The organism is Arthrobacter sp. W4I7, assembly GCF_030816215.1.
Taxonomy (GTDB): Bacteria; Actinomycetota; Actinomycetes; order Actinomycetales; family Micrococcaceae; genus Arthrobacter; species Arthrobacter siccitolerans_A.
The window spans coordinates 4,755,302-4,811,110 of sequence record NZ_JAUSXU010000001.1 but is presented as its reverse complement, the minus strand read 5'-3'; the positions used below and the strand labels follow the sequence as shown (position 1 = coordinate 4,811,110).

General features: G+C 65.9%; 56 protein-coding genes (2 of these 56 only partly in view). 21 read left to right on the top strand and 35 right to left on the bottom strand.

All coding sequences use genetic code 11. The annotated features are described in order from the left end of the window. From QF047_RS21885 to QF047_RS21870, 4 genes are all read right to left on the bottom strand, one after another. Positions 1-970 carry the 5' portion of an ABC transporter ATP-binding protein gene (locus QF047_RS21885; RefSeq protein WP_307281495.1) on the bottom strand. It extends 1,268 nt beyond the left edge of the window, so the window shows 970 of its 2,238 coding nt (coding positions 1-970); the start codon lies at positions 968-970; its stop codon lies beyond the left edge, outside the window. Beyond that, positions 967-1,956 carry an ABC transporter permease gene (locus tag QF047_RS21880; protein WP_307281493.1) on the bottom strand — a complete coding sequence of 330 codons (990 nt, stop codon included), beginning with the start codon at positions 1,954-1,956 and terminating at the stop codon, positions 967-969. Before QF047_RS21880 ends, QF047_RS21885 begins: the two co-directional genes overlap by 4 nt. Before the next feature lie 2 nt (positions 1,957-1,958). After that, positions 1,959-2,942, bottom strand: coding sequence for an ABC transporter permease (locus QF047_RS21875; RefSeq protein WP_091419553.1), 984 nt, complete (start codon positions 2,940-2,942; stop codon positions 1,959-1,961). 352 nt (positions 2,943-3,294) lie between these two features. Next, a complete protein-coding gene (locus tag QF047_RS21870) occupies positions 3,295-3,903 on the bottom strand; it encodes a TetR/AcrR family transcriptional regulator (protein WP_373427787.1) in 609 nt (202 codons plus the stop codon). A 128-nt stretch (positions 3,904-4,031) separates the two neighbouring features. Between QF047_RS21870 and QF047_RS21865 the strand changes: the two genes are divergently transcribed. The 6 genes from QF047_RS21865 (at position 4,032) to QF047_RS21840 (ending at position 9,245) form a co-directional block, all read left to right on the top strand. Next, the gene (locus QF047_RS21865; protein ID WP_306636691.1) at positions 4,032-4,589 is read left to right on the top strand and encodes an NAD(P)H-dependent oxidoreductase; all 558 of its coding nucleotides are present in this window, start codon (positions 4,032-4,034) and stop codon (positions 4,587-4,589) included. A gap of 112 nt (positions 4,590-4,701) precedes the next feature. Further along, on the top strand, positions 4,702-5,946 hold the full coding sequence (ligD, locus tag QF047_RS21860; RefSeq protein ID WP_307281489.1) for a non-homologous end-joining DNA ligase: 1,245 nt from the start codon (positions 4,702-4,704) through the stop codon (positions 5,944-5,946). A gap of 125 nt (positions 5,947-6,071) precedes the next feature. Further along, positions 6,072-6,881: a hypothetical protein gene (locus QF047_RS21855; RefSeq protein ID WP_307281486.1), complete on the top strand. Its 810-nt coding sequence runs from the start codon at positions 6,072-6,074 to the stop codon at positions 6,879-6,881. 101 nt (positions 6,882-6,982) lie between these two features. Next, complete coding sequence (locus tag QF047_RS21850) at positions 6,983-8,275, top strand: PLP-dependent aminotransferase family protein (protein ID WP_307281483.1); 1,293 nt, start codon at positions 6,983-6,985, stop codon at positions 8,273-8,275. 48 nt (positions 8,276-8,323) lie between these two features. After that, the gene (locus QF047_RS21845) at positions 8,324-8,752 is read left to right on the top strand and encodes a universal stress protein (RefSeq protein ID WP_091419548.1); all 429 of its coding nucleotides are present in this window, start codon (positions 8,324-8,326) and stop codon (positions 8,750-8,752) included. A gap of 157 nt (positions 8,753-8,909) precedes the next feature. Continuing rightward, the gene (locus QF047_RS21840) at positions 8,910-9,245 is read left to right on the top strand and encodes a hypothetical protein (protein ID WP_306636700.1); all 336 of its coding nucleotides are present in this window, start codon (positions 8,910-8,912) and stop codon (positions 9,243-9,245) included. A gap of 42 nt (positions 9,246-9,287) precedes the next feature. Here the strand turns inward: QF047_RS21840 and QF047_RS21835 are convergent, their stop codons facing one another. The 7 genes from QF047_RS21835 to QF047_RS21805 form a co-directional block, all read right to left on the bottom strand. Next, complete coding sequence (locus tag QF047_RS21835) at positions 9,288-9,905, bottom strand: phosphatase PAP2 family protein (protein ID WP_307281477.1); 618 nt, start codon at positions 9,903-9,905, stop codon at positions 9,288-9,290. 13 nt (positions 9,906-9,918) lie between these two features. Continuing rightward, the gene (locus QF047_RS21830; RefSeq protein WP_307281476.1) at positions 9,919-11,409 is read right to left on the bottom strand and encodes a dihydrolipoamide acetyltransferase family protein; all 1,491 of its coding nucleotides are present in this window, start codon (positions 11,407-11,409) and stop codon (positions 9,919-9,921) included. Positions 11,410-11,416: 7 nt separating this feature from the next. Continuing rightward, the gene (locus QF047_RS21825) at positions 11,417-12,397 is read right to left on the bottom strand and encodes an alpha-ketoacid dehydrogenase subunit beta (RefSeq protein WP_307281474.1); all 981 of its coding nucleotides are present in this window, start codon (positions 12,395-12,397) and stop codon (positions 11,417-11,419) included. Then, positions 12,397-13,668: a pyruvate dehydrogenase (acetyl-transferring) E1 component subunit alpha gene (gene pdhA, locus QF047_RS21820; protein ID WP_307281471.1), complete on the bottom strand. Its 1,272-nt coding sequence runs from the start codon at positions 13,666-13,668 to the stop codon at positions 12,397-12,399. The genes QF047_RS21825 and pdhA overlap by 1 nt, the downstream gene beginning before the upstream one ends. 149 nt (positions 13,669-13,817) lie before the next feature. Next, a complete protein-coding gene (locus QF047_RS21815) occupies positions 13,818-14,936 on the bottom strand; it encodes a histidinol-phosphate transaminase (protein ID WP_306636709.1) in 1,119 nt (372 codons plus the stop codon). 129 nt (positions 14,937-15,065) lie between these two features. After that, entirely contained in the window at positions 15,066-16,961 is a 1,896-nt protein-coding gene (locus QF047_RS21810; RefSeq protein WP_307281468.1) for a pectinesterase family protein, read from the bottom strand. Continuing rightward, positions 16,961-18,331, bottom strand: coding sequence for a polysaccharide lyase family 1 protein (locus QF047_RS21805; RefSeq protein ID WP_307281465.1), 1,371 nt, complete (start codon positions 18,329-18,331; stop codon positions 16,961-16,963). The genes QF047_RS21810 and QF047_RS21805 overlap by 1 nt, the downstream gene beginning before the upstream one ends. A gap of 262 nt (positions 18,332-18,593) precedes the next feature. Between QF047_RS21805 and QF047_RS21800 the strand changes: the two genes are divergently transcribed. After that, a complete protein-coding gene (locus QF047_RS21800; protein ID WP_306636716.1) occupies positions 18,594-19,016 on the top strand; it encodes a phage holin family protein in 423 nt (140 codons plus the stop codon). 53 nt (positions 19,017-19,069) lie between these two features. On the opposite strand, the gene QF047_RS21795 is transcribed toward QF047_RS21800, so the two are convergent. Then, positions 19,070-20,404, bottom strand: coding sequence for a hypothetical protein (locus QF047_RS21795; protein ID WP_307281461.1), 1,335 nt, complete (start codon positions 20,402-20,404; stop codon positions 19,070-19,072). Next, positions 20,404-20,706 carry a hypothetical protein gene (locus QF047_RS21790; protein WP_307281458.1) on the bottom strand — a complete coding sequence of 101 codons (303 nt, stop codon included), beginning with the start codon at positions 20,704-20,706 and terminating at the stop codon, positions 20,404-20,406. Before QF047_RS21790 ends, QF047_RS21795 begins: the two co-directional genes overlap by 1 nt. 161 nt (positions 20,707-20,867) lie before the next feature. On the opposite strand from QF047_RS21790, the gene purB reads away from it, so the two are divergent. Beyond that, positions 20,868-22,310: an adenylosuccinate lyase gene (purB, locus tag QF047_RS21785; protein ID WP_307281456.1), complete on the top strand. Its 1,443-nt coding sequence runs from the start codon at positions 20,868-20,870 to the stop codon at positions 22,308-22,310. Between the two features lie 127 nt (positions 22,311-22,437). Further along, complete coding sequence (locus QF047_RS21780) at positions 22,438-23,112, top strand: histidine phosphatase family protein (RefSeq protein ID WP_307281454.1); 675 nt, start codon at positions 22,438-22,440, stop codon at positions 23,110-23,112. Here QF047_RS21780 and QF047_RS21775 read toward each other — a convergent pair. The 3 genes from QF047_RS21775 to QF047_RS21765 all read right to left on the bottom strand — a co-directional run bounded on the left by QF047_RS21775 (position 23,109) and on the right by QF047_RS21765 (position 24,898). After that, a complete protein-coding gene (locus QF047_RS21775) occupies positions 23,109-24,035 on the bottom strand; it encodes a serine/threonine-protein kinase (protein WP_307281452.1) in 927 nt (308 codons plus the stop codon). The two genes, QF047_RS21780 and QF047_RS21775, sit on opposite strands and share 4 nt — an antisense overlap. Beyond that, positions 24,032-24,268, bottom strand: a complete 237-nt coding sequence (locus QF047_RS21770; RefSeq protein ID WP_307281450.1) for a hypothetical protein — start codon at positions 24,266-24,268, stop codon at positions 24,032-24,034. The genes QF047_RS21775 and QF047_RS21770 overlap by 4 nt, the downstream gene beginning before the upstream one ends. Positions 24,269-24,373: 105 nt before the next feature. Beyond that, positions 24,374-24,898: a MarR family winged helix-turn-helix transcriptional regulator gene (locus QF047_RS21765; protein WP_306636730.1), complete on the bottom strand. Its 525-nt coding sequence runs from the start codon at positions 24,896-24,898 to the stop codon at positions 24,374-24,376. Between the two features lie 144 nt (positions 24,899-25,042). On the opposite strand from QF047_RS21765, the gene QF047_RS21760 reads away from it, so the two are divergent. From QF047_RS21760 to QF047_RS21740, 5 genes are all read left to right on the top strand, one after another. After that, positions 25,043-25,546: a GNAT family N-acetyltransferase gene (locus QF047_RS21760; RefSeq protein WP_307281447.1), complete on the top strand. Its 504-nt coding sequence runs from the start codon at positions 25,043-25,045 to the stop codon at positions 25,544-25,546. A gap of 63 nt (positions 25,547-25,609) precedes the next feature. Further along, a complete protein-coding gene (locus QF047_RS21755) occupies positions 25,610-26,044 on the top strand; it encodes an acyl-CoA thioesterase (protein ID WP_306636734.1) in 435 nt (144 codons plus the stop codon). A 204-nt stretch (positions 26,045-26,248) separates the two neighbouring features. Further along, positions 26,249-27,325: an extracellular solute-binding protein gene (locus QF047_RS21750; RefSeq protein WP_307281443.1), complete on the top strand. Its 1,077-nt coding sequence runs from the start codon at positions 26,249-26,251 to the stop codon at positions 27,323-27,325. A gap of 52 nt (positions 27,326-27,377) precedes the next feature. Then, positions 27,378-28,445 (top strand): ABC transporter ATP-binding protein, encoded by a 1,068-nt coding sequence (locus QF047_RS21745; RefSeq protein WP_307281441.1) that lies wholly within the window; start codon positions 27,378-27,380, stop codon positions 28,443-28,445. Between the two features lie 189 nt (positions 28,446-28,634). After that, on the top strand, positions 28,635-30,260 hold the full coding sequence (locus tag QF047_RS21740) for an iron ABC transporter permease (RefSeq protein WP_307281437.1): 1,626 nt from the start codon (positions 28,635-28,637) through the stop codon (positions 30,258-30,260). On the opposite strand, the gene QF047_RS21735 is transcribed toward QF047_RS21740, so the two are convergent. Then, positions 30,261-31,316 (bottom strand): FAD-dependent monooxygenase, encoded by a 1,056-nt coding sequence (locus QF047_RS21735; RefSeq protein WP_307281435.1) that lies wholly within the window; start codon positions 31,314-31,316, stop codon positions 30,261-30,263. Between the two features lie 54 nt (positions 31,317-31,370). Here QF047_RS21735 and QF047_RS21730 point away from each other — a divergent pair, with 54 nt between their 5' ends. After that, complete coding sequence (locus QF047_RS21730; protein ID WP_306636744.1) at positions 31,371-31,907, top strand: TetR/AcrR family transcriptional regulator; 537 nt, start codon at positions 31,371-31,373, stop codon at positions 31,905-31,907. On the opposite strand, the gene QF047_RS21725 is transcribed toward QF047_RS21730, so the two are convergent. The 3 genes from QF047_RS21725 to QF047_RS21715 form a co-directional block, all read right to left on the bottom strand. After that, positions 31,904-33,094: a 4-hydroxybenzoate 3-monooxygenase gene (locus QF047_RS21725; RefSeq protein WP_307281432.1), complete on the bottom strand. Its 1,191-nt coding sequence runs from the start codon at positions 33,092-33,094 to the stop codon at positions 31,904-31,906. The genes QF047_RS21730 and QF047_RS21725 overlap by 4 nt on opposite strands. 123 nt (positions 33,095-33,217) lie before the next feature. Continuing rightward, the gene (locus QF047_RS21720) at positions 33,218-33,961 is read right to left on the bottom strand and encodes an IclR family transcriptional regulator (protein WP_307281429.1); all 744 of its coding nucleotides are present in this window, start codon (positions 33,959-33,961) and stop codon (positions 33,218-33,220) included. A gap of 37 nt (positions 33,962-33,998) precedes the next feature. After that, positions 33,999-35,102 carry an FUSC family protein gene (locus QF047_RS21715; protein ID WP_306636750.1) on the bottom strand — a complete coding sequence of 368 codons (1,104 nt, stop codon included), beginning with the start codon at positions 35,100-35,102 and terminating at the stop codon, positions 33,999-34,001. A 163-nt stretch (positions 35,103-35,265) separates the two neighbouring features. On the opposite strand from QF047_RS21715, the gene QF047_RS21710 reads away from it, so the two are divergent. From QF047_RS21710 to QF047_RS21685, 6 genes are all read left to right on the top strand, one after another. Beyond that, positions 35,266-36,093: an amino acid-binding protein gene (locus tag QF047_RS21710; RefSeq protein WP_307281425.1), complete on the top strand. Its 828-nt coding sequence runs from the start codon at positions 35,266-35,268 to the stop codon at positions 36,091-36,093. A 303-nt stretch (positions 36,094-36,396) separates the two neighbouring features. Next, positions 36,397-37,761 (top strand): MFS transporter, encoded by a 1,365-nt coding sequence (locus tag QF047_RS21705; RefSeq protein WP_307281423.1) that lies wholly within the window; start codon positions 36,397-36,399, stop codon positions 37,759-37,761. A gap of 78 nt (positions 37,762-37,839) precedes the next feature. Next, complete coding sequence (locus QF047_RS21700) at positions 37,840-38,523, top strand: GntR family transcriptional regulator (protein WP_307281421.1); 684 nt, start codon at positions 37,840-37,842, stop codon at positions 38,521-38,523. Next, the gene (locus tag QF047_RS21695) at positions 38,520-39,308 is read left to right on the top strand and encodes an aspartate/glutamate racemase family protein (protein WP_307281419.1); all 789 of its coding nucleotides are present in this window, start codon (positions 38,520-38,522) and stop codon (positions 39,306-39,308) included. The genes QF047_RS21700 and QF047_RS21695 overlap by 4 nt, the downstream gene beginning before the upstream one ends. Positions 39,309-39,339: 31 nt before the next feature. Further along, the gene (locus QF047_RS21690) at positions 39,340-40,767 is read left to right on the top strand and encodes an amidohydrolase family protein (protein ID WP_307281416.1); all 1,428 of its coding nucleotides are present in this window, start codon (positions 39,340-39,342) and stop codon (positions 40,765-40,767) included. Between the two features lie 8 nt (positions 40,768-40,775). Further along, the gene (locus QF047_RS21685) at positions 40,776-41,501 is read left to right on the top strand and encodes an aspartate/glutamate racemase family protein (protein ID WP_307281415.1); all 726 of its coding nucleotides are present in this window, start codon (positions 40,776-40,778) and stop codon (positions 41,499-41,501) included. 6 nt (positions 41,502-41,507) lie between these two features. Here QF047_RS21685 and QF047_RS21680 read toward each other — a convergent pair whose 3' ends face one another. The 15 genes from QF047_RS21680 to QF047_RS21610 form a co-directional block, all read right to left on the bottom strand. Further along, positions 41,508-42,428, bottom strand: a complete 921-nt coding sequence (locus tag QF047_RS21680; RefSeq protein ID WP_306636754.1) for a diacylglycerol kinase family protein — start codon at positions 42,426-42,428, stop codon at positions 41,508-41,510. 83 nt (positions 42,429-42,511) lie between these two features. Then, on the bottom strand, positions 42,512-43,885 hold the full coding sequence (locus QF047_RS21675) for an NAD(P)(+) transhydrogenase (Re/Si-specific) subunit beta (RefSeq protein ID WP_307281410.1): 1,374 nt from the start codon (positions 43,883-43,885) through the stop codon (positions 42,512-42,514). Then, on the bottom strand, positions 43,882-44,187 hold the full coding sequence (locus QF047_RS21670; protein WP_307281409.1) for an NAD(P) transhydrogenase subunit alpha: 306 nt from the start codon (positions 44,185-44,187) through the stop codon (positions 43,882-43,884). Before QF047_RS21670 ends, QF047_RS21675 begins: the two co-directional genes overlap by 4 nt. Further along, positions 44,187-45,356, bottom strand: coding sequence for a Re/Si-specific NAD(P)(+) transhydrogenase subunit alpha (locus QF047_RS21665; RefSeq protein WP_307281406.1), 1,170 nt, complete (start codon positions 45,354-45,356; stop codon positions 44,187-44,189). The genes QF047_RS21670 and QF047_RS21665 overlap by 1 nt, the downstream gene beginning before the upstream one ends. Before the next feature lie 301 nt (positions 45,357-45,657). Next, entirely contained in the window at positions 45,658-46,470 is an 813-nt protein-coding gene (locus QF047_RS21660) for an IclR family transcriptional regulator C-terminal domain-containing protein (protein ID WP_307281403.1), read from the bottom strand. A 23-nt stretch (positions 46,471-46,493) separates the two neighbouring features. Continuing rightward, positions 46,494-47,168 carry a 3-oxoacid CoA-transferase subunit B gene (locus tag QF047_RS21655; RefSeq protein WP_307281401.1) on the bottom strand — a complete coding sequence of 225 codons (675 nt, stop codon included), beginning with the start codon at positions 47,166-47,168 and terminating at the stop codon, positions 46,494-46,496. A 1-nt stretch (position 47,169) separates the two neighbouring features. Continuing rightward, positions 47,170-47,871 (bottom strand): 3-oxoacid CoA-transferase subunit A, encoded by a 702-nt coding sequence (locus QF047_RS21650; protein ID WP_307281397.1) that lies wholly within the window; start codon positions 47,869-47,871, stop codon positions 47,170-47,172. A gap of 3 nt (positions 47,872-47,874) precedes the next feature. Continuing rightward, positions 47,875-49,095, bottom strand: a complete 1,221-nt coding sequence (locus QF047_RS21645; protein WP_307281395.1) for a thiolase family protein — start codon at positions 49,093-49,095, stop codon at positions 47,875-47,877. Then, entirely contained in the window at positions 49,092-49,532 is a 441-nt protein-coding gene (pcaC, locus tag QF047_RS21640; RefSeq protein WP_307281392.1) for a 4-carboxymuconolactone decarboxylase, read from the bottom strand. The genes QF047_RS21645 and pcaC overlap by 4 nt, the downstream gene beginning before the upstream one ends. After that, positions 49,529-50,347 (bottom strand): alpha/beta fold hydrolase, encoded by an 819-nt coding sequence (locus QF047_RS21635; protein WP_307281389.1) that lies wholly within the window; start codon positions 50,345-50,347, stop codon positions 49,529-49,531. Before QF047_RS21635 ends, pcaC begins: the two co-directional genes overlap by 4 nt. Further along, a complete protein-coding gene (locus QF047_RS21630; RefSeq protein WP_307281386.1) occupies positions 50,340-51,824 on the bottom strand; it encodes a lyase family protein in 1,485 nt (494 codons plus the stop codon). Before QF047_RS21630 ends, QF047_RS21635 begins: the two co-directional genes overlap by 8 nt. Further along, positions 51,821-52,378: a protocatechuate 3,4-dioxygenase subunit alpha gene (pcaG, locus tag QF047_RS21625; RefSeq protein ID WP_307281383.1), complete on the bottom strand. Its 558-nt coding sequence runs from the start codon at positions 52,376-52,378 to the stop codon at positions 51,821-51,823. Before pcaG ends, QF047_RS21630 begins: the two co-directional genes overlap by 4 nt. Before the next feature lie 5 nt (positions 52,379-52,383). Then, entirely contained in the window at positions 52,384-53,256 is an 873-nt protein-coding gene (gene pcaH, locus QF047_RS21620; RefSeq protein WP_307281380.1) for a protocatechuate 3,4-dioxygenase subunit beta, read from the bottom strand. A 43-nt stretch (positions 53,257-53,299) separates the two neighbouring features. Beyond that, positions 53,300-55,168, bottom strand: coding sequence for a bifunctional sugar phosphate isomerase/epimerase/4-hydroxyphenylpyruvate dioxygenase family protein (locus QF047_RS21615; RefSeq protein WP_307281373.1), 1,869 nt, complete (start codon positions 55,166-55,168; stop codon positions 53,300-53,302). Continuing rightward, positions 55,168-55,809, bottom strand: the 3' portion of a protein-coding gene (locus tag QF047_RS21610) for a shikimate dehydrogenase (protein WP_307281369.1). The gene runs 240 nt beyond the window's last position; the window shows 642 of its 882 coding nt (coding positions 241-882); its start codon lies beyond the right edge, outside the window; its stop codon occupies positions 55,168-55,170. Before QF047_RS21610 ends, QF047_RS21615 begins: the two co-directional genes overlap by 1 nt.

Sequence of the window (55,809 nt, the reverse complement as noted above, 5' to 3'; positions counted from 1 at the left end):
AAGCGAGCGGGCAGCGGGGCGCGAATGAGCAGCCGGTGGGTGTGTGGATCAGGTTGGGCGGTATGCCTTCGATAGGGACCAGCGACGCCTTACCCGCCACGTCCACCCGCGGCACGGCGCCCAGCAGGCCCATCGTGTAGGGCATCCGGGGGTCGTAGTAGATATCCTCCACTGCCCCTGTTTCCACAGGTTTGCCGGCGTACATCACCATAATGTCGTCTGCCATACCCGCCACGACGCCGAGATCGTGCGTGATCATCACGACGGCGGCACCCGTTTCCTCCTGCGCGGTATGCAGCACCTCCAGGACCTGGGCCTGGATGGTGACGTCCAGGGCCGTCGTCGGCTCATCCGCGATCAGGACCCGGGGGTTGTTCGCAATGGCGATGGCGATCATCACGCGCTGGCGCATGCCGCCGGAGAACTCGTGGGGAAAGGCTTTCAGCCTGTCCTTGGGGCTGGGGATCCCCACCATGGCCAGAAGTTCGACGGCGCGGGCTTCTTTGGCCTGCCTGCTCATGCCGGGATGGTGGATGGTGAGCGCTTCGATGATCTGGGTGCCCACCGTATACACAGGCGTCAGGGAGGACAAAGGGTCCTGGAAGACCATGGAAAGCTCGTTACCGCGGTAAGCGCACATCGCTTTATCGCCGAGGCCCAGCAGCTCCTTGCCATGGAGCCGGACCGAGCCGGCGACCTCTGCGGTGGTGGGCAACAGACCCATGATCGCCAGCGACGTGACGGACTTGCCGGAACCGGATTCCCCCACGATGCCGAGCGTTTTGCCGGGAAGGAGGTCAAAATCAACACCCCTCACGGCGTGCACCACCCCGTTTTCGGTATTGAAGCTGACGTTGAGGTCCCGGACGGACAGGACGGCGTCGGTGGGACCGTGCAGCCCCGCAACGTGCAGCCGCTCCACGGCTGACTGGGGCTGTTCGGTAGGCCCGGCAACGATTTCGCTGCTCATGAGGCGCTCCTCTTCACAAGGGTTTTCGGGGCCTTGCGCTTGCTTGCTCTGCCGCTGGAGCTGGAGCTCGGATCGAAGGCGTCGCGCAGTCCGTCGTTCATCATGGCCAGCGAACCGGTAAGCAGGAACATCACGGCGAGGGGGACCCAGAACATCCAGGGAAAAGTCTGCACCTGTGAGGTGGCTCCGCCGATGAGGACGCCGAGGCTCACATCCGGGACCTTGATGCCGATACCGATGAAGGAGAAGGCCACCTCCGCAAGGATGGCGCCCGTGACGCCGCGGGTGACGTCCAGGACCAGCAGCGAGCCGATGTTGGGGACCAGGTGGCGCCAGACAATCCGGCGGGGCGGGACGCCCATGTACTGTGCGGCCTTGACGTAGTCCCGCTGCATCAGGGACATGGACAAGGACCGGATCAGGCGGGCTGTACCCATCCAGCTGAAGACCAGCAGCACGATGATCAGCAGCAGCCACGAGGGCAGATCGCGCTTCAGGCCTGCGCCTCCGCCGCTGGTGGCTACGGCGACCACGAGCAGGGCCGGCATCATGATGAGCGCCTCAAGGATGAAGAGCATCACCTTGTCCGCCTTGCCGCCGAAGTACGCCATGGTGCACCCGTAGACGGCGGCGATCAGGACGGATACAAGGCCCACCACCAGGCCGATCAGGATGGAGATCCTGGTGCCTTCGACAGTCATGGCGTAGAGATCGATGCCTGCCTGCGAGGTGCCGAGGTAGTGCTCGGCCGACGGTGGCATGCCGATGTTGAAGGGGTCGATCGTCTCCTTGTCCCACTGCGTGAAGTACCCGCCGATGAAGGAAAAGATGGTCAGCCCGAGGAAGATGGCAAGGCCGGCCACCGCCGTCTTGTTGCGCAGGAAGCGGCGGAAGATGATGGTGTTTTTGCCGATGACGACGTCGGCATTTTCCAGGTGCGCGTCCTGGGCGACGGCTGCCGGGTCCACGGCGTTGAGGTTGGTCATGGTTACTGCACCCGCACTCTCGGGTCAACAAGGGTGGTGGCGAAGTCCGCCAGGATCGCCCCCAGGGCAAAGATGACGGAACCGTAGGCAAGGGTGGCCGTGGCGGCGTTGACGTCCTGGAGGGAGATTGCGTCAATGCTCCAGGAGCCCACGCCGGGCCAGGCGAAGATCTTTTCCGCGAAGAACCCGCCGGCGAAAATCGCCGGGATGGTGAACGCGATGCTCTGGGCCACGGGGATGAACGAAACCCGCAGCGCATGCCGCGAGATGGCCTGGTTCCGGGTGAGTCCCTTGGCCCGGGCCGTCCGGACAAAGTCCGCGTTGACGTTGTCCAGGAGGTACTGGCGCTGGGCTATCTGGTAGGACCCCCAGCCCACCAGGGTGATGGCAATGGTGGGAACGGCGTAGTGCGCCAGCATGTCCACGAACTGCGCCCATCCCGGCGCTGTCCCGGGGGTGGAGATGCCGGTGACGAAGAAGATGCGCTCCCCCACGGTTTCGTTGATGTTGATGGCGCCCAGCTGCACCAGGAAGTAGGCGATGGGCGCGGGCACTATGTAGGCCAGGTAGCTGTAGGACGTGATGACCCGGTCCTGGAACTTGTACTGCCGGGCTGCGGAGTAAACCCCCAGCGCCACACCGATGACCAGGGTCAGGATGATGGAGGCCAGGAAAAGCCGGGTGGAGATCCAGACGCGGTCGCCAAACTCGGCGTTGATGTAGGCACCGTTGGGGCTGCGGCCCCAGTCCCAGCGCGTGACGATGGCCGTAAGCCATTCCACGTAGCGCTCCCAGGGGCTAAGGTCCGGGTCAAGGCCTTTCAGGCGCATGGAGTTGGCCACCTGCTCCGGCGTGGGCCGGGGGATGCGTTCCTGTTCCAGCAAGGCCGGTTTCAGGGAACTGACGGCCAGGAAGTATCCCGCCGAAGTGGTCAGGAAGATCATAAAAACGTACGTGATGCCGCGCTTTGCGAGGTACCTGAGCATGGGACTAGTTCTGTTTCGCCGCCGGCAACTGGATGACGGGGCACCAGGAAGTCCGCTGATGGACCAGGGTATCGGGCAAATCAACAATCACGTGCTGGATCCTTCCGTTTTCCCCGCGTTAGCGGGGGTTGTGCCGCCTCGCAGGGTCCTTTGCCAGCGGATAGCTGGCAACCCGCTGGCTGTGGGGCCAGTCCTGTGGACTATGTTGCGGGTCACATTCCAGAGGAAACTATCACAAGCGCCCCCTCAAACTGTGGGCGCATGGGCACAAAGCCACGTGCCCGTATCAGATTGTTATGAATAACTTTGTGAAATTGATGTGACTGGACGAGGGGGCTGGAAAAGGCGTAATCTACGCGCCGCTGACAACCCGTGTGACAAGATCCCGCCAGGATGCGGCCAGCCGCTCCACACTCACACCATGTGCCTGCACGAGGTTGAGGAGCCTGTCCGGGGCGAGGGTGGCGGCCAGCGAGCGGGCCATCAGCCAGGGATCCGTTTCGAAACCCCCTTCGCGCAGGAGTACTTCGATGTGGCGGTGCCACAGGGCTGCGGCAGGGGGTTCGGAACGCCCGTGCGGCGTGTTTTCGGAGGCGCGCGCCAGATCGCCGAATTCCATGGTGTAGGCGATGCGTTCCACGCCGAACGCGATGAGGCGCTCCAGCGCCGGCGCTCCTGGGCCCAGCGGCGGCGGCCCGAACAGAAAGCGCTCCTGGAACGCCGCCTCGGATTCGCTCAGCAGCGTGAGCATGAGTCCGGCACGGCTGCCGAAACGGCGGAAGATGGTGCCTTTGCCCACTCCCGCCTGCTCCGCGAGCCGGTCCATGGTCAGCCCTTCCGCACCGCATTCACCAATCAGTTCGCGGGCCGCCATGAGCAGGCGCTCCCGGTTCCGCGCAGCATCGCTGCGTTCCGCGCCGTCCCTTGACGACTGCGGGGGCCGCATTGAGATGGAGCTCACATTCCATATTCTAGACCCGGGGAATAAGAAGCGGACCATAGTCCGTTTACATGGGTGAAGGCATCAACAAGCCTCTGTTGTTCCCGGCCGGCGGTCCCCCTCCCGCCGCCCTTACCCCAGGAGTCCCCATGACTAAGAGCACCGTCCTCACCCTCGTCGGCAGCCTGCGCGCCGAGTCCACCAACCAGAAGCTGGCCGAAGCCATCCAGCTGAACGCGCCGGAGCAGGTGGAGGTTGTCATCCACGAAAGCCTGGGCAACATTCCCTTCTACAACGAGGACATCGACGTCGAAGGCCACGTTCCCGCCGCCGCTGCCGCCCTGCGCGCCGCAGCCAACGAGGCCGACACCCTCCTGCTGGTGACCCCCGAGCACAACGGCACCGTTCCTGCCGCACTGAAGAACGCCATCGACTGGCTGTCCCGCCCCTTCGGTGCCGGCGCCCTCGCAGGCAAGCCCACCGCCGTCGTCGGAACTGCCTTCGGCCAGTACGGCGGAGTCTGGGCCCAGGACGAGGCACGCAAGGCGGCAGGAATCGCCGGCGCCCAGATCCTTGAGGACGTCAAGCTTGCCGTTCCGGGCTCCATGGTGCGCTTCGCCGAACTGCACCCGAAGGACGACGCGGAGGTTGTGGAGCAGATCAAGGGCGTGTTCGATGCCCTTGCAGCCGTCCAGACTGCCGCCTAAGCAGCAACCACAGGTGCCCGGCGCGAATCTTCGCGCCGGGCACCGTTGTGCTTAACCCGAATGGGGCAGCCGTGCTCTGGCTGCCGCAGCCGATCATTGCTAGCGTGACGCCATGAACCCCTCGAAGACCCCGGCCGAGATCCTCGACATCGCCGGCGCCGAGGTGCGCATCTCAAGCCCTGACAAGGTGGTGTTCCCCGGGCCCGGGCTGACAAAGCTTGACCTGGTGAACTATTACCTCTCCGTTGCGGACGCAGCGCTGCGGGGCGCCGGCGGCCGGCCCATGGTGCTCAAGCGTTTCCCCAAGGGTATAGACGCCGAACCGTTCTTCCAGAAGCGCGTACCCGAGAACCACCCCGACTTTATTGAGACGGCAACGCTGCACTACGCATCAGGAACGTCAGCCGAGGAAGCCGTGATCCGCGACGCCGCAGGCCTGGCTTGGGTGATAAACCTCGGCTGTCTTGACCTCAACCCGCATCCCGTCCGCGCAGAGGACCTCGAGCACCCGGACGAACTTCGGGTGGACCTGGACCCCATGCCGGGAGTCGACTGGTCCCAAATAGTTGACACCGCCTTCGTGGCGCGCGAAGTGCTCGACGACGCGGGCCTGGTGGGGTGGCCTAAGACGAGCGGGTCCCGTGGGCTGCACATTCTGGTCCGCATCGCACCGCAATGGTCGTACCGTGACGTGCGGCTCGCGGCCGAAACGCTCGCCCGCGAGGTGGAGAACCGCGCCCCTGGCCTCGCCACCGCACGGTGGTGGAAAGAGGAGCGCGGGGAGAGCGTCTTCGTTGACTTCAACCAGAACGCAAAGGACCGCACGGTTGCGTCCGCCTACTCAGTCCGGCCCCTGCCCGATGCCCGTGTGTCAACGCCGCTGGCGTGGGATGAGGTGCCTTCTGCCCGGCCGGAGCAGTTCACGGTGCGCACGGTGCCCGGACGTTACGCGGACGTGGGCGACCCGCACGCGGGGATGGACGATGTAACGGGCTCGCTGGACGGGCTTCTGGCACTGGCCGCTGAACTCGGCCCTGCCGAAAAAGCACCGCGGAGCGGCGACGGCTCCGGGCGCCGGCAGTCGGCGATGCCGTTGATCGAGGTTGCGCGGACCAAAACCAAACCCGAGGCGCTGGCCGCCCTGGACGAGTGGAAGTCACGGCATGCCCACCTCATTCCGGCTCTGCATCCGGCGGACATCCTGGTTGATGGAATGCGTGGATCCAGCTCGCTCTGGTACCGCGTCCGGGTGAACCTGCAACACATCCCGGAGGCGGAGCGGCCGCCGAAGGAGGACCTCATCGCGGACTACGATCCCTGGGCGGGAAAGGTGTGGCCAGGCCGCCAGGGATCCTGACACGACGTACGGCACCGCCGTGACCAACTCTTGTCCCAACCGGTACCTCCCGGACATTCCCCGGTAAATGCGCCGGCCGTAACGTTAATCCACGGAACGTACCGGGACGGGATTGCGGTGCAGGCATGGCGGACAGGCGCAACGGTGGAAGGCGGGTGGCGGTGGTGCGCGCCGTACTGACGGCGACTGCCCTGGCGTTTCCACTCTGGCTCACGTCGTGCTCCAGCCCGTCCCCTTCAGCCACTGCCCCGCCTTCCTCGGGCCCGCTGGTGGCCGCCGCCCCCGATCCCCATCCCACGGCGGCGGCGCTGCCTGCTGACCCCGCTCCCCAGCCGCAGGACCCGCCTCCGCCCCGGACAGCGGCCAGTCCCGTGCCACTGGAAACGCAGGCAAGCGGGGCACCTGCCACCTCCACCGGAACCTCGCCGGGGGGCACCTCCGTTCCCGGCACGGGCACGGCGGAAGTGCCGGCGTCGGAAGATCCCGCCCCATCCGCCCACGTTCCCTCAGGCGGTACCGCTGCCAGGCGGGCCGTGACGGCCTACTACGTGCTGCTGGACGACGGCGGCAGCAAAGGCGTGCGCTTCGGCTGCAACGACAGCCTGGTGGGGGTAGCCCGAACCAGTCCCGGCGGGGAGCCACTGCCTGCCGCGGTGGGCGCGCTGCTGGAAGCACCAACCGAAGCAGTGCTGTCCAAGCCTGCATCTGACCTGTACAACGCACTGTCCGGTTCCGACCTGAAATTCCTTTCGGGCAGCTTCGACGGCACCACGGTCACGCTCTACCTGGCCGGAACGCTCCGGCTGGGAGGAGTTTGCGATATTCCCCGGGTGGAAGCACAGTTGACCCAAACGGCGGTGGCTGCCGTGGGTGCCGTCCGCGCTGAAATCTATGTCAACGGGCGCGGCCTCGGGGAAGTTTTGCGGTTGGACTGACAGGCCCTGCGCCCGGTCCCCGCCGCAGTATTTCCGCAGCCACGCATGTTTGACTAAACGGATGTTGCCTTACTGGCAACTCACGGCTGTATATTGTGGGTGTGAGCCACGAGACACTCGACGCCGCAGCACGGACGCTGCCAGCCGAAGCCATTGATGCCATCGAGCGGGCGGCCACGTCCGCCCACCGCCATGAGGAACTGTTCTCAGAGCGCGCAGCCAACATCCGCCAGTCCGCGGTCCGTGACGTTTTTGATATTTCCTTGCGGCCCGGACTTGTTTCACTTGCCGGCGGAAGCCCCTACCTGCAGTCCCTTCCACTGGACCGGCTGGCCACCACTGCGGCTGCCATCATCGCCGAAGACGGCCTGACCGCACTGCAGTACGGCAGCGGGCAGGGCACCCTCGAGCTGCGCACGCAGATCTGCGAAGTGATGGCGGCCGAAGGCATCCTCGACGCCCGGCCGGAAAACGTGGTGATCACCGCAGGGTCCCAGTCAGCGCAGGACGTCGCCACAAAACTCTTCTGCAACCCGGGTGACGTGGTGCTGGTGGAAAACCCCACTTATGTAGGCGCGCTGAATGCCTTTGAGGCCTATCAGGTCCAGGTTGAAACGGTAGAGATGGACGGGGACGGCCTCGTTCCGGATCTCCTCGAGGCGAAGATCGCGGCCCTGCAGCTGGCGGGCAAAAACATCAAATTCCTGTACACGATCCCCAACTTCAACAATCCCTCCGGCATCACCCTCGCTCCAGAGCGGCGGCAGAAGATCGTCGATATATGCCGCAACGCGAATATACTGATCCTTGAAGACAATCCCTACGGACTCCTGCGCTTCGAGGGTGAGCTGCTCGCACCGCTCCGGGCGGACAATCCGGGGGACGTCATTTACATGGGGTCCTTCTCCAAGATCTTCGCTCCCGGGCTGCGCATTGGGTGGGCCTTGGTGCCGGAACACCTGCAGCGCCGGTACTACCTCGCGGCGGAAGCCGTCACGTTGTGCCCGCCTGCCCTCAACCAGATGCTGGTCTCCGCGTACCTGCGGGACTACGACTGGAGGGGCCAGATCGAGACCTACCGCGGACTGTATGCCGAGCGCTGCCGTGCCATGCTGGCAGCCCTTGAGGCCCACATGCCCGCGGGCACCAGCTGGACCACCCCGGAAGGCGGCTTCTTCGTCTGGGTGACACTTCCGGACGGCGTGGACACCTACCCGCTGCTGCTCAAGGCGATCGACGCCGGCGTGGTGTTCATCCCCGGCGCCGCCTTCACGCCGTCGGACGAGCCGTCCAACAAACTGCGCCTCGCCTACAGTGCCGTGCCTCCGGAAGCGATCACCGAGGGCGTGCGCCGCCTGGCGCCGGTCCTGCGGGAAGCCATCGCCGGGCTGTAGCCTAGGGCTCACCGGACTTAAGCCGCATACCAAGCAAAGGAGCAGTATATGAGCGGAATCATCGTTGTAGGGGTCGACGGCAGCGGGACGGCAAAGAAGGCTGCGGAGTCCGCCCGCGACCTCGCTGCAGCACTGGGCGCATCGCTTCACGTGGTCTCGGCCTTCGACAGCGACCGCACCGAAGTCTTCGGCAGCGGCAGCGACCAGTGGATCGTCTCCGACGCCGACGCCGCAGAGCACGTGGCCCGCACCGTAGCCGAATCCCTGGGCCGGGACATCAAAGTGACCTATTCCGCGGCCCGCGGGCGCCCGGCGGACGCCCTCATCAAGGAGGCCCTGCGGATGGAAGCCCGAATCATCGTCGTGGGAAACCGGCGCATGCAGGGCATTGGCCGTGTGCTGGGCAGCGTGGCCAACAGCGTGGCCCACAACGCACCCTGCGACGTCTACATCGCCAACACCTACGACGCCGACTAGCAGTTACCGCGGACACTCCCCCTGGTGGCACAAGTCGCTGCGGGGGGTGTCTGTTCTCACGCCTGATACGCCCGGTTAAGCCCCTGGCGCAACGATAAAATTGGATAAGCCCCCAACGGCGCGGACACCCACCATCCACGATTATCAAGGGGCTCCATTGCTCACTCTCCAGCGCCGCCAGCTCGTCGGCCACGACATCCTCCTGGCCCGCCACGGAAACCACATCTGCTCCATGCGCGTCGACCGCGGCAACGGCACCGTGGTGGCACTCCTGGACGACGGAACCGTGGACAGCGCGCCGAACCTTATCTCTCCCGACCTGCAGCTTCCGGAGACAGTAGCCAGCGTGATGCGTGAGGACTGGAAGATTATGACGGTCTGCACGGCAGTGGCCGCCGGAATGGCTGCCTTGATGGTGACGGCAGCGATTGCCCTGGGAACAACGGCAGACCCGGCCCTGCTGGAAGCGCTCTCCGCGTATTCGTCCTACTGACGGAAAAAGCCGCTGCCGGACAAGGGCGCGTCCGTGTGCGGCCTAGGCGACCATCCAGCCTTGCAGGACCCACCAGATCCCGGCCATCACTATCCCGCCAAACAGCGAACCGGCAACTACCTGTGCCACCGTATGGGCCCGCAGCACCACCCGGGACCAGCCCACAGCGGGGACGAGCAGAAGCAACGGAAGCCATGCCGGGCCGAGCATCAGGACGGCGATCACTGTGGATGAGGCGATCGCGGCAGCATGTCCGCTGATCTTCCAGAACGGGCTGACACCCGCCAGTACCACCACTCCGCCCACCACTGCCAGCACCATGGCCACGACGTTTTGCGGCGCCCCTGCCGCCGTCAGTACCAGCAGCCCCGCCACGATCGATCCCAACGCCATCAACAGCACGGGGGCCCGCTGCTTGCGGTCACTGACGTGATGATCCGTGACTTTTCCCCGCCGCACCAGGACCAGCAGCAGGATCAGCGGGACCACACAGACAAACAAGGCCGCCAGCGCCGCGTACGCCATGGTGCCGGGGAAACCGGGCTGCGCGAGGGGGCTGATCAGCAGCTGCACGGTGACCACCACGGGCGGCTGCAACGCCTCGGTGATCCATCTGGCAGCCCTGTTTTTGGCGCGGATGGCACCTGCATCGATGACCATGGTTGTCAGTTTCCTAGTCCAGCAGCAGTGCCGGTTCCTCCAGGATGGCAGCGACGTCGGCCATGAAGCGGGCGGACAGGTCGCCGTCCACCACCCGGTGGTCGAACGAGCCGCCGAGGGTGGTGATCCAGCGCGGAATCACTTCCCCGTCCAGCACCCAGGGCTTCTGCTTAATGGTTCCGAAGGCCACGATTGCCACTTCGCCGGGGTTGATGATCGGCGTACCGGTATCGATGCCGAGCGCTCCAATGTTGGTGACGGTCAGCGTTCCATCCTGCATCTCGGCAGGCTGGGTCTTTCCGGTCCGGGCGGTAGTGGCCAGGTTGTTCAAGGCCAGTGCCAGCTCTTTCAGCGACAGGTCCTGGGCATTCTTGATGTTCGGCACCATCAGGCCGCGGGGTGTTGCCGCAGCGATACCCAGGTTCATGTAGTGCTTGACGTGGATTTCGGCGGCGCCTTCCGCGGTGTCCACCCAGGTGGCATTGACGCTCGGGTTGCGCGCGGCCGCCCAGATCACGGCTTTGGCGAGGATGAGCAGGGGCGATACGCGGATGCCTTCGAAGTCCCTGGACGCCTTGAGCCGCTTGACGAATTCCATGGTGCGGCTGGCGTCAACGTCCACAAAGATGCTGACGTGCGGTGCCGCGAAGGCCGAGTCCACCATCGCCTTGGCCGTTGCCTTGCGGACTCCCTTGACCGGGATCCGCTCGATGCGCTGGTCCTGGGGCTTTCCGGCCTTGCCCCAAAATCCGTCGGCCTTGTCCAGTTCAGCGTCCCGCTGCGCCTGGTAGCTGACCAGGTCCTCGCGGGTTACTTCGCCCCGTGAGCCCGTGGCCACCACGTCTGCCAGGTCGATACCCAGGTCGCGGGCGATCTTGCGGACCGGCGGTTTAGCCAGGACCTTATTGACGAGCCCGGTGATGGCGCCGCCGAACGTGGGCCGGTTGTCCACCGGTTCGCTGGCTGGGCTTGCGGCGGCACTCTTTGCTTCTGCGGAGACTTCGGCCGGCGTATGGGGCTGGACGGGCTCCACTTCCGGGGCGTTGACCGTGAGGGTACCCAAGGCTGGCGCGGTTCTGCGCGGCCGCCGCTTGACGGCGTCTGCCTTGGGCCCGGAGCCCACCAGCGGGCCGCCGGCCAGGGAACTGTCTGTAACTGCCGCACTATCTGTTGTGCCGCCGTCGGACTCCGAAAGCTTGCCGTAGAGCGGCTGCACGGGTCTTTCGGGGGCACGGGTGTCAGCCGGCGTCGGATCGCCCGCAACCTCATCGCTGACGCTGATGATGGCGGTGCCGACGTCGATGGTGACGCCCTCGGGAACCAGCAGTTCGCTGACGGTCCCGGCGAACGGCGAGGGCAGTTCCACGATCGACTTTGCTGTCTCGATCTCACAGAGAACGTCGTTGATGGCGACGGCGTCGCCGGCTTTTACCTTCCAAGAGACGATTTCCGCCTCAGTAAGGCCCTCGCCGACGTCCGGGAGGTTGAACTTGTTCAGGGTCATGGTGTCCTCAGTAGGAGAGGGCGCGGTCCAGCGCCTCGAGGATGCGGTCGATGTCCGGAAGGTAGTCTTCCTCCACCTTGGCAACGGGGTAGGGCATGTGGAAGCCGCCTACGCGGATCACCGGTGCCTCCAGCGAATGGAAGGCGCGCTCACTGATCCGGGCAGCTATTTCGCCGCCGATCCCGCCGAAGGTGGGGGCCTCGTGGGCCACGATCAGCCTGCCAGTCTTCTGGACCGAGGCGGTGACGGTATCGAAGTCAATGGGCGAGATGGAGCGAAGGTCGATGACCTCCAGGCTGTGTCCGTCCTCCTCCGCGGCGTTTGCAGCTGCAAGGGCGACCGGAACCAGCGGCCCGTACGCCACAATGGTGGCCTCTGTTCCGGTGCGCAGGACATGGGCTTTGAAGGGATCCGCGGCGGTGCCCGGAGCCTCCACGTCAACCTCGCCCTTGAGCCAGTAGCGCCGCTTCGGTTCAAAAACGATCACGGGGTCCTGGCACTGCACTGCCTGCTGGATCATCCAGTAAGCGTCATGCGGGTTGGACGGGGTGATGATCCGGAGCCCTGCCGTATGGGCGAAGAGCGCCTCTGGTGACTCGGAGTGGTGCTCGATGGAGCCGATGCCGCCCCCGTAGGGGATGCGGACCACTACCGGCACACTGAGGTTGCCGTTGCTGCGCGAGCGGATTTTCGCAAGCTGGGTGGTGATCTGGTTGAAGCCGGGGAAGACGAAACCGTCGAACTGGATCTCGCACACCGGGGTATACCCGCGCAGGGCGAGGCCGATCGCGGTCCCGATGATGCCGGACTCGGCCAGCGGCGTGTCCACGACGCGGTCGGGGCCGAACTCCCCGATCAGCCCGTCGGTCACGCGGTAGACGCCGCCCAGCGCGCCGATATCTTCGCCCATCAGCAGGGACTTGGGATTGTCCGTCAGGGCTGCGCGAAGGCCCTCATTGATGGCCTTGGCAATGGTCATGGTGGTCATCAGTGGCCTGCCTTTGGGGATGCCTGGGCTGTTACTGCCTGCCTGGCCGGTTCTTCCGCCGCTTCCTCACCTGCGAAACCTGCCGAGTACTCCTCGAACCATGCGAGTTCTTCGGCCACCAGGGGATGGGCTTCAGCGTAAGTGTTGGCAAAGGCGGTGCGGATGTCCGGAGTTTCAAGGTCGTGGGTGGTGCGGCGGACGTAGGCGGCGAGCTCATCCCCGTCGGCTTTGACCTTGGCGAAGAATGCCTCGTCGGCCATACCCTCGGAGCGCAGGTACTTCTCCAGTCGGGCGAGGGGATCTTTGGCCCGCCAGGCCTCTTCTTCGGCCGCCTGCCGGTATTTGGTGGGATCGTCCGCAGTGGTGTGCGCGCCCACCCGGTAGGTGAACGCCTCAATCAGGACGGGACCGTTGCCCTGCCGTGCGTGCTCCAGTGCCCATTCCGTAACGGCGTGGACCGCGATGACGTCGTTGCCGTCCACCCGGATGCCGGGGAAGCCGTAGCCCTTGGCCCTGTTGGACAGCGGCACCCGGGTCTGTACGGCGGTAGGGACGGAGATGGCCCAGTGGTTGTTCTGGCAGAAGAACACCACGGGGGCGTTGTAGGAGGAGGCGAAGACCATGGACTCGTGGACGTCACCCTCGGAACTCGCGCCGTCGCCAAAGTAGGCGATCACCGCCGCAGCCGGTTTCGGACTGGAAGTGCCGGAAGATGCAGCGTTGGACGCGGCCAGCTTCTGGTCCCGCTGGATGCCCATCGCATAGCCCACTGCGTGGAGCGTCTGGGCGGCCAGGACCAGCGTGTACAGGTGGAAGTTGGTGTCCTTGGGATTCCAGCCGCCATTGGAAACCCCGCGGAACTGGCGCAAAAGCTCGGCAAGGTCCACGTTGCGGGTCAGGGCGACCCCATGTTCGCGGTAGGTGGGGAAGATGTAATCCTGCGGCTGGCTCGCCCGGCCCGAACCGATCTGAGCCGCTTCCTGGCCCGTCAGGGGAACCCAGAGCGCAAGCTGGCCCTGGCGCTGCAGCGCAGTGGCTTCCACGTCGAACCGGCGGATGGCGGCCATGTCCGCGTAAAGCCCGCGGAGCACCTCCGGAGTCAGCTTCTCGGCATATTCGGTGTAGACAGCATCAAAGCCGAGCTTCCCGTCCGGGCCGAGGAGCTGGACCATCTGCGCCGGGGGCTCGCCCATTACCGCCTCGGCATCAGCCTCGCGCTGGTCGTCTACAGCTGTTCCGTCGAACTCGGTGGAAGGCAGATGTGTGCCCATACCGTCTCCTTGCTTGCCGCATGCGGATGCAATGCAATGTCGCTGGGATATATGCCTCCATAGGAATAGATTCCCTTTGTGGCATATATGATGGCTTACTGATCCTAACTTTATCTTCAGTAGGTACGCGTGAAGCTACTTGTGAAGTGCTAGGAACCGCGCGGGGCCTTTGTGTAGTTCGCACATAACGCCAGGAACCGGCTGTTCGCTTCTTCCTCGCCGATGCTCACCCGCACGCCTTCGCCATCGAATGCCCTGACTGACAGTGCTTGCGTACCTGCCAGTTCGGCAAAGTCTGCGCTGTCAGCTCCGAAGTCGAGCCAGACGAAATTGCCTTGGGCGTCAGGCACAGCCCAGCCCAGGCTGCGCAGCCCTGCCGTGACGCGGTCCCGCTCATCCACGAGCCTTTGTACCCTTTCTACAACTTGGGGGTAATTTTGGAGGGACACAATTGCTGCCGTTTCTGCAATTTGCGACACGGCGAACGGTGTGGCCGCGACCCGCAGGTGTTGGGTCAGCTCCGGGTTGGAGACGCTGTAGCCCACGCGCAACCCGGCCAGCCCATGTGCCTTCGAGAAGGTGCGTAGCACCACCACGTTGGGGTACCTGCGGTAGAGGCTGATCCCATCTACCGCGCCGGCCTCGCGCACGAACTCCTGGTACGCCTCGTCGATGACCACCACCACGTCGGCCGGGACTGAGCGGATGAAGGCCTCCGTCTCAGCCGAACCCAGGGCAGGGCCGGTGGGATTATTCGGCGTGCAGAGGAGGATGACTTTGGTTCGGGCGGTAACTGCCGCCGCCATTGCCTTCAGGTCGTGGCGGCCCTCGTTCGTCAGCGGGACGGGAACACCTTCCGCACCCGAGAGGCCCACGCTGATGGGGTATGCCTCAAAGGAGCGCCAGGCGTAAACCACCTCGTCCGGCTTACCGTCTTCATTCCGCCCCGCGAACGCGGCCAACAGTTGGTTCAAGGCCCCCAGGCTGCCGGCGCCGGTGACAATATCCTCCGCGGGAACATCAAGGAACCCGGCGAGCGCTGTGCGCAGCCGGCTGCTCAAGGGGTCCGGGTAGCGGTTGAAGTCCGTCTGGTTCGCGATGGCCTCGACAACCGCGGGAATCGGAGGCAGCGGATTTTCGTTCGAGGACAGCTTGTAGCTGGCCAGCCCGTCCACGGCCACGGGAGGTTTGCCGGCGGCATAGCGGGGCAGCCTTGCCACCACAGGACGCGGCTGGATACCCCCGGCAAGGGTGTTTGATGACGTCATGGAGACCAGCCTACTTCTCCCTATGCGGGAGGGAAGGCGGGATTGGCTATGGGTTCCCGGGGGTGGGGTGGCCGGGGTTTCCCCTGGTTGCAGGCTCCTCCGGCCACCCGTTCCTTATGCTGGCGCGGCCTAGCTTGCCTGCCGCAACGTTTGCGCACCTGTCCACGTGCTGTCCGCCCGGGTGCCTGCCAGTTGGGGCGCCCAGCCGTCCGTTCCCTGCAGATAGGCCTCCAGCGTGAAGTCCCCGGCCAGCTCCGGCTCCAGTTGCGGCCTGTCCGGAGTTATGCGCGCTCCCGGGCCGTGGTTATTGAACTCATGGAAGCGTGCCTCCCGCCAGGAGAATCCGCTCATATCCGTCCAGGGTGTGTCGGAGATGTGGGCACCTAACCAGGAATCCCGGACCAGGACCTGGGCAATGGCGTCCACGTCGCCGCTGGGATGCCAGGGCCGGCCCAGGTGGACCGATCCCGCCGCAGCTTCGGAGGTAAACCGGCAACCGGTGAAGAGGTACCCGTGTTTGATCTTGCTGTTCTGGCTCCCGGCGGACACGTAGCCGTTGTTGCTTCCGGAACCACGGTCCAGGGACCGGATCCCGCAATTTGAAAAAACGGCCGTCCCGCGGCCAAAGATGAAGTCCACGTCGCCTTCCACGTAACAGTCGCTGAAGAAGAACCGTGCGGGTACGCCGCGGGCGGGCGAGTCAACCAGGAGGGTGTCCTGGTTGCCCAGGCACCGGACGTTGTGCAGGACAGCGCGGTCCCCTGTCAGGAAGAGTGCCACCGCCTGGCGGTTCGCTATGTGCTGGTTGGCCGCTTCGTCAAAGTCGTTGCTGAACGTGAGGTTGGAAGCAGTGAAATCGGCGCCGTCGATCCGTACGCTGGCGCTTCCGCCGGTGCCGAAGGATCCGCTGCCATCCGGCTTGGGAGTACCGGAGGCGTTGTTGTAGACCAGCACGACGTCTTCTGCGCTCTCCCCCAGCCCGATAAAAGAGACTCTGGGTTTGTCCGCCGGGACCCTGATGGCCTCGCGGTAGATCCCTGGCTGGATCCGGATCAGGGTCCGGCGGGTGGTTCCCGGGGGCACGGAGTCGACAGCCGCCTGGACAGTCCGGAAGGCCAGGCCTTGACCCACGTCAAGGACCAAAGGCTTGTCCACCGGGCGTTCGCCGGGCCAGTAAATACCTGCCAGGGGATCGAGGGTGGTGTTGAGCTGGAAATATCCCGGTGGGATCGTCTGCTTTGCCTGCAGTTCGGAGGCAACGAGCTTTGCCACGGCAAGGGCGCCCTCCGCCTGGAAGTGTGTGTTGTCGGCGACCCCGTTGGGGTACTGCGGATATTGACCGGGTGCCGTATGCAGGAAGTGGGTTTTGGTTCCCTCGGCGCCCAGCTCCTGCCAGAGGGCCTTCGACGAGGCGGTGAGGTCCACCAAGGGCGTGCCGGTGGAGGCGGCAAGCTCCCGCACGGCCTGCGGGTATGCGCCATGGGAGTCCTGGGCACGGCCAAGGGGACTAAACCTGCGGCGTTCCACCGGCGTGACCAGGACGGCCTGCGCCCCCTTTGCAGCGGCACCGTCGAGGTACTTTTGCAGGTACTCCTTGAAAGTGGTTTGAGAATCTGTGCCCCTCGCCGGGTCTTCCACTTTTTCGTCGTTGTGGCCGAAGGAAATGAGGAGGTAATCGCCGGGCTGCAGCAGGTCCAGCACCTCCGCCAGGAGGCCGGCATCGGCAAAGCTCTTGGACGAGGCCCCGGACCAGGCGTAGTCGAAGACGCCGGCCTGCGGCCCCAACAGCAACGGGAGGGCCTGTCCCCACCCGGCGCGCGGACGTTCCGAATGCTGGTACGCGGAGGAGGTGGAATCGCCGACGACGAAAATCACCGGCCTGGAGCGGGAAGAACTTGGGCTGACTGTCCGGACGGCGGCCAGGGATTCCCCCGCGCCCGGCCCTGCCAGCCCCGCGGCCGCGGTAACGGCTCCTGCCGCCGCGGCCGCCAGAAGGGAGCGGCGGCTGGGTTGGAAGCGGCGCATCAGTGCACCTCTCCGGCCGTGAACACGGGTCCGACGGCGTCCGCCAGGAGGGCGGGCACTGCCTGGGCAGCATTCACATGGGTCCGCAAAACAGGTGCCCAGGTGTCGTCGGTGCCCAGTTGCCTGTCAGCGGGGGCTGCAGCGTTGTAGGCGGTCCGAAGATCGACGGTCTTGCCGTTGACCGCGTTTCCGCTGGTGGTGATGACCTTTCCCTTGAAATAGCCGATCAAAGAGCCGACGGGAATTTCAGGGGGGAGCGTGAAGGCATTCGCCTCCGCGCGGATGTGGGACTCTACGCCCGCGCCCAGCGTGTAGCCGTAGGGAATCGCGGATGTTGGGCCCGTGATGAAGTGGTTGTTGTAGACGTCCACCTGGCCGTACCGGACCCGCGGGGCCCGCTGGCCCACATTCTCGACGACGTTGTGGTGGATGGTGACGCGGAGTTTGCCTGCGTCTCCGCGGTTGGTGGAATCCGTGGATCCGATGAGCAGGAGTTTGTCGTGTTCGGAGAACCGGTTGTAGGACATGGTTACGAGGTCTGAGCCGTTGGTGACATCCACTGCTCCGTCATGGACCTGGTAGGGCCGGCCGAAGTAGCTGGGCTGCGTGCTGTCGAGGTTGGGCGCGTCAGTGAAGTGCGCGTGGTCCACCCAGACGTGCTTTGAGCCGTTGATGATCTGCAGGAGGTCGTACTCGCTGTTCCAGTTGCCGGTGGCGCCGTCGGTGGGGTCCCAGGAAGGAAAACAGTCGGCGGCGTCACGCACCGTGAGGTTCCGGAAGATGACGTTTTCACCGCCGTTGATCCTCAGGGCGGCGCCGGTGATGCTGCTGTCCGGCCCGGCTCCCACAACCGTGGTGTTGCTGGGGATATCCCAGCGGATGGTGGCGGCCTGCCTGGACGCGGCGAGGCGGCGGGCGCTTTCCTGCGGGCCTGCCGGCGCCTTCGTTGTTCCATACCGGACCGGGTCGAAGTCGTGAAGGTACTGGGAAAGCGAGAACCCGGTACCGGCGGCATAGTCCTCGCAGCTGATGGGTGAGCCGTCGGTGCTGGTGTTGGCAGCAATGTCGCCGTGGACCCGGATGATTTTTGGTTGAGTCCCGGAGGCAAGTGCGGCCAGGAGTTCTGCCCGGGTGGCAACGTCGTAGATCCGCTCGTCCGTGGCAGCTGACCCGCCCGTGGTACCGGCCTCCAGGGAAGCCCAGCCATCATCTTGAGCGAGCACCTGGCGTTCGAGCGGCTGGCGGGCGGTCTGGGCTGCGGGATCTGCTTGAGGCGCCGGCGATGCGAATGATTGGGCAGGCGACGCGAGCAGCGATATTGCGAGGGCGGCCACAACTGTCACTGGCGCCATGGGCATCTTGTTGCGCATGATCTCTCTTCCTCCATTGGAATGAACCACGCTTCGGCGCCAACGAAAATTGAAGGCGCGCGAGAAAGCGATTTCTTAACTATCGGAAAGCGCTTTCTTCTTGTCAAGGGCCAAGTTGATTTTTGACAATGCCTCTTTGCCGACGGTCACAGCCACTCGGCACCCGCCCTCCCAAAGGCCAGCCGGACCGGGGGGACAGGCAGGTGTGCGCGTTTCCCCACTTTGAGCCAAACCTTCAGGGCGGTATGAAACCATGGGGCCTATGCGACTGATTGCCCGGGTTCTGATCAATGGCCTCGCCCTCTGGGTGGCGAGCTGGATACTGCCGGGACTGGAGATCTCCAGCTCCGCCACAACGGATGCAGTGGCCAACACCGGCGTGACACAAGGGACGGACACCATCGGGATTGTCCTCGCTTATCTGTTCATTGGCGTCATCTTCGGCCTGGTGAACGCTTTGGTCCGTCCTCTGGTGAGCCTCCTCGCACTGCCCCTGACGATCCTGACCCTGGGCCTGTTCACCGTCGTTATCAACGCCGCGATGCTCTACCTGACATCCTGGATCAGCAGCTACACGCCCGTGCACTTCACCATTGATTCCTTCTTTTGGACTGCCGTTTTTGCCGCGATCATCATCACCTTGGTCTCGCTCGTGGCCGGCAGGATTACCGGCACCCGACGGTAGCGGACGGGGCGCCAGCGCTGCGGCCGCCGGAAGTGTTAATAGCGCCCCCTCCGCTACCGCCCGCCGTACCCGCGCTCCCGCCTGCGGTTGTCCACCGCCTGGAGATCTGAGCCGGGACCCTTAGCCCGGGACAGGGAAAACCGTGTGGCCGTCGCCGTTCCACCCGCTCCCAAAGCCGCGCCGAGTGCCGCAGTGGAGGCCACCAGCGAGGGATCAGTGCTGGCCGACACCAGCCGGGCGCCGTCCTGGTAGCTGGTGAGCTGATGGCCTGGGCCGATACCCACGTGCTCCCCAGTCTGGGCGTACAAATCATTGGTCATGGTTGCTGTGACCTGGTTCCTGGCGTCCCTGTTTTGCGCGCCGTCTGTGCCAGGGACCCAGTCAGTCCGATGCTCAAGATGGAGTGTGCTGACGTCGGGACCCGGTCTGATTCCCGCCACGGGTGATCCTGCTGTCAGTACGTACTTGAGGTCATAGCCGCTCAGGAAATCCTCGTTCCCAGCCAGGTTCATCGCGTGGATTCCACCTTGGCTGTAACCCACTCCCACCACTGTGGCGCCTTTTGGAGCCCCGGCCGCCCTTAGTGCCTCCAGAGCCGCCGCGCTTACATTCTCTGAATGGTTGCCAACGCCCTCAACTACTCCGTTCAAACCGAATGGGTTCTCGTCGGGGGTATTCAGTTGGGTACCGGGAATCACCACTACATAGGCTTTCTGCCCGTTGTTCTCGACCTCGATCACCTCAATGAAACCCGCGCCACGCGCGTCAATCAGCCGGATACGTTCCAGCAGACCGGCGGGAGAAGGATCAAAATCGATGGGAAGGCTTTCTTGCCGCTGGACTTCAATTGGCTGCGGCCTCATTTTGGGAAGGGTGGCCTCCACGAGCGTCGTGACGAGTGGAGTGGCGTGCACCGCCATGGCTGTCAGGTTTTCGGTGGCTCTTCTGTTGAGGAAGCCACTCCTCCAGAAATCTGCCTGCATTTCCAACTCATTGCCGATGAGTGGCAGGCCCGTACTGGGCGTCCCCGCCAGGGCTTCCGCCGTTTCGTACTCCTGCTTGCAAGCGCGCACCTGGCCGCTGATGCGCTGCAGCTCGGTCCGTACTCTTTGGATGCTCCGCTCTGACTCACCTACCGCGTTCATGGCCAGGCTGCCCGACCACCGGGGCAGGTCCTGGAATGGAACAAGGTCCTCCCAGAGCCGGCGGATTTCAACCTCCATTCCGGAAAGCTCGCCGGCCAGGTCATCCAGCTTTTCGGCGCCGCCCGTCAGCTCCTCCAGCTGGAACCTGATGCCGCCCACGCCTCCGCGGATTGCGAGGGATCCGTCGTCGGGAGGACCGGACAATTGGATGGAACCAGTGCCCGAAGGCGTCACATCGGGCATCAGCGCAGTCCCGGATAGGTGCAGCCGGCGGTTAAGGTCTCCTGGCTGTGCCGCTCCACGGCCGCCTTTGCCTCACCCAACGCCTCAAGGGCGCGGCGCAGTGCTGCCGACTGAAGCAAAACCGCGTCCCGGTAAGCACGCCCGGCCGGCGACTCCCACTGCAGCATCTGGATATCCCTGAAGCTGTCCAACACCGCCTCACCGCGGCCAAGGCAGACGGCCACCCGTTCGGCCAGCTGCTTCACCTGCGAGACGCGAAGCATCTCCTGCTGCAGGTCTGCCCCTGCCAGTTGGCTGTCCATCACCCAACCTCCTTCTTCAACCGGCCTCTGCCGGCGCGGCCCCGCTGATCTGCCTGGGATGAACGCTACGGAGGCCAGCGCGCGGACCCAACCATCGTCGTCGGCTATGTGGACAAGTAACCTGCTAAAGCCGCCGCGGCAGTTCATGAAAGAATCAGCACATGCCTGAAACCGCCGCCACAGCTGATACCCGTACGCCCTCAGGACGCCTGGCCCTCGCCGCGTCCCCGGAAAAAATCGCGCTTGGTCCGCTGGACGGCCGCTACCAGTCCGCCGTCGCGCCCCTCGTTGACTACTTGTCCGAGGCGGCGCTTAACCGCGACCGCGTGGCAGTGGAAGTGGAGTGGCTCATCCACCTGACCAGCAACAACGTCCTTCCCGGCGCCGGGCCGCTGACGGCCCCGCAGCAGGAGCAGCTCCGCGCTGTCGTCACCGAATTCGATGCCGCCTCCGTTGCCGAGCTGGCCGAAATCGAGGCCGTCACGGTCCACGACGTGAAGGCTGTGGAGTACTACATCGGCCGCCGCCTTCCGGCGATCGGCATCGAAAACCTGACGGCCATGGTGCACTTCGGCTGCACCTCCGAGGACATCAACAACCTCTCCTACGCGCTGGGCATCAAGGGCGCTGTGGAGGATGTGTGGCTTCCCGCGGCGCGTGCACTCGTGGCCCAGATCAGCAAAATGGCCGAGGACAACCGCGCCGTCCCCATGCTGTCCCGCACCCACGGCCAGCCCGCAACCCCTACCACCCTCGGCAAGGAACTGGCAGTCACAGCGCACCGCCTGACCCGGCAGGTGGACCGGATCGCCGGAACGGAATACCTCGGCAAGATCAACGGCGCAACCGGCACCTACGCAGCGCATGTTGCGTCCGTTCCCGGCGCAGACTGGCAGCAGGTGTCCAAGTCCTTCGTGGAAGCTTTGGGGCTCACCTGGAACCCGCTGACCACGCAGATCGAAAGCCACGACTGGCAGGCAGAACTGTACGCGGATGTCGCGCGTTTCAACCGCATCCTCCACAACGTCTGCACGGACATCTGGAGCTACATCTCCATCGGCTACTTCGCACAGATCCCCGTGGCCGGCGCCACCGGCTCCTCCACCATGCCGCACAAGGTCAACCCCATCCGGTTCGAAAACGCAGAGGCGAACCTGGAGATTTCCAACGGCCTGCTGGACACCCTGGGCGCAACGCTCGTCACGTCCCGCTGGCAGCGCGACCTCACGGACTCCTCCAGCCAGCGCAACATCGGCGTGGCCTTTGGCCACTCACTGCTGGCCATTTCCAACGTTGCCAAGGGCCTGGAACGCCTGGACGTGGCTGAGGACGTACTGGCAGGGGACCTCGACACCAACTGGGAAGTCCTGGGCGAAGCGATCCAAATGGTGATGCGCGCCGAGGCGATTGCCGGCGTCGAAGGCATGGAAAACCCCTATGAGCGGCTCAAGGACCTCACCCGCGGCCAGCGCGTTGACGCTGCCCGCATGCAGGAGTTCGTACAGAGCCTTGGCCTTTCGGCCGATGCCGAGGCGCGGCTGCTCGCGCTCACACCGGGCAAGTACACGGGCATCGCGGACCAGCTGGTGGACCACCTCAAGTAGTCCGGCCGCAGCAGGCAGGAAAAGTACGACGGCGCCGCCGGGCTCGGAAGGGCCCGGCGCCTACTGCTGTGCGGGCCCTTTGCAGGGGCTGGCCTGGCGGGCGGGCTCCGGATGCGAAACTGGAGGCATGAAGCTGCTCCTGATCCGTCACGGACAAACCCCCGGAAACGTACTGGGCCAACTGGATACGGCACACCCCGGTCCGGGGCTGACCGAACTGGGCGAACGGCAGGCGGAGGCTCTGGCCCGTTCGCTGGTGAATGAGCGGATCGAGGCCCTGTACGCGTCCACCCTGATCAGGACCCAGATCACCGCAGCCCCGCTGGGCCAACTGCACACCCTGGACGTCGAAGTACTGGACGGCCTGCATGAGATCGAGGCAGGGTCGCTGGAAAAGCTGACCGACCACGAGTCGCACAAGCGGTACATGGGGACAGTGATGTCCTGGGCCGCAGGGGACCTCGACCGGCGGATGCCTGCAGGTCCGGACGGCCACGACTTCTTCGAACGTTTTGACGCAGCCATCGCCAAGGTCCTGGGACGGGTATCAGGCCCGGAGGCTACGGCCGCGGTGGTCAGCCACGGCGCTGCCATCCGCACCTGGGCCGGGCGCCGGGCGGAGGGCGCGGACCACGAGTTCGCTGCGAAGCATGTGCTGGCCAACACCGGAATCGTCGCCTTGGAAGGCGATCCGGACAACGGCTGGAAACTCCTCCACTGGGACGGCAGCCCGGTAGGAGGCCTGGCACTTGCTGATCCCACCGCGGAGGACCCTACCGGGAAGAACGTTGCGGAGCCTTAGGCCAGCTGCCTGATCCGGCGGGACGGGAAAACGGCCATTTTCCTGCACATGCCGCTCAACTCCCCCGCAGTATCCGCGGGCACAAGCCGGGCGGCCATGGTGGCAGCCTCGGCCGCCGTCGGGCGCGCATCGCTGTCCATCGCGGTCAGTGCCCGGAGCAGGTGACACCATCCGTGGCCGAGGGAGTCCGGAATAACGGGGCTCCGGAGAGTCCTGGCCACCAGCGATTCGATCGCGGTGCCCGGAAAAGCCTTGGCTCCGGTCAGTAGCTCCAGCAGCACCAGCCCCATGGCATAGACGTCCCAGGTGGTCCGCGCCGGCCCGCCCGCAGCCTGCTCAGGGCTCATGTAGTGCACTGTTCCCGATGAGATGCCTGGCTCGGGAGGCGAGCCCGCCGCAGCCACGATGCCGAAGTCGATGATGCGCACAGGGCTCCTCCGCAGGCCGCTGAGCATCAGGTTGGCAGGCTTGATATCCCGATGCACCAGACCCTTTTCATGCAGGTGGGCCAGGGCTCCAAAGAGGCCGCCAGCCCAGCCGGCAACGTCACCGGCGAGGGGCGGGCGGGTGCGGGCCGCTTCGGCGAGGTTCGTTCCGAGGGCCAGTTCTTCGACCAGGAACGGACGCCCGGCAAGCGGGGTCCCGGCGGGCATGACACCCTGCGCGATGAACCGGATGATGGACGGATGGTCCAAGGCCGCCAGGACTGCGGCTTCGTTATTGGTCCGCTCGAAGTGTTTTTTGGATTCACCCACCGCCACCTTGACGGCTACGTCCGGACCGCCTTCCCGATCAGCAGCGCGGAAGACTTCGGCCAGCGAACCGCGGCCCAGCCGTTCCTTGAGTTCGTAGCGCCCGGCCACCACGTCCGCGGACAGGAGCGCACCTGGTTTTTGGACAACCGCTGCCGCGTGGGTGCTCATGCGGACAGGGCGGGGGCCGCGCCCAAACCGGCGTCGAGCTGAAAGCCGCAACCGCAGCGCCACACCGGCGGCAGCAGGACAGGACCTTCGCTGTCCGGCCCAAAGGAATAGCCGACGGCGACCGGACCCACCGCCGGGGTCACAAGGTCCATGCTGGCGCCGCAATGGACGGCGGCGAGGCCGTCCGGCTCCGGAATCGGCTGGAAGCCCTTCAGGGATGTGCGTCCTGCCAAGACATCAGGGGAACCAAGCTCAGTAAAGGTGACCAACGCACTCACGACTCCGTCTGTTGGGTTTCAGGAACTGATCGTAAGCATACATATTACTAGCTGGTCTAGCTAACTAGGCCCGCCACTCTCAGCGCGTCCCTCGTCAAGATGCTCCAAGGCATTGGTCATCTGCTGCAGGAATTCAACTACTACGCGGGCCTCGTCAGCACTGAGCCCTTCCGCTACGGCCATCATCCGGCGGTGCATCGCACCGAGAGTCACCCGGACCTCCTTGTCCGACTCCACGGTGGGAACAACCACCACCGACCGCCGGTCCGTGGGGTGCGCCTCGCGCCGGACATGCCCGCTGGCCACCAACCGGTCGATGAGCGAAGTGGTGGAAGCGCTGGTGATGCCCAGAAACTGGCTCAGGTCCTTCGGCGCGGCGGTCCTGCCCGAGGCCTGGGCGCGCAGCAGGTAGCGCAACGCGAGGATGTCCGTCTCACCCATCCCCATGGAATCCCGGGTGGACCTTCGGACGGCTGTTTCCGCCGCCCTGTAGTCACGCAGCGATTTCAGCACCGCCGAACTGTAGTCCAACTGTCCGTCCGGACCGTACCAGTAGCCGGAGCCTTCATTACCTGTGGAGCGCATAAGAACATCCTAGGCGAGCTGGTTACTAGCCAGCCAAGCGATCTACCCCGCAGCGTTATCCCGGCGCTTACGCGGAAGAAACACCCGCGTAACCCCGGTCTTTTAGCCTTGTTTTGCATATCCCTTCGGCGAATCGAGGCAGACATGCAGACCAACCCGCGGCTGAACATCCGGCAGGTCACCTGGTCCAACCCCGTGGGCGCTGATCTCCGCCGCGCCCAGCAGGCCGAACTCGACGCCCGCTTTGGCACCCCGGACCACGAACCCGGCCCGCCGCCGTCGGGCGCTGACTGCGCGGTGTTCCTGGTTGCGTACGACAAAGGCTCGGGCCAGCCGGTGGGCTGCGGGGGATTGCGGCTCCTTGATCCGGCTACAGCGGAAATCAAGCGCCTGTACGTCCTGCCCTACACGCGAGGCTCTGGCGTGGCCAGTTCCATCCTCGCCGCACTGGAAGCCGAAGCCTTCAAGCAGGGGATCACGCGCATCAAAGCTGAAGCCGGATTCGCCCAGCCCGACGGCCGGAATTTTTACGAGACCTCCGGCTTCGAACCTGTTCCCAACTTCGGCCCCTACGTTGGCATTGAACACTCCTACTGCTACGCGAAGGGCATCCACGCCCGCAGCGCGGCGCACACAGCGATGGCATAACAACAGCACCGTGCCAGCCCGTCACACTCGGTGCCGCCTGCGCTCCTCAGCTAACCTCTGCCTATGGAATCAGCAGACATCACCTTCCGCACCCGAAAGTGGGTCCGGCCCGAGGACCTCAATGCGAATGGGACGCTTTTTGGCGGCAGCCTGCTGAAGTGGATCGATGAGGAAGCCGCCATTTACGCCATCCTCCAGCTCGGCAATGGCCGCGCGGTCACGAAGTACATTTCCGAAATCAACTTCGTCAGCTCCGCCGTCCAGGGCGACCTGATCGAGATGGGGCTGACCGCCACCCGGTTCGGCCGGACGTCGCTGACCATGCGCGCCGAGGTCCGCAACATGATCACGCGCCAGAGCATCCTGACCATTGAGGAGATCGTCTTCGTCAACCTCGACGCGGCCGGCAAGCCCGAGCCGCACGGCTACACCGAAATCACCTACGAGCGGGACAGGATCCCCACGCACCACCTCACGGACACGCTCCAGCAGGACTGAAGCCGGACGAATCGCACGACGGCGGGCGGGGGCAGAAAGTTAACCCCCGGTTTACGCCCGGGGCACCAGCCGTTCCTCCAACTGGATCAGAGTGGGCAGCCGGGCTGTTTATCGAATCGATAGCAATAACGCCCGCCTTTTGCCATGTCCGGCTATAGGCTGGCCGGACATGCTCCGATTCCAGTCCAGAAATGAGTCCTGATCGTGCGTAAATTCCAAACTCTGGTTGCCGCCGCCGTCGCCGTCACCCTTCTCGCCGGTTGCGCCGGGGGCGCAGCCTCACCTGCCGCCTCCGGCGGTTCTTCACCGGCTCCTGCCGGTGGTTCCCGCGAAACCCTGGTGATCTACACCAACTCCAATGGCGAAGGCCGCGGCGACTGGGTGACTGCAAAGGCGGCAGAGGCCGGCTTCAAGATTGAGATCGTGGGTGCCGGCGGCGCTGACGCGACCAACAAGCTGATCGCCGAGAAGAACAACCCGGTTGCCGACATCGCGTTCGGCCTGAACAACATGTACTTCTCCCAAATCAAAGCCGAGGACGCCCTCGAACCGTACGAGCCTGCGTGGGCCGGGGACGTTGATCAAGAACTGGGGGACGGTGAAACATACTGGCCGCTGGTGAAGCAGGCCATCCTCCTTGGCTACAACTCCGACAAAATCTCCAAGGATGCCGCACCGCAGGACTGGACCGACCTCTGGACGAAGGACGGCCTCAAAGCCCGTTACGAGCGTGTGACTGGTCTCGGCACTGCCACAGCCCAGCTGGTTTTCGCGGGCATCCTCAGCCGCTATCGGGACGACTCCGGAGATCTGGGCATCTCGGATGAAGGCTGGAAGCAGGTGGAGCAGTACTTCCAGAATGGGAGCCCGGCAGTTGCCAAGACTGACCTCTTTGCCCGTATCGCCTCCGGTGAAGTGGACATGGGCCAGATGCCGTCATCGATCATCGCCGAGCGGGAAAAGTCATTCAACGTGAACGTTGAGACCGTGATTCCGTCCGTCGGCGTCCCCCTTGCCGTAGAGCAGATAGCGCTGGTGAAGGGCAGCAAAAAGAAGGAACAGGCACAGAAGTTTATCGACTGGTTCGGAAGCGCCGATGTCCAGGGCGAGTTCGCACAGAAGTTCAACTCCATGCCGGTGAATCAGGCGGCCGAGGCGAAAGCCAATCCTGAGGTAGTGGCCTTCTTCGCGGACCTTAAGCAGCAGGACATCGACTGGGAATTCGTGCAGGAGAACATGGGCGCCTGGGTGGAGAAGATCGAACTCGAGTACATGACGTAACCGGTTTTCCTGCTTCACGCCCGCCCAGTCCGCTCCACCAGACAGGTTTGCCATGATCCGCTTGGACAACATTGAAGTTTCCTTTGGCGATTTCACCGCCATCCCGCATCTGGACCTGCACGTCCGGCCCGGAGAGTTCTTCACCCTGCTGGGGCCCTCAGGCTGCGGGAAGACGACGGCGCTGCGCACCCTGGCGGGTTTCATCCAGCCGTCCAAGGGCACAGTCCGTGTGGACGGCAAGGATGTCACCCGGCTTCCCAGCGACAAGCGGCAGGTGGGCATGGTGTTCCAGAACTACGCCCTCTTCCCCAGCATGAGCGTGTGGGAAAACATTGCCTTCGGGTTGCGGGTGCGGAAGGAGAAACCTGCGGAGAGCGATCGGATGGTGCGGGACATTGCGCGGCGGGTGGATCTCAGCGATGAGCAGCTGGCCAAGAATGTGGCAGAGCTTTCCGGCGGGCAGCAGCAGCGTGTGGCCGTGGCGCGTGCACTCGTACTGCGGCCCAAGATCCTGCTGCTGGATGAACCCCTCTCCAACCTGGACGCGAAGCTCCGGCACCAGCTGCGGCAGCAGCTGAAGGACCTGCAGAGCCAGTTCGGCATCACCACGGTCTACGTCACGCATGACCAGGATGAGGCGCTGGCGATGAGCGATCGGGTGGCCGTTTTCAACAAGGGCGTGGTGGAGCAAGTGGGAACTCCGCAGGAAATCTATGACCGCTCCGCCACCGAGTTTGTCTGCAACTTCATCGGGGACAGCTCAGCGCTCACGCCGGAGTTCGTCGCGGAGTTGAACCGGCTCTCGGGAGCGGACCTCAGCACGGAAGCCAGCTCCTACCTGCGGGTGGAAAAGGCGTCCCTGAAGCCGGCGGCGGGCGGGGGAGCCGCCGTCGGACTTCCCGGAACGGTAGCGTCCCGTACCTACCACGGCCTGCACAGCCGGTACCTGGTGCGCAGCCACGGCGCGGATATTCGCCTTCTCGTCCGGGAGGACGGCGGCCCGCAACCGGAGCCGGGAAGCCCCGCCACTGTGTATCTCCAGCCTGAACACATCCTGCAGTACCACCGCACGGCAGGTAACGCCGTGGAGCGGGAGGACCAGGCGGTGCCACTGCCATGAGCGGCGCTTCGGTCCGCGGCATGGCCCACTCCCCGTTCGTCCTCGTGGTGGCCGCCCTGCTCACCTGGTTCATCGCCGCATTCCTGGTGTGGCCCAACGTCAACATCCTGATGGAGACGTTTTTTTTTTTTTCCGGACGGCAGCTTCTCCGGACGCGCCGCCGAGAAGCTGTTCTCCTCCCAACGGGCCATGAAGGCCCTGGGGAACAGTTTCCTGCTCGCTGTCGCCTTGTCCATCACGGTGAACCTGGTGGGAATCTTCATTGTGCTGGTGACGCATTATTTCCGGATCAGGGGATCCAGGATCCTCTTCCTGGGCTACGCCTCCACCTTCATCTATGGCGGGATCGTGCTGGCTGCGGGCTACAAGTTCATCTACGGCGACAAAGGCATCGTCACCACCCTGCTGGTGAAGGTGTTCCCCGGCCTGGACCCGGGCTGGTTCTCGGGTTTCTTCGCGGTTCTGGTGGTGATGACCTTTGCCACCACCACCAACCACATGCTGTTTGTGGCCAACGCCTTGAAGGGCATCGACTACCAGACAGTCGAGGCGGCGCGGAACCTCGGCGCTTCCAGCTGGACCATCCTGCGGCGGATAGTGCTGCCAATGCTCAAGCCAACGCTGTTCGCTGTCACCATCCTGTCCTTCCTTACCGGCCTGGGCGCGCTGAGCGCACCGCAAGTGCTGGGCGGCCGTGACTTCCAGACCATCACGCCGATGATCCTGACCTTCACGAACAGCCCCACCTCCCGTGACCTCGCTGCGCTGCTGGCCGTCATCCTGGGCGTGGCCACCATCCTGATGCTCGCGGTGATGTCCCGACTCGAAAAGGGCGGCACCTATTTTTCCGTCTCCAAGGTTTCCTCGGCGCTGGAAAAGCAGGACATCACCAACCCGGTGGCCAACGTGGTGGTCCATGCCGTGGCTTACTTGTTGTTTGCTGTGTACACGCTGCCCGTAGTGCTGATCGTGCTGTATTCGTTTGCCGATGGTGCAGCCATCCAGACCGGACAGCTCGCCCTGGGCAACCTGACGCTGGACAACTACGTGCGGGTCCTGACCCAGCCCTCAGGGCTGAGGCCGTTCATCGTCAGTGTGGTGTACAGCGCCTTGGCCGCCGTGATCGCCGTCGGCGGTCTGCTTTTCGTGGCGCGGCTGCTGCAGAAGTACAGGAACTGGGTGGCGACTGTCTTTGAATACCTGCTGCATATTCCTTGGATCCTACCCTCGGCGCTGCTCGCGTTGGGCCTGATCATCAGCTATGACCACCCCAATCCGCTGGTGGGCGGTGCTGTTCTCACTGGAACCACCGTGATCCTGCTGATTGCCTTCGTGACCGTGAAGATTCCGTTCACGCTGCGGATGCTCAAGGCCTCCTTCGCCTCGATTAATTCATCGCTCGAGGAGGCGGCGGCCATCATGGGGGCCAAAACCCTCTACGTGTTCCGGCGGATCCTCCTGCCCCTGGTCCTGCCGGCGGCAGCCGCCATCGCGGCCCTGAACTTCAACAGCCTGCTGGACGACTACGACACAGCCATCTTCCTCGCCCACCCGCTGGTCCAGCCCCTCGGCCTGGTGATCAAGGCCAATACGGATGGAGCCGAAGGTGTGGAAGGCGTGGCCAATACCTTCGTCTACACCGTGCTCCTGATGATCATCACGGGGGTCACCATGTATCTGGTCTACGGGCGGGCCAGGCGGAAAGGGACCGCCAAGAAACGGCTTCCTGCCGTGCCGTCCGCCGCTGTGCCTCCGCCCGCCGTCACTTCCGTTTCCGGTGCGGACAGCAAGCTTCCCGCAGCACCCATGCGGTGATCAGGCTGCGGAACCGCGCCCGACGGCGGCAGGCTCGGGCCGCCGTCGGGCCAGGTCAAGCAGGCGATCACGAAGGGGCTGGGCCCCTTCCGCGAGCGCGACACGCCCCAGCGCGGACGAGGCCAGGCTCAGGGCGCGCGTCCGCAGCCGCCGCTGCCGGTCGTAGGCACGCAGTGCCTGGCCTTCGGGCAGCGTATTAAGGAGGTCCGCGAGTGTGACCGCATCCACCAACGACTCGCAGGCGCCGCGTCCCAGGGTGGGCATCATGCCGTGCGCGGCATCGCCGATCAGGACCCTCCTGGCGCGAACGTACGACCCGAGGCGGGGAACTGTCCAGATCCGCTGCACCAGTAGGTTTTCGGGCGCAGCCGCCGCCAGCACCTGGCGGATGGCCGGCGCGTGCCCTGCGTAGCGCTCCCGGGCCTGCTCCAGGGCTGAAGCTGCATCGATGCCATAGGGGCCGAGGTCGGACCGGTAGCTGGCGTACCAGAACATACCGCTGTAGGAGGCGGCCATCCCGAACAGGTCCCCGCGGCCCCAGTACTCGCCGACCGCGTCCGGGCTGACCCGCGTGGGGAGAGTCCCGCGCAGGGCAAGGTAGGGAGTGAGCCCGGCAGCGGTACGGGCACCCCACGCCTCGCGGCGGACCATGCTGTGCACACCGTCGGCCCCTACCAGCAGGCCGCCGCCGGCCGGAAGAGCCTGGGCATGGCTGGTGACCCGGCGCACGGTTCCGGGCACCGCTGCATCAAGCAGCCGCAACAGATCGATCCGGGAAATGCCGAACATCCCGCCGGCGTCGACGGTAACCCACGGCTCGCCCGCGGCGTTACGGACCCACCCGCTGCCAATCACCGGGCTGACGGCCCGCGCCTCCTCCAGCACCCCAATCCGTTCCAGTGCGCGCTGGGCGTTCGGCCACATGCCCAGGGCGGTACCGACGGTGGGCAGCTCCGGCCGCTTTTCGTAAACGGTCACCTCGAAACGGCCCGGGTCCAGGCTTGCGGCGAGCGCCAGCCCTGCAATGCCACCACCAACAATCGAGATCGGTTCCATAGTGCGATTTTACTACTTTTGTAGTGACATGGAAGAGGCAATTACACTGGGCCCATGCCTGACCGCCGGACCCAACTGCTGGATGCCGCCTTGGCCGTTCTGGCGGACAAGGGCATGAAGGGCCTCACCCACCGGGCGGTGGATGCCGCCGCCCACCTGCCCGAAGGCACCACCTCCAACTACTACCGGAACCGTGCAGCCCTCGTGGAAGCGGTGCTTGACCGCCTGTTGGAGCTGGATGCCGCACTCCTCCAGGACCAGGGACCCGCCGGTCCGCCGCAGAACGTTGAGGAGCTGGCAGGCCAGCTGGCCACCCTGATGCTGGCGCTGGCCGGGCCGCACGCGGGGCTCACCCGCGCCCGGCTGGCCATCTCCCTCGACAAGCCGGAGTCAGTGACGGCCGGGCACTTCCGGCTGGTGGGCGGCCTGGAGCGGGCCCTCGCCGCGCTGGGCGTAACTGATGCGCCGGGCCGGGCACGGGATGTGGCCGACTACGGCGACGGCGTGCTGCTCCACCTTTTAACGGTTCGGCGCGACGAGCAGCCCGACGCTGCAGCCATCGCCGCAGCAGTCCGGCGGCTGCTGGGTTAGCTTGCGCCCGGCCAGCCTGTGTAGGCCTCGGCGAGGTAGGCCATGCCGTGCCGGGAGGAGACCACTGAGTGCAGCTCGCCGAGCTGGCGGGCGCGGGAGAAATCGTCAGCGCCGGCCGGAGTGTGCAGCATGGTGGTCATCGAGTAGGAGAACTGCTGCGCCTTCCATACCCGCTCCAGGGCACGGTCGCTGTAGGTTTCCAGCAGCCGGTCAGAGCCGGAGTTGTAGTGGCTGTCCAGCCCTTCGAAGAGGACCTTGACGTCATGGATGGCCAGGTTCAGGCCCTTGGCGCCGGTGGGCGGCACGGTGTGCGCTGCGTCGCCGGCCAGGAAGAGGTTGCCGTACCGCATGGGGGTGTGGACGAAGCTGCGGAACGGCAGCACCATCTTTTCGATGACGGGCCCTTCCTTGAGCTCAAAGCCGTTGCCGTTGACCCTGCTGCGGAACTCGGCCCAGATCCGGTCATCGTTCCACTCCGCCACGTTCTCCTTGGGATCGCACTGGAAGTACATCCGCTGGACGGTCTCGGTGCGCTGGCTGATCAGGGCGAACCCATTGTCCGAATTGGCGTAGATCAGTTCATCGGAACTGCGGGGGGCCTCGGCCAGGATCCCGAACCAGGCAAAGGGGTACTCGTGGAAATACCACTTGCGGTGCGCCTCGGGGATCTGGAACCGGCAGTGGCTGCGGGAGCCGTCTGCCCCCACCACGAAGTCCGCCTGGATCTCATACTCGACGCCGTCAGCGTCGGCGAACCAGACCTTCGGTTTGCCTTCGAGGTCATGGACGGACGTGTCCGAGACGCTGTAGCGGACATCGCCGCCGTCGGCCCTCCTGCGTGCGGCGAGGTCCAGGAACACGTCCGTCTGGGGGTAAAGCCACACGGACTCCCCCACCAGCTCCTTGAAGTCCACGCGGTGGCTCTCCCCGTTGAAGCGCAGTTCTATGCCGTCATGCCGGTCGCCGTCCCGCAGCACCCGGTCCGAAACGCCGCTGTCCACCAGCATGTTCACGGTTCCATGCTCCAGGATGCCGGCGCGGACGGTTTCGGAGATGTCCTTGTGGCTTCGGACTTCGATGACAGTGGATTCGATGCCCGATTTTGCCAGCAGGTGGGACAGCATCAGTCCGGCGGGCCCGGCTCCAATGATGGCCACCTGGGTGGTGATGGTCTTGCGTGCTGCCATTGGACATCTCGCTTCGTTGCGGGGCTCCGCAGGGGCGGTGCCGGGTGGGTGTGTCTGGCAATCAGTCTGCGCCACTGGCGGTGATAGCCGACACGGCAATTCCGTTGAATGGGACTTGGCGGTTCAGGAATCGGAGAGACGGCGGGCGATGCCCCGGGCGGCAGTCTGCAGCGCGGGGACGAGTGCCTGCAGGCGCATCTCGCGCAATGGAACCACCACGCCGAACGACGCCACAGCGCGTTGCTTCCTGTTGAGGACCGGGACGGCGATCCCCCAGGTGTCCGGATCCACCACGCCCTTCAGCTGGGCGAAGCCCTGGTGGGCCGTTTCGGCCAGCAGGGTGCGGACCTCGTCCCTGGTGATTTTCCGGTCGGGGTCGGCAAAGTGGTCCAGGTACTCACCCTGGAGCGCCTTGTCCTGGTGCGCCATCAAGGCCAGCCCGGCCGACGAGATGTGGATGGGCATCCGCCCGGCCACCTGGGCGCGGTTGGCCACCGAGCCCCGCCGGGACAGCCGCTCCACAAAGAGCGCCTCCCAGCCATCAAGCACCGCCAGATTAACGTTCTGGTTCAGGACGTGCTGGATGTCCTCCATAAACGGCATCGCGGCCTGCCGCAGCGCCAGTGCAGGGGACGTGCGGTTGACGAGCTCCCACAGGCGGAGCCCCGGCCGCACGGTACCCCCGGGACCGGTGTCCAGCAGTCCATGCCCGGCGAGCTGGCGGACCAGCCGGTGGGTGGTGGTCAGCGGCAATCCGGAGCGGGCTGCAAGCTCGGAAAGCTGCAGGGCGCCGACGTCCTGGGGAAATGCAGCGATCAGCCGGACAATCCTGTCCACCACGGAATCGCCCGAAGCGGAGTTGGCCATTACCCACCCCGTTTCCGTTCAATGGGACGTGTCCAGCTTACCCTTGCCGCGCCTGTGAAGAGTGGGAAACTTTGCCGGACCCCGCCGTCGTGCGTTCCCGCAGCCGGCGCCACGCCCCTGGTGCCAGCACCACCGCAATGCCGACGGCGGCCCCGATGACCGTTTCGATAATCCGGTCCCGGAGCAGGATTCCAGGCGGGGACGGCACCACCAGAAGAGTGGAAATCAGGGCAAGGGGCGTCACGAAGAGCTGGGCGAGCAGGTACTGGCGGATGATGAACATTTCGGCACCGAACTGGCACAGGGCCATGACCAATACGGTCTGCCAGGGCTCGAGGCCCAGCAGCACAATGCCGGCCAGGATCGCCAGCCCAAGAAGGGTTCCGATGATCCTCTGGATGCCGCGGCGGACCCGGTGCCTGGTGGTGTGCCCCACGAGCGGGACAACCGCGGCAACCATGGCCCAGTAATTGTGCCCGAAGCCCAGCAGCTCTCCGGCCCAGGTGGCCAGGGACCCGGCCAGTCCGGCGGCGACCAGGTAGCCCAGGGCCTCCAGCCAGGCGGCGCGTTTCTCATTGGGCGTGCGGCGGACGCGCCGTGGCCGGACCCAGGGGCTGCGGTGGCTGGGGAGGATCCTGGCGGAGAAGCCGATCAGCAGGCAGAACGCGCTGGTGAGGACGGCAACCAGCATGGCCTGCCACAGCGGCGGCTGGTTGGGGATCGATGCGATGGCCGCGAATGCGAAGATGTGGAACAGCGAGCCCGCCGGACGGATCCGCCACCAGGAAATGAACAATGAGCAGGCACCCGCCACAAGGGTGGTCGCGGGAACCAGGAGCCAGGCTGTACCCGCGCTGTCGAGGCTAAGGGCCGCAGCGGTCCTGGCCGCCACCGTGGCCAACAGGATGACGGCCAGCATCAGCAGTCCCGCCCGCAACTGGAGGGCGAAGCGGGTGCCGTGCGGTTCGCCGCGGCCGTAAATGCCGGTGAAGGCCCCGAAGGACGCGAAGATGGCGAGGTCCAGCCGGCCCAGCAGCACCAGCGTGAGGAGCGGAACGAAGACGCCCACGGCGCACCGCAGCGCGGGGTGGTGGTCCTTGTTGCCGGGACCAATACTGAACATCTCGGCGAGCAGCTTCAAGGGGCAGCGCCTTCCTGCGGAAAGGGGGTGGACTTCTGGCGGGCGGCCGCGCTGACGTTCCTGCTAAATCCTACGGCGCCACCCTCCACAACCGGCCACGCCGTTCCCATGAATGGAACGGCAGGGCAACACCGCTGAAACAGCGCCATCCGATGCTTGAGGCATGAAGCCTCCCGTACGGAACACGCCCGCGGCCGAATTGAGCTGCGAAGTTTGCGGCATGATGCCCGAACCTCCCAAAGCGCGGCTGACCCTGGCCAATGTGGCCGTGATGCTGCCCATCGAACTCCTGGTACACGCCCTGGTGGTGGAGACCCACCTGCCTTACGTGGCCAAGGTGCTGGTTCTCACCCTCACAGCGACGGTCCTGGTGATCTGGGTGGCCGAACCTTCAGCAGCCCGGATCCTGCGGGGCTGGCTCCACGCGCCCGCGCTGCGCCACCGGCGGAAGCTGGGCGCGGCCCCTGCGCTCTGGCGGGCCCGCACCGTCCTGCGCGACGAGCCGGGTTCCCTGCAGCGGCTCACCGGTTCACTTGCCAGGACAGGAACCAACATCCTGAGCATCCATGTACACCCGGTGGCGGGCGGAGTCCTGGACGAATTCGTCCTCTCGGCTCCAGGGAACCTCGGCGAACGCCAACTCCTGGACGCCCTGCAGGACGGCGGCGGCACCCGCCCGCACGTCTGGCCCACTACCGCCCTGGCCATGGCCGACGGCCAGACCAAAGCCCTAAGCCTTGCTGCCCGGATCGCGGACGCGCCGGATGAGCTTCCACTGGCTGTGGCGGAGCTGCTGCAGGCAAGGATCCTCACCCCCGCCGAAGCCGTGCTGGAGAAGCACCACGCCGGGACCCGCCTGAAGATTCCCACCGCATGGCACGGGCCCATCACCTTCGTCCGGCCCGGCGAGCCGTTCACGCCGGCGGAATCGGCGCGGGCCCACCGGCTCGCAGAACTCGCCGAGATCCTGGCGCATCAGCGGGCAGGCTAGGCCACGCAGCAACCAACCCCAACCAGGCAGCGGTACCTGGTTGGGGTTTTTTGCAGTCACAATCAGTTTCCAGCCGCCTGGAAGGCCGAACTTTCCGAAAACCCTTGACAGTGTCACGGGTCACTTCTACCTTTGATTTTGGGATCCCAAATTGGGATCCCAAAAGGAAGACGCGAATGCGAGGCGCTCCGGATCGCCGCCGCACACACGCTCTGATTTCCCGGGCCTTTCCCGCTCACCATGAGGTCCGCGTATTCCACCAGTAACTTCCCCATCCGTAAACTTCCCCGTGAAGGAGAAGCTGTGTCCATCCCAAACACCGAAACGACCGCGGCATCCGCCGAAGGCACCCCCGCCGCCAACCCCTCCAGCGAATCCCGCAAGGACGGCGTGCAACGACGCACAGCCGTACGTTGGAAGCTCTTCCTCCTGCTGCTGGTCCTGGTTGCCGTCAACTACATCGACCGAGGCTCCATTTCCGTGGCCCTCCCCATCATCCAGAAAGAGTTCAACCTGGCCCCTGAACTGGTGGGCCTCCTGCTGTCTGCCTTCTTCTGGACCTACGCACTGATGCAAATTCCGGTTGGCTTGCTGATCGACAAGTTCGGTCCCCGCAAGGTGATGACCGCCTCCTGCATAGGCTGGGGTGCTGCCACCGCCGCATCCGGCATGAGCGGCGGCTTCCTCAGCATGTTCATCGCCCGCATGGGCATCGGCGTCACCGAGGCAGGCGTCATGCCCGCCGGCGGAAAGCTTAACGCCATCTGGATGCACAAGTCCGAGCGCGGCCGCGGCGCCACCATCCTGGACGCCGGCGCACCGCTCGGGGCTGGACTGGGCGGCATCCTCATCACCGGCCTGATCGCCTCAACGGGAAGCTGGCGCTGGTCGTTTGTCATCGCGGGTGCCGCGACCGTACTGATGGGCCTGGCCGTCTGGTGGTACGTCCGGGACAATCCCCGCGAACACCGGGGCGTCAACGACGCCGAGGCCTCCTACATCGAAGCTTCCCACGCGGCTGAGGATGCCGAAGCCAGGGTCGAAGGCAGCCAGGGCAAGCGTGCCCTGCTCCCGTACCTCAAGTTCCGCTCGTTCTGGGCCATGTGCCTGGGCTGGCTCGGATTCAACGGCGTTTTCTACGGCCTGCTGACCTGGGGCCCGCTCTACCTGGCACAGGCCAAGGGTTTCGACCTGAAAACCATCGGCTGGTCAACGTTCGTGATTTTTGGTGCCGGCTTCGTCGGCGAAATCATCGGCGGCGCCCTTGCCGACAAATGGCGGGCCTCCGGCGCCTCGGCCAACCGGGTTATGCGCACCCTGCTGGGCATCTCCAGTGCGGTGGTGGTGGGCGGCCTCATCGGCGTCACGGTGGTCCCGGACTCCACCACGGCAGTGATTCTGCTGTCACTGGTCATGTTCTTCCTGCGCTGGGTAGGACTGTTCTGGAGCATCCCCTCCATCCTGGGCGGACGCACCAACGCGGGAGTCCTGGGCGGGGCCATGAATTTCAGCGGCAACATCTCAGGGTTCGTCACTCCCATCGTCGTTGGCCTCATCGTCGGTGCCACAGGCTCATACACCTGGGCGCTGCTCTACTTCGTGGCATCCGCAGTGGTCATGGGCGCCTCCGTCCTGACCTTGAACTACAACAAGAGGCTTCCTGTCTAAGCTAGCCCTCGCAGGCAACACGCAGTCACCGCCCCCGCCGCCGGGAGCAGTGCCCTACAAAAATCCGAATGGAGCACCATGCTGACCGCAGAAGAGACCCAGGACAAGGACCGCCCCCTCCGCGAGACTGTCCGGGATACCCTCCGCACCCGGATTTTCGAAGGGCACTATGCTCCCGGCACGCGGCTGGTGGAACGGGACCTGGCAGCAGAATTCTCAGTATCCCGGCTGCCGGTCCGCGAAGCACTGCGGATGCTCCGCCAGGAAGGACTGATCAGCGACCGCGGTGCACGCGGGGCGGAGGTGAGCACCCTCAGCCCCAAGGACGTGGAAGACCTCTTCGACGTCCGCCAATCCCTGGAGGTCCTGGCTTGCAGGCTGGCCGCCAAAAGGGCCACAAAGGACGACCTCGCCTACCTCAAGGGGCTGCTGGACGACGCGGAGGGCTTCCTGGCCAAGGGCGCGGTGATGGAGGCGCACCGCTCCAACAGCGAATTCCATGACGCCATCACCGGTATCGCCGACAACAACTTCCTCAAGTCAGCGCTGGAACCCCTGCAGGGCCGCATGCACTGGCTGTTCCGGCATGTCAGCGACCTGCCCGAGCTCATCCGCGAACACCGCGAGCTCTACGCGGCCATTGCCAGCGGCGACCCCGACAGGGCCGCTGCGCAGTCCGCATCCCACATCGGAAAGTACCGGGAACAATTCCCCGAGGACTTCCAAAAGACCGAACCAGAATTGCATCGGAAGAGAAAATGAAACTCCTGGTCATCAACCCCAATATCAGCGACGAAGTCACGGCCCTCATCGAATCCGAGGCGCTCCGATCCGCCGCCCCCGGCACCACGCTGGAGGTCCGGACCGCAGGCCACGGCGTCGAGTACATCGAGACGCGGTTCGAGTCCCTCATCGCCGCCGGCGCAGTCGCGGAAATCATCGCCGGACACACCCGGCCGGAAGCGCAGTCTGTGGACGCGGTGGTGGTGGCAGCCTTTGGCGATCCCGGCTTGCCCGCCCTGAAGGAACTGGCGGACGTTCCCGTCATCGGCATCACCGAGGCTGCGCTGTGCGCCGCGGCGCTGCAGGGCCGCCGCTTCTCCATCATCGCCATCTCGGACCGGATCAAGCCCTGGTACCTCGAGTGCGTCGAGGGCTTCGGCCTGGCCGGCCGGCTTGCCTCCATCCGGTCCATCAATGAGTCGCTTAACGGCATCGCTTCGGTCCAGCACGACTTCAAGGAAACCCTGCTGGCACTGAGCCTGCAGGCTGTGGCGGAGGATGGTGCCGACGTCGTCATCCTTGCCGGTGCCCCGCTCGCCGGGCTGGCCCGCGAACTCAGGGGACAGATCCCCGTCCCGGTAGTTGATGGGATCTCCGCCGGTATCCGCATGGCGGAAGCGGTGGCCGGGCTGCAGTCCGGACCCCACCGCGCCGGCGCCTTCGCGCCGCCCCCTGCCAAGGGATTAAAAGGCCTGTCCGCCAACCTGGACGCAGCACTGTCCGCGTTGCAGGTAACCGCCAGCATGCCCGAACCTGCAGCCTAAGCAAGCTTTCCGAAATCCAAGGAGGACACCGATGTCCAACCAGACCGAACTCGTCATTGCCAACGCCACCGTGGTCAACAGCTTCGGCCGGCAGGAGGCCCACGTCCTGGTGCACGAAGGACGGATCACCGCCCTCGTTGACGCCGCTGAACCGGTCCCCACAGCGCAGCGCACCATCAACGCCTCGGGCAAACTCGTGATCCCGGGCGGGGTGGACGGGCACTGCCACGTTGCCCAGGTCACCGGGCGCTTCCGCACCCTCGACGACTACCGGACCACCTCCACGGCGGCGCTGTGGGGCGGCACCACCACCATCATTGACTTCGGCATCCCACGGGACGCCCAGGAAACACCGCTCGCCGCCGTCCTGCACAAAAAGGAACTTGCCACCGAATCCCGGTGCGACGTGGCCCTGCACGGTGCCGTGGTCACCTGGGATGAAACCGTCCCCTGGCAGCTGGAGCAGCTGGCTGCCGAGGGCGTGCGTTCGGTGAAGATGTACACCACCAACCGCGGCACCACCATGGCCGGCGGGGACACCATCCTGAAGGTCATGCGGGAAATGGTCCGGCTGGACGGGCTGACCTACATCCACGCCGAGCACGACCCCATCATCTCCGACTGCACCGAGCAGCACGCCCAGGACGGCCGGATCGGGATTGAACACCTGCACCGGACACGGCCTGAGCTGGCCGAAGAGATTTCGGTGCAGGAGACCCTGGCCATGGCCGAACACACCGGCGCGCCCGTCTACTTCGTCCATCAGTCAACGCCCCGCGCTGTTGACCTGGTCTCGGAGGCACGGTCACGCGGGCTGGAGGCCTTTTCCGAAACGTGCCCCCACTACGTCACGCTGGACGACTCCGTGTATGCCTCCACCTTTCCTGAATGGTTCGCGTGCTGCCCGCCCATGCGCAGCGCGGAAACCGTGGCCGCCCTCAGGGAGCGCCTGGCTTCGGGGAGCATCCACACCATGTCCTCCGACCACTCCTGCTACGACTTGTCGCAGAAGCGCGAGCGCACTGATGACGTCCGCGCGATGCCCCACGGCCTGCCCGGCGTTGAGACCAGAATGCCGGTCACCTTCACCGCCATGACGTCCGCGGGTGCCAGCGTGGAGGAGTTCGTCGAGGCCTTCTCGGCTGGCCCGGCACGGATTAATGCCGTCCCGGGCAAGGGCCGCATCGCAGAGGGATTCGACGCCGACCTGGTGATCTTCGACCCCTCGGAGGAGCGGGCCGTGGACGGGGCCGCCCTGCATATGGGGACCGACTTCTCACCCTTCGACGGGAAGGCACTCACGGGCTGGCCCGCCGTCGTAGTCTCCGCTGGCCGGGTGGTGCTGGACGCCGCCGGATTTCACGATCCAGGGGCCACGGGGCGCTTCATTGCCCGCGAAGGCTTCCGCCAGCACCAATCCATCTTGCCCGCCGGCGCCGTAACCGCCGCCGCCCTCTAGGAGCCCCTATGCCCTCTCCCCACAGGCCACACCGGATCGGCATGATCGTGCCGTCCTCCAACACCTGCCTTGAACCCCTGACCTATCGGATGCTGGAGGGCCGGACTGACGTCACGATCCATTTCACCCGCATTCCCGTCACCAGGATCGCCCTGGACGGCTCCTCGGACCGGCAGTTCGATGCCGCCGTCATGCGCGAAGCCGGCAGGCTGCTCGCAACGGCGGACGTTGACGTTATCGCGTGGAACGGCACCTCCGGTTCGTGGCTGGGGGCCGCCCACGACCGTGAACTCGTGCACGAAATCACCGACGCTACCGGCATCCCGGCCACCACTTCCACCCTGGCGTACCTTGAGGCCTTCAAGTCCTTTGGTACCGAACGCATAGCCCTGTTCACGCCGTACACGGAGGACGTCAACCTCCAGGTGATTGCAGCCTACGAGCGTGAAGGCATCAAGACTGTTGACCACAGGGCGCTGGGCCTCAGTGACAACGAGTCGTTCGCACGGGTGACCGTGGACGAGATGCGACCAGGTTCACGCGAGCTCGCAGCGGCGGCACCCGACGCCCTGGTGTACCTGTGCACCAACCTCTACGGCGCCAACATCACCGCCGAGATCGAGGACGGCACGGCCGTGCCCGTACTGGACTCAGTGGCCGTGACGCTCTGGCATGCCCTCAGGCTTGCCGGGGCGCCACTGTTGGACCCGCGATGGGGCAAGCTGCTCGCCTAGGCACTCTTACATCCGCAGGGTCAGGGCGCCCGGGTCCATGGTCATCAGGACATGCTTGCCCTGGCCCTCGTGATCGCCGTCGAGCTGGTAATCATCCTTGTGCTCCAGGGTGATCTCCACGGTCTTGCCCTGGAAGTACTCCACTGCCGTGTCCTTGCCGCGGCCCTTGCCGATCATCCCGACGATCACGGAGAGCCAGCCCAGCTTTCCGTGGTGGGGTGCCAGCACGGCCACGTCCAGTAAACCGTCATCCATTTTGGCCTCAGGGAAAATCTCCAGCCCGCCCTGTACCTTGCCGCAGTTGCCCACCATGACGCTTCGTACACCGCGGTGAACGGCGACCTTGCCGTCGATCACGATGGTGGCCTTCACTGGCTTGCCCGGCAGGTTCCGGATCCCGGCGTCCACGTAGGCCAGCCAACCTACCTTGTGCTTAAGCTTCTCGTCCGTATCGGCCATGATGGTGGCGTCGTACCCCACTCCGGCCATCACCAGGAAGAGCTGCTCCTGGTCCGGGTCACTGCGGCGCGCGCGGACGACGTCGATTTTCCGCTCGGTGCCGGTGAGCGCACCGGCCATGGCGCCGTCGTAGTCCGTGACGTCCATGCCGAGGTTGCGGGCCAGGAGGTTTCCGGTGCCGAGCGGAAGCAGGCCCATGGGGGTTTCGCCGCCGGAGAGAACCTCGGCCACGCACCGGACGGTTCCGTCACCGCCCGCCGCGATGACGATGTCAGCCCCCTGGGCAAGGGCGTCCTTTGCCTGGCCGACGCCCGGATCCTCTTTGGTGGTTTCGAACCAGAGCGGCTCGCCCCAGCCGTTTTCGACGCAGTGCTTGGCAACGAGTCCGCGCACGTCGATGTCCACCGGCTTGGCAGGATTGATGATGATGGCTGCGCGTTGGGGGGCAGTGGAGCTGTTGGCAGTCATGGTGTCCTCTGGTGGAAATGGGAAGTGTACTTCTAAAAAGAAGAGTAGCCTGCGCGTCGAGCCGATCGAAGCAGCCCGGCAGGCTAGAGCGTCTTGACCGCTCCAAGCACCTGGGCCAGGGAGTCCTTGGCGTCGCCGAACAGCAGGGACGTCTGGGGTTCGTAGAGCAGTTCGTTCTCGATTCCGGCGAAGCCTGGCCGCATGGACCGTTTCAGGAACACCACCTGCCGTGCGTCCGCCACCTCCAGGATGGGCATGCCGTAGATGGGCGACCCGGAGGACGTCTTGGCCGCCGGGTTCACCACATCGTTGGCACCCACCACCAGCGCCACGTCCGCCGTCTTGAACTCCGGATTGATCTCGCCCATCTCCTTGAGCGATTCGTACGGCACGTTGGCCTCGGCCAGGAGCACATTCATGTGCCCGGGCATACGGCCGGCCACTGGATGGATGGCGAAATCGACGTCGATCCCGCGGGCCTCGAGGGCCAGCGCCAGTTCCGCCGCAGTGTGCTGGCCCTGTGCCACAGCCAGGCCGTAGCCGGGAACAATGATCACGCGCTGCGCATAGCCCAGGAGCACCGCCACGTCCTCGGCGGTGGAGGATCTGACGGGACGCTCGCTCACGGCGGTGGATCCCGCCGTCGAACCTCCCCGGAAGGCGCCGAACAGGATGCCCGCAACGCTGCGGCCCATGGCGGCGGCCATGGCCCGGGTGAGGATGGTGCCTGATGCGCCCACCAGGGTGCCCGCCACCACCAGCAGCACATTGCCGAGCACCAGGCCCGAGGCCGCCACCGCCAGGCCGGTGAAGGCATTCAGCAGAGAAATGACGATCGGGACGTCGGCGCCGCCCACGGGAAGCACCAGGAGGATCCCGGCGGCAAGGCCCAGCACCAGCAGCAGCACCGCCAGCGCGGACGAACCCGTGAGGATAACGGCGACGCCGGCCGCCACCGCCGCGAGCAGCACTGCCGACATAACGGCTGGCAGGCCCGGGAACACCACCGGCCGTGTGGTCATCAATTCCTGCAGCTTGGCAAAAGTGACGCCGGAGCCGGCAAAGGAAACGGCACCCACCAGGAGCGTGAAGACGATGGCCAGGCGTACCCCCGACTCTTCCGCGTGGCTCAATTCCAGGAGCGCCACAAGTGCCGCAGCGCCGCCGCCCACCCCGTTGAACAGCGCCACCAGCTGCGGCATCTGGGTCATTTTGACCCGGCGTGCCACGGGAGCCGCCACCACCGATCCAAGGGCTATCGCCGCCAGGATCCAGGGGACGTTCTCCAGCCGGGAGGACAGGAACACGGCGACGACGGCGATCAGGGCTCCCAGCGCGCCGATGAGGTTCCCGCGCCGGGCAGTGCGCGGCGAGTTGAGGCCGCGCAGCGCCAGGATGAAGCAGACGGCAGCGGCCAGGTAGAGCAGCGAGGTCCAGACGGGGTCGAGGAGGCTCATTTGGCGGGCCCCTTCTTCGCAATCTCTTTCCGGGCGTGGAACATATGCAGCATCCGGTCGGTTACCACAAAGCCGCCCACGAGGTTGGCGGTGGCGAGGACGACGGCGAGGAGGGCCACCGCGAGCACCCACGGGTCCGCTGCCTGGCCGGCGACGATGATGGCACCCACCAGGATGATCCCGTGGATGGCGTTCGCGCCGGACATCAGCGGCGTGTGCAGGGTGCTGGATACCTTGGAAACCACTTCGAAGCCAACAAACACGGCCAGGACCGTGATGGTCAGCAGGCTTATTCCGTCCATCAGAGCGCCCCTTCCCGCCGGCTGCCGGCTCTCGCGGCGAGCAGTTCGGCGGTGGGCTGGTGCCGCACCGCGCCGTCGTGCGTGAGGCAGGCTCCGGCGAGCACATCGTCACCGAAGTCCGGCGCCACGGTGCCGTCCTTGATGACCAGGGCCAGCAGGTTGGCCACGTTTTTGGCGTAGAGGCGGGACGCGTCCGAGGCCATCGCGGAGGGTGCGTCCTTCAGGCCCACCAAGGTGACGTAGCCGGAGCCGTCGGCTGTGGGCACCGGGATGTCCTGGCCGGGCACCACGCCCTCCACGTTCCCGCCGGACTCCGCGGCGAGGTCGACGACGACCGAGCCCGGCCGCATGCCCTGCACCATCCCGGTGGTGACCAGGAGCGGTGCGCGCCTGCCGGGGACGGCCGCCGTCGTGATGAGCACGTCCGCCTGTGCCACGTGGGGGGCGAGCAGCTGCCGTTGCCGGGTGCCGGCGTCGGAACTGAGCTGGCGGGCGTAGCCCCCGGCCGCCTCCGCGGTTTCAACGTCCAGGCGGATGAAGGTGCCGCCCATGGAGGCCACTTCGTCGGCGGAAGCGGGGCGGATGTCGTTCGCGAAGACCCGGGCCCCCAGGCGTTTCGCGGTGCCGATGGCCTGCAGCCCGGCCACGCCGGCGCCGAGCACCAGGACCCGTGCGGGCGGAACAGTCCCGGCCGCAGTCATGTACAGGGGGAAGAACCGGGGCAGCCGGATGGCCGCCTCGAGCACGCAGCGGTAGCCCGCGACGAGAGCCTGCGAACTGAGCGCGTCCATGGACTGGGCGCGGGAGATGCGGGGCACCAGCTCAAGGGCGAACGCGGTGATGCCGGCATCGGCGAGTGCCTCAACAGTGGGGAGTTCGGACGACGGCGACGCGAGCCCCGCTGTGACCGCTCCCCGCTTCAGGGACTTCACCGTCTGCGGGTCAAGGGGCCGGACATGGGCCAAAACGTCCAGCTGTGCCAGGTCCAGCTCCGGGACAATCTTCGCTCCGGCCTGGACGTAGGCCGCGTCCGGATGCCCGGCGGCTGCTCCCGCATCCGCCTCGATGAGCAGGTCCACGCCGAGCACCACCAGTTGCTTGACCGTATCGGGGGTGGCGGCCACCCGCCGTTCACCCTCCCGGCGTTCCCGCGGTATGCCCAGTTTCACCCGCCGACTCCCCTCGCTGAACGGATGCGGCAGCGCCGCCCTGCCGGGCCGGACCTGGTTCCGTTGGATCAGGGGGTTCGCAAAGCGGCGCTGTTGCACGTAGTTGGCTTGAGTCTATGGCCCGGAATGCTGTGGCGGGAGTAGGGCGGTGCGCTTGGGTGGCAAAGAGTTACCTTTGCCGTACCGGTCTGCGCAATGAAACCCCGGCTCGCTGCGCAGGGGCAGTCCCTGCGCAGCGAGAGCCGTGCTCATGGCGCGGTCCGGCACGGCCGGGGTGAATCCCGCTGCGCTGAAGCCGGGCTTATCCCCTGGCGCCCAGGTCCGCGGAGATGAGTTTCGCCGTCGCCACGATTTCCCGGGCAACCGACGCCAGGTACGCGTCCGGGTCCGGTTGCGCTGCGACAGTCTGGGCCTGAAGCGAGACGTTTACCGCCGCGACTACCTTTAGGCCGTCATAGACCGGCGCCGCTACGGACATCAGGCCCAGCTCCAGCTCCTGGTCCAGCAGGCACCAGCCCTGGGCCCGGACGGTATCCAGCACCGGGAGCAGTTCTTTGACGGTTCCGATGGCCCGCGGCGTGAGCGGCTTGATCTCCGCGGCTGCCAGGTATGCCTTCAGGTCAGCGGGCGGCAGGCCGGCGAGGAGCACCCGGCCCATGGACGTAGCGTACGCCGGGAAGCGCGTGCCCACAGTGATGCCCACGTTCATGATCCGGCGGGTGGTGACGCGTGCGATATAGGCGATGTCAGTCCCGTCCAGCACGGCCGCGGACGTGGATTCGCCGAGTTTGAGGGACAGCTCCTCCAGGTGCGGCTGCGCCAGCTGCGGCAGCGACAACCCGGAGAGGTACGCGTAACCGAGCTGGAGCACTTTGGCGGTGAGGGCAAATGTCTTGCCGTCGGTCCGCACATAGCCCAGCTCCACCAGCGTGTGCAGGAACCTCCGCGCCGTGGCCCGGGTCAATCCGGTCCGGGCCGCCACTTCGGTGAGGGTCATGACCGGATGGTCCGTATCAAAAGCGCGGATCACGGCGAGCCCGCGGGCCAGCGATTGGACGTACTGGTCGCTGGCCTGCGGGGCAGGCGGGGTGTCCGTGCGGACGGCGTCGGTCATGGTAACCAATCCTAGGGGCCCCTTCAGGCGGCCGCGGCGGCCTTCAGCGGGACGGGGACGAGTTCCTGGAGTTCTTCGAGGGTGCAGCCGAAGGTTTCGCGGACGGTGACGCCGTCGGGTCCGGTGAGGAACACGGCTTTGTCGGTGTAGACGCGGGTGACGCAGCCGACGCCGGTGAGCGGGTAGGTGCAGGTGTCAACGATCTTGGAGGCGCCCTCGCGGGTGAGCAGGGTCATCATCACGAACACGTCCTTTGCGCCGGTGGCGAGGTCCATGGCACCGCCGACGGCGGGAATCGCACCCGGTGCGCCGGTGTGCCAGTTCGCCAGGTCACCGGTGGCGGAGACCTGGAACGCGCCCAGGACGCAGATGTCCAGATGCCCGCCGCGCATGATCGCGAAGGAGTCCGCATGGTGGAAGTAGGAGGCTCCGGGGAGTTCAGTGACGGGGATCTTGCCGGCGTTGATGAGGTCGCCGTCGATCTGGTCACCCTCGGCGGCGGGGCCCATGCCGAGCATCCCGTTCTCCGTGTGGAGCGTGATGTCCTGTTCCTCGGTGAGGTAGTTGGACACCAGGGTGGGCTGGCCAATGCCGAGGTTCACAAACGATCCCGGGGCGATGTCCCTGGCCACGAGCCGCGCGAGGTCGTCCCGGCCCAGGGGTGTGGCGGAGGTCTGGATGGAGGTTGCCGTGGTCATCTCAGGCCACCTTCTCGCTAGTGCCGGCGGCGCGGCGGTCTGATGCCGGGACGCGGACAATGCTGTTGACGTAGATCCCGGGCGTGACAATGTTTTCCGGGTCCAGCCCGCCGGTGGGGACAATCTCCGAGACCTGCACGACGGTCTGCTTCGCGGCCGCGGCCATGATCGGCCCGAAGTTCCGGGCCGTCTTGCGGTAGACGAGGTTGCCCTTGCCGTCGGCTTTGAGTGCCTTGATCAGGGCGACGTCGGCGTGGATGGGTGTTTCGAACACCTGGCCGCGGCCGTCGATGATCCGGGTTTCCTTGCCCTCGGCGAGCATGGTCCCGTACCCGGTGGGCGTGAAGAAACCCCCGATCCCGGCCCCCGCGGCACGGATCCGCTCGGCCAGGTTGCCCTGCGGCACGAGTTCGAGTTCGATCTCACCGGCCTTGTACCTGGCATCAAAGTGCCAGGAATCGGACTGCCGCGGGAAGGAGCAGATCATCTTTTTCACCCGGCCTTCCTTGATCAGCAGCGCCAGGCCCTGGTCGCCCTGCCCGGCGTTGTTGTTCACCACCGTCAGGCCGGTGGCGCCGCACTCCAGCAGCGCGTCGATCAGCTCGAACGGCTGCCCGGCGTTGCCGAACCCGCCGATCATCACCGTGGAACCGTCCTTGATCCCGGCCACGGCCTCCTGGACCGAATCTACAAAATTCAGCATTACCTAAGCCTTTCCGTGGGAAGCGGTGACGTTTTCGAGCACGACGGCGAGGCCCTGCCCCACGCCGATGCAGATCGCCGCGACACCCCAGCGCTGGCCGGAAGCCTGCAGGGACCGGGCGAGGGTGCCCAGGATCCGGGTCCCGGAAGCACCCAGCGGGTGGCCCATCGCGATCGCCCCGCCATGCCGGTTCACAATTCCCGGGTCGATGCCCCAGGCGTTGATGCACGCCAGGGACTGCGCGGCGAACGCTTCATTAAGTTCGACGGCGCCCACCTGGTCCCAGCCGATGCCTGCCTTCGCGAGGGCCTTGTTCGCCGCCTCCACCGGGGCGAAGCCGAAGTACTGCGGGTCGTTGCCGTGCGCACCGCGCCCGGCGATGCGGGCCAGGGGCTCCAGCCCCAGCAGCCCGGCGGCACTCTCACTGCCGATCCAGGCCGCGGAGGCGCCGTCGGACAACGGGGAGGCGTTACCCGCCGTGACGGTGCCGCCCACCTCGGCGCCTTCGGGCTCGTTGCGGAACACGGTCTTCAGGGCGGCGAGCTTTTCGGCGGTGGAGCCGGGGCGGATGCCTTCGTCCCGGACCAGGTCCGTGCCCGGGACCGGTGCCACAAGGTTGTCGTAGAACCCCTCGTCCCACGCGGCGGCGGAGAGGTTGTGGGAATCAGCGGCAAACTGGTCCTGCTGCTCCCGGCTGACGGCGTATTTCTCGCGGAGCCGCTCGGTGGCCTCGCCCAGGGAGATGGTCCATTCCTTGGGCATGGCCTTGTTCACCAGGCGCCAGCCCAGGGTGGTGGAGGCCAGGGTCATGTCACCGGCGGGGTAGGGCTTCTCCGTCTTGGGCAGCACCCAGGGGGCGCGGGACATCGACTCCGCACCGCCCACCAGCATCAGGTCGGCGTCACCGGCGTTGATTTGGCGTGAGGCGATAATCGCAGCGTCCAGCGACGACCCGCACAGGCGGTTGACCGTGGTTCCCGGGATGGACACCGGCAGGCCCGCCAGCAGGGTGCCCATCCGGGCGATGTTGCGGTTCTCCTCACCGGCGCCGTTGGCGTTGCCGAACACCACCTCATCAATCCGCGCAGGATCCAGCGCGGGAGCGCGCTTCACTGACTCCCTGATCACGTGCGCGGCGAGGTCATCCGGACGGACTCCTGCGAGGCCTGAGCCGAACTTGCCGAACGGGGTGCGCACGGCGTCGTACACAAAAGCCTGGTTCATGGGGTGGTGTCCATTTCTCGAAAGACCTGCTGGGCGGTCTTGAAGGCGGTGTTTGCGGACGGGACGCCGCAGTAGATGGCGGTCTGGAGCAGGATTTCCTTGATCTCGTCCCTGCTCAGGCCATTGGTGAGGGCAGCGCGGATGTGCATGGCCAGCTCTTCCCAGTGCCCGTGCGCCACCATCGCGGTGATGGTGACGGCGGAGCGCATCTGCCGGGTGAGTCCCGGCCGGGTCCAGATGCCACCCCACGCGATCCGCGTGATCATGTCCTGGAAGTCCTCAGTGAAGTCGTCCTTATTGGCATTCGCCCGGTCCACATGCGCGTCACCAAGGACTTCGCGCCGGACCGTCATGCCGCCGTCGTAAATTTCCTGGCTGCTGGCACCGGCCTGGACCACGCCGTGCCGTTCACTTCCGTGCCGTTCTGTGCCACTCATGCGCCTGCCTCCCGAGTTTCGGCCCACGAGATGAGGCCACGCATCAGCTCCGCCACGTGCGCGGGCGCCTCAGCGGGAGCAAGGTGCGCCACTCCCTCAAGCGAGACGGCGGTGGCAGTGCCGCCGCCGGCGGTGATGCCGGCGGCCACTGCCTCGGCGAATGACGGCGGGGCAACCTCGTCCAGCGCGCCCGCGATGAGCTGGGTGGGGACACGGATGCTGCCCAGTTCCTCGCGGACGTCAAAGGCTGCGAGCGCCTCGCAGCAGAAGGCGTAGCTGAAGCGGTCGGCGTCCCGCAGGGCGTGCAGGAGCCTGCTGCTCACCTCGGGCTCGCGGTCCATGAATCCGGGAGCGAACCAGCGCTGCGCCGAACCCTGGATCATCACCGGAGTGCCCTGGTTGCGGACCGTTTCGGCGCGCTCCAGCCATCCCTCAGCGGTGCCGATCTTGGCTCCGCTGTTCTGGACGGAGAGGCTCTTGAGCCTCTCCCCGTGTTTGATGCCCAGCTGCAGGCCGGTGGCACCTCCCAGCGAAACCCCTGCGTAGTGGAAGGCTTCACCGGGGGCGATGGAGTCGATCAGGTCAACCACCGAATCAGCCAAGGCCGCGACGTCGAACGTTTCGGTTGCGGCGGGCGAGACGCCGTGGCCGGGCAGGTCCCAGGCCACCACGTCGTAGTCATTTCCCAGAAGGGACGCAGCCCTGTTCCACAGGATCGAGGAGGTGCCCAGGGACGGGCCGACCACCAGCAGAGGGTGGTCGCCCAGGGGTCGCTGGGGTGACAGCAGCGCTGCCTTCAGGGCTGGTTTAGCCACGGGAAGCTCCATTCGCATCGGTGTCTGACGGTGAGTTCGCGGCAAAAGCCGGGTAGGTGGCAAGGATCCGCCGGGAGATCTCCGCAGCCTCGCCGAGGTAGCTGGCCGGATCAAGCAGTTCCTCCAGCCGCACGTCCGGCAGGACTGATGCCGGGACAGCTTCGCGGAGCAGCTTGCGGTACGTGGCGGCCTGCTCCGCGGGCGGCGCCTGGAGGGTCCGGTCCACCACGGCCTGCAGCTGCTGCTTGCCGTTGCGGCCATCCTTGTCCTCCAGCAGCGGGGCCACCGCGGCGCCCACGCCCTCGGCCAGGAGCAGCGGACCGGCCAGGTCCAGGTTGCGGCGCATGGCCTCCGGGAAGACCTGCAGGCCCTCCGCGAGCTCCCGAAGATGCCCGGCTGCGCCCAGTGCCAGGCCCAGGAGCTGCCGGAGCGCAGGCCATTCGGTGTGCCAGGCACCGTCCGGACGCTCGTCGTTGAAGTTCGCGGCCGCCAGGTGCAGCTGGGCTGCCAGGTTCGGCGCTTGAAGTGCCGCGCTGCGGACCAGCACGGACAGCACCGGATTCTGCTTCTGCGGCATCGCGGAGGAGACGCCCCGGCCGGCGGCCCGCGGCTCGGCCAGTTCGCCCACCTCCGGCCTGCTCAGGAAGAGGACGTCGGCCGCGATCTTGCCGAAGGAATCCAAGACTGCCGCCAAGGCGTGCCCCAACGACGTGATGGCCAGGCGGTTGGTGTGCCACGGCGCCGGAGCGGCAGAAAGGCCCAATTGGGACGCCAGCGCATCAGCCAGGCTGAAGGGCGTGGCGGACGAGCCGGACGTGAGGACACTGCCCGCAGCCAGGGTCCCGGCGGCTCCGCCGAACTGCACCCGGAACTCCACGGTTTCCAGGTTTCGGCCTGCGGCGGCGACGCCCTGGAACCACTGCGCGGCGCGGAGGCCAAACGTGAACGGCAGCGAATGCTGGGTCAGGCTCCTGCCCACGCACAGCGTGTCCGCATGCTGCTCCGCCAAGGTGGCGAGCGCCGTCGTCGCGCCTTTCAGGTCAGCCAGCAGCGCCTCCACGGTGTTGCGGGCCAGCAGCATCAGGGCGGTGTCCAGGACGTCCTGGCTGGTCAGTGAGGTGTGCACGGCTTTCCCGGCGCCGACGTTGCCGGTGTCCAGCACCGCGACCTGCTTGCGGAGGTCGCCGAGCAGCGGGATCACGGGGTTGCCGCCGCCTTGGGCACGGCGGGCGATGTCCACCGGATCGTAGCGGCCCGCCTCAGCAGCGGAAGCGACGACGGCGGCCGCACCGGCGGGTGCCAGGTCAGCCTTCTCCAGCACGGCAGCCCAGCCGGACTCCACGGCGAGGATCGCCGCCAGCACTGCCCGGTCCCCCGCCAGCACCCCGACCAGCGGCGATGCCGAGACAGGGCTGAGCAGGCCGACGTCGCCGTCGGCCCTCACGGCCCCGCGTGCCGGGCTGGCCGCGTCAGTCACTGGAAGTCCAGGAAGACTGTCTCGCCCTCACCCTGAAGGCGGATATCAAAGGTCAGGCCGCCGTCGGGATCGCGCCGGGCGATGAGGGTCTGGCGGCGCTCCGGGTCGAGCGAGCCGAGCAGCGGGTCGCTGGCCAGCGCCTCCTCGTTTTCGGGGAGGTAGATGCGGGTGAAGAGCCGGTTGGTCAGGCCGCGGGCAAAGACGGCCACGGAGATGAACGGCGCGGCCCCAGGCTTCGTGGGGCCCGGGTTGACGGTGGTGAAGGTGTACACGCCGCTGTAGCCAACGGAGCCGCGGCCCCAGCCGCTAAACGTGTAGCCGTCGCGGACCAGCGAGCCGGTTTTCTGGACCACGTTGCCCTCGGCGTCGGGCTGCCAGATTTCCAGGATGGCGTCCGGAACGGTCTCCCCGGCGCCGTCATACACGGTGCCCTGCAGGCGGATGGAGCCGGGCGAGCCCGGTGCGAGGAGTTCGTTGTCCTTCTCGAACGGCAGCGCGTAGCCGTAGAACGGGCCGACGGTCTGGCCGGGGGTGGGTACGAGTTTGGTGCTCATCTTTCCTACTCCTCATCACCTTCTGCGCCGAGCGCCTCGTTTTCGGTCCACGTCCGCTTAGGGCCGGTCAGGACGATGTCCCAGTTGTAGCCCAGCGCCCACTCGGGTTCGGTGAGGGTGTGGTCGTAGTTGGCCACCAGCCGGTCGCGGGCGTCCTGGTCCACGATGGTCTGGTAGATGGGGTCCAGCGGGAAGAGCTGGTCGCCGGGGAAGTACATCTGGGTGATGATGCGCTGGGTGAATTCGGTGCCGAACAGCGAGAAGTGGATGTGCGCGGGGCGCCAGGCGTTCAGGTGGTTCTTCCAGGGGTAGGCGCCGGGCTTGATGGTGGTGAACCGGTAGGAGCCGTCCGGGCCGGTGATACAGCGGCCGATGCCCGTGAAGTTGGGATCGATCGGTGCGGGGTGCTGGTCGCGCTTGTGGATGTAGCGGCCGGAGGCGTTGGCCTGCCAGATCTCCACCAGCTGGCCTGCCACCGGGTGGCCGTCGCCGTCCAGGACTTTGCCGGCCACGATGATGCGCTCACCCTGCGGCTCGCCGTTGTGCTGGATGGTCAGGTCCGATTCCAGGGCGTGCACGTCCTGGTGGCCGAAGGCCGGGGAGTACAGCTCGATGGTCTCCGGGTCCGCGTGGTGCAGGCTCTTGGTGGGGTGCCGCAGGATGCTGCTGCGGTAGGGCGGGTAGTCCAGCCGCGGCTGGGTCTCGGCTGGAGCGCCGTCCTTGAGGGCCCGCACATAGGCGTCGCCGATCGAGTTGATCTCTGCACTGAGATCCGCCTGGGTTTCCACGTTCCTGGAAGACCCGTGCGCGGCGTGCGGCTCGGCGGGAGGCACGAGTTCCTCGGATTCGAGCGCTTGTGCGGTGTGGTCTGAAGGCACAGCCGGCTCCTTTCGGTTTTGGATTCTTAGGTGGTGTACAGGTTCAGGGGCGGGCGAGGTCGTACTGGACTGCGTGGCGCACCGGGGCATTGGGCGCCCCGTAGCCGTCGTAGTTGCCGCGGCGTTCCACCATTTCGAAGAACACGCTGCCCACGGTGGCGGTATAGAAATGGAGGAATTCCCCGCTGGCGTCCCGGTCATACAGGAGGTTGAGTTCCTGGAGGGTGGCCAGGAAGCCCGGTTCAAGGTCGAAGCGGGCGTCCAGGTCCTCGTAGTAGTTGGCCGGAATCTGCAGGAACTCGAGGCCGCGGTCGTGGGCGGACCTGGCGGCGGATACAAGGTCGTCCACGGCGAACGCGATGTGTTCCTGGTAGGTCTTGCGGGCGTGCTGGGCCGGTGCCTGCTGTACCGGGGCGAGGTTCAGAACGAGCCGCACGGCGCCGTCGAACGTCTGCATGACCTGCGAGCGCACCAGGCCGCTGGGGCTCGGCACCTCCGCGAAGGGCTGCGGTTCCAGTGCCAGGGCGCTGGTGTAGAAGAGGACGGCTTCGTCGAAGTGCTGCCACGGCTGGGCAAGGTTCACGTGATCGATGACAGCATTCTGTGACTGCCGCGGGTGTTCCAGCCCCTCGCCGAATTCGTGCGTCCAGGCGGCGGTGCCGTCGGGGCTGCCCTGGCACAGGAAGATCTCGGTGGAGTCCGGGGCGGAGATGCCCTGGAACACTTCCTCGTCAGCCTGGACCTTGCGGGCCACCACGGGCGCTTTCAGCTGCTGGGCCCGGGCAGAGGCAATCACGGGGGAATCGACGTCGAACCCCAAAGCGGCGATGGCCGGCTCGGCGTGGGTGGCCGCCTGTTCGTTGATGATCACGCGCGCCTGGCCCATGGTCCAGAGCTGGACGTCCTTGGTGCGGTGGCGGCCTTCGAAGGCAAAGCCGAGCTGGCCCAGGAGCTTTTCAAGCCGGGCGGTATCGTCCGCCTTGACCTCGGCGAAGTTGAAGCCTGCCGGTTCGCTCACCTTCGGCAGCGTGGCCAGTTCCATGGGATAACGACGGCGGGCGGCGGCGCCTGCGGCACCTTCCGAGGCGTTCCCGGCAAGCCATTTGGCACTCTGTTCCTCAAGCCAGATCAGCGAGCGCATGGCGTCCACGGCGGTGCGCTCGACGTCGGACTGGCGGAACACGTCGTTGAAGACTTCCAGGGAAACCGGGCCGGTGTAGCCGGCGCGGACCACGTGGCCCATGAACTTGGCGAGCTCAAACTGGCCTTCGCCGGGGAAGACGCGGTAGTGCCGGCTCCAGGACAGCACATCCATCGAGAGCTTGGGAGCGTCCGCTACCTGGACGAAGAAGATCTTTTCGGCGTTGATCTTCTCGATCGGCGCCGTGTCCCAGTCGCGGGAAAGGATGTGGAAGGAGTCCAGGCAGGTGCCGAAGTTGGGATGGTCCACCATCTCCACCAGGCGGTAGGCGTGCTCGTAGTCGTTGACGTACTTGCCCCAGGCGAGGGCCTCGTAAGCGACCTTGACACCATGATCCCCGGCCAGCTCCGCGAGTTCGGTGAGCTGCGACGCGCGGAGGTCATCGTCGTCGATGGTGGCCGTGGCCACGTTCGAGCAGACCAGGATGGTGTCCATGCCCAGGCGGGACATGAGCTTGAACTTCGCTTCGGCGCGCCGGAGGTTGGCCTTCAGCAGGTCCGGGGTGACGCCGTCGAAATCCCGGAAGGGCTGGTAGAGGTCCAGTCCCAGGCCGAGGTCGGCGGCCATTTTGCGCACATCCTCGGGGCCCAGGGGTGACGTGACCAAGTCCTGCTCAAAAATCTCGATGCCGTCGAAGCCCGCGATGGCGCAGGCCTGCATCTTTTCCTTCAGCGTGCCGGACAGGCAGACCGTGGCGATTCCGGTGCGCATTAGGCGGCCACCTCTTCGGCGGCCACAAGCTCCAGGAAGTGGTTGCGCATGCGGTCCGGGTCGGGTTCAAGGCCGGTGAAGATGCGGAAGGCGTCAGCTGCCTGGCCTACTGCCATCCGGCCGCCGTCCAGCACCTCGCATCCCTTGGCGCGGGCGCCCCGGACCAGTTCGGTGTCGATGGGGCGGTAGACGATGTCCGCCACCCAGTGGCGCGGTTCCAGCAGCTCAAGGTCCAGCGGTACGCCGGGGTGTGCGGCCATGCCCACCGGGGTGCAGTGGACCAGGCCGTCGGCGAGGGGCATCAGTTGGGGCAGTTCCGCCGTCGTCCGTGCCGTGACGGTGCTGTCCGGGAAGAAGCCGGCCAGCTCCTCTGCGCGCGCGGCGGCACGAGCGGGGTCCATGTCCACCAGGTCCAGCGTCTTCACGCCGGCTGTGAGCAGGGCGTAGGCGACGGCGGAGCCCGCCCCGCCGGCACCCAGCTGCACCACACGGTCCAGCCTCGCGCCCGGAAGGCCGGATGCCAAAGCCGCGGCGAAGCCGGAGAAGTCGGTGTTGTGGCCGATGAAACGCCCATCCTCAATCACCACGGTGTTGACGGCGCCGAGCCGGAGGGCATCCGGGGAGACCTCGTCAAGGTGCTG

Coding starts and splice junctions, on each gene's coding strand:
- QF047_RS21795 (WP_307281461.1), bottom strand. CDS start 20,404: ATGCCCGATGTGACGCCTTCGGGCACTGGTTCCATCCAATTGTCCGGT.
- QF047_RS21815 (WP_306636709.1), bottom strand. CDS start 14,936: ATGACGTCATCAAACACCCTTGCCGGGGGTATCCAGCCGCGTCCTGTG.
- QF047_RS21830 (WP_307281476.1), bottom strand. CDS start 11,409: ATGACCCTGAACAAGTTCAACCTCCCGGACGTCGGCGAGGGCCTTACT.
- QF047_RS21645 (WP_307281395.1), bottom strand. CDS start 49,095: ATGAACCAGGCTTTTGTGTACGACGCCGTGCGCACCCCGTTCGGCAAG.
- QF047_RS21865 (WP_306636691.1), top strand. CDS start 4,032: ATGACTAAGAGCACCGTCCTCACCCTCGTCGGCAGCCTGCGCGCCGAG.
- QF047_RS21810 (WP_307281468.1), bottom strand. CDS start 16,961: ATGCGCCGCTTCCAACCCAGCCGCCGCTCCCTTCTGGCGGCCGCGGCG.
- QF047_RS21685 (WP_307281415.1), top strand. CDS start 40,776: ATGCCCTCTCCCCACAGGCCACACCGGATCGGCATGATCGTGCCGTCC.
- QF047_RS21835 (WP_307281477.1), bottom strand. CDS start 9,905: ATGGTCATCGATGCAGGTGCCATCCGCGCCAAAAACAGGGCTGCCAGA.
- QF047_RS21700 (WP_307281421.1), top strand. CDS start 37,840: ATGCTGACCGCAGAAGAGACCCAGGACAAGGACCGCCCCCTCCGCGAG.
- QF047_RS21680 (WP_306636754.1), bottom strand. CDS start 42,428: ATGACTGCCAACAGCTCCACTGCCCCCCAACGCGCAGCCATCATCATC.
- QF047_RS21655 (WP_307281401.1), bottom strand. CDS start 47,168: ATGACCACGGCAACCTCCATCCAGACCTCCGCCACACCCCTGGGCCGG.
- QF047_RS21790 (WP_307281458.1), bottom strand. CDS start 20,706: ATGGACAGCCAACTGGCAGGGGCAGACCTGCAGCAGGAGATGCTTCGC.
- QF047_RS21805 (WP_307281465.1), bottom strand. CDS start 18,331: ATGCGCAACAAGATGCCCATGGCGCCAGTGACAGTTGTGGCCGCCCTC.
- pcaC (WP_307281392.1), bottom strand. CDS start 49,532: ATGAGTGGCACAGAACGGCACGGAAGTGAACGGCACGGCGTGGTCCAG.
- QF047_RS21775 (WP_307281452.1), bottom strand. CDS start 24,035: ATGAGCACCCACGCGGCAGCGGTTGTCCAAAAACCAGGTGCGCTCCTG.
- QF047_RS21755 (WP_306636734.1), top strand. CDS start 25,610: ATGGAATCAGCAGACATCACCTTCCGCACCCGAAAGTGGGTCCGGCCC.
- purB (WP_307281456.1), top strand. CDS start 20,868: ATGCCTGAAACCGCCGCCACAGCTGATACCCGTACGCCCTCAGGACGC.
- QF047_RS21765 (WP_306636730.1), bottom strand. CDS start 24,898: ATGCGCTCCACAGGTAATGAAGGCTCCGGCTACTGGTACGGTCCGGAC.
- QF047_RS21800 (WP_306636716.1), top strand. CDS start 18,594: ATGCGACTGATTGCCCGGGTTCTGATCAATGGCCTCGCCCTCTGGGTG.
- QF047_RS21725 (WP_307281432.1), bottom strand. CDS start 33,094: ATGGCAGCACGCAAGACCATCACCACCCAGGTGGCCATCATTGGAGCC.
- QF047_RS21720 (WP_307281429.1), bottom strand. CDS start 33,961: ATGGCCAACTCCGCTTCGGGCGATTCCGTGGTGGACAGGATTGTCCGG.
- QF047_RS21690 (WP_307281416.1), top strand. CDS start 39,340: ATGTCCAACCAGACCGAACTCGTCATTGCCAACGCCACCGTGGTCAAC.
- pcaG (WP_307281383.1), bottom strand. CDS start 52,378: ATGAGCACCAAACTCGTACCCACCCCCGGCCAGACCGTCGGCCCGTTC.
- QF047_RS21825 (WP_307281474.1), bottom strand. CDS start 12,397: ATGACCACCATGACCATTGCCAAGGCCATCAATGAGGGCCTTCGCGCA.
- QF047_RS21730 (WP_306636744.1), top strand. CDS start 31,371: ATGCCTGACCGCCGGACCCAACTGCTGGATGCCGCCTTGGCCGTTCTG.
- QF047_RS21855 (WP_307281486.1), top strand. CDS start 6,072: ATGGCGGACAGGCGCAACGGTGGAAGGCGGGTGGCGGTGGTGCGCGCC.
- QF047_RS21695 (WP_307281419.1), top strand. CDS start 38,520: ATGAAACTCCTGGTCATCAACCCCAATATCAGCGACGAAGTCACGGCC.
- QF047_RS21780 (WP_307281454.1), top strand. CDS start 22,438: ATGAAGCTGCTCCTGATCCGTCACGGACAAACCCCCGGAAACGTACTG.
- QF047_RS21670 (WP_307281409.1), bottom strand. CDS start 44,187: ATGGACGGAATAAGCCTGCTGACCATCACGGTCCTGGCCGTGTTTGTT.
- pdhA (WP_307281471.1), bottom strand. CDS start 13,668: ATGGGCACACATCTGCCTTCCACCGAGTTCGACGGAACAGCTGTAGAC.
- QF047_RS21615 (WP_307281373.1), bottom strand. CDS start 55,168: ATGCGCACCGGAATCGCCACGGTCTGCCTGTCCGGCACGCTGAAGGAA.
- QF047_RS21650 (WP_307281397.1), bottom strand. CDS start 47,871: ATGCTGAATTTTGTAGATTCGGTCCAGGAGGCCGTGGCCGGGATCAAG.
- QF047_RS21660 (WP_307281403.1), bottom strand. CDS start 46,470: ATGACCGACGCCGTCCGCACGGACACCCCGCCTGCCCCGCAGGCCAGC.
- QF047_RS21875 (WP_091419553.1), bottom strand. CDS start 2,942: ATGCTCAGGTACCTCGCAAAGCGCGGCATCACGTACGTTTTTATGATC.
- QF047_RS21760 (WP_307281447.1), top strand. CDS start 25,043: ATGCAGACCAACCCGCGGCTGAACATCCGGCAGGTCACCTGGTCCAAC.
- QF047_RS21710 (WP_307281425.1), top strand. CDS start 35,266: ATGAAGCCTCCCGTACGGAACACGCCCGCGGCCGAATTGAGCTGCGAA.
- QF047_RS21880 (WP_307281493.1), bottom strand. CDS start 1,956: ATGACCAACCTCAACGCCGTGGACCCGGCAGCCGTCGCCCAGGACGCG.
- QF047_RS21675 (WP_307281410.1), bottom strand. CDS start 43,885: ATGAGCCTCCTCGACCCCGTCTGGACCTCGCTGCTCTACCTGGCCGCT.
- QF047_RS21735 (WP_307281435.1), bottom strand. CDS start 31,316: ATGGAACCGATCTCGATTGTTGGTGGTGGCATTGCAGGGCTGGCGCTC.
- ligD (WP_307281489.1), top strand. CDS start 4,702: ATGAACCCCTCGAAGACCCCGGCCGAGATCCTCGACATCGCCGGCGCC.
- QF047_RS21845 (WP_091419548.1), top strand. CDS start 8,324: ATGAGCGGAATCATCGTTGTAGGGGTCGACGGCAGCGGGACGGCAAAG.
- QF047_RS21740 (WP_307281437.1), top strand. CDS start 28,635: ATGAAGGCCCTGGGGAACAGTTTCCTGCTCGCTGTCGCCTTGTCCATC.
- QF047_RS21745 (WP_307281441.1), top strand. CDS start 27,378: ATGATCCGCTTGGACAACATTGAAGTTTCCTTTGGCGATTTCACCGCC.